Annotated in this window: 54 protein-coding genes, 1 tRNA gene and 1 pseudogene (2 of these 56 cut by a window edge); 26 read left to right on the forward strand and 30 right to left on the reverse strand. The window is 68.5% G+C overall.

Features of this window, described 5'->3' with window-relative positions:
• The 3 genes in view from JOD31_RS08085 to JOD31_RS08095 are tightly spaced (at most 5 nt apart) and all read right to left on the reverse strand, a layout consistent with a single transcriptional unit that may run on beyond the window.
• Nucleotides 1–472: the 5' portion of a hypothetical protein gene (locus JOD31_RS08085; protein WP_204949813.1), read on the reverse strand. Its footprint begins 11 nt before the window's first position; the window shows 472 of its 483 coding nt (coding positions 1–472); the start codon lies at nucleotides 470–472; its stop codon lies beyond the left edge, outside the window.
• 5 nt (nucleotides 473–477) lie between these two features.
• Nucleotides 478–792, reverse strand: coding sequence for a rod-binding protein (locus tag JOD31_RS08090; RefSeq protein ID WP_204949814.1), 315 nt, complete (start codon nucleotides 790–792; stop codon nucleotides 478–480).
• The gene (locus tag JOD31_RS08095; RefSeq protein ID WP_246482393.1) at nucleotides 792–2039 is read right to left on the reverse strand and encodes a flagellar basal body P-ring protein FlgI; all 1248 of its coding nucleotides are present in this window, start codon (nucleotides 2037–2039) and stop codon (nucleotides 792–794) included. The genes JOD31_RS08090 and JOD31_RS08095 overlap by 1 nt, the downstream gene beginning before the upstream one ends.
• A 245-nt stretch (nucleotides 2040–2284) precedes the next feature.
• On the opposite strand from JOD31_RS08095, the gene JOD31_RS08100 reads away from it, so the two are divergent.
• The 4 genes from JOD31_RS08100 (at nucleotide 2285) to JOD31_RS08115 (ending at nucleotide 5467) form a co-directional block, all read left to right on the forward strand.
• Entirely contained in the window at nucleotides 2285–2695 is a 411-nt protein-coding gene (locus JOD31_RS08100; RefSeq protein ID WP_271206108.1) for a flagellar assembly protein FliX, read from the forward strand.
• Nucleotides 2696–2861: 166 nt separating this feature from the next.
• Nucleotides 2862–3278 carry an RNA polymerase-binding protein DksA gene (dksA, locus tag JOD31_RS08105; protein WP_020187667.1) on the forward strand — a complete coding sequence of 139 codons (417 nt, stop codon included), beginning with the start codon at nucleotides 2862–2864 and terminating at the stop codon, nucleotides 3276–3278.
• A gap of 189 nt (nucleotides 3279–3467) precedes the next feature.
• Entirely contained in the window at nucleotides 3468–3728 is a 261-nt protein-coding gene (locus JOD31_RS08110) for a hypothetical protein (RefSeq protein WP_204949818.1), read from the forward strand.
• Nucleotides 3729–3784: 56 nt separating this feature from the next.
• Nucleotides 3785–5467: a thiamine pyrophosphate-binding protein gene (locus tag JOD31_RS08115; RefSeq protein WP_204949820.1), complete on the forward strand. Its 1683-nt coding sequence runs from the start codon at nucleotides 3785–3787 to the stop codon at nucleotides 5465–5467.
• Between the two features lie 9 nt (nucleotides 5468–5476).
• Here the strand turns inward: JOD31_RS08115 and JOD31_RS08120 are convergent, their stop codons facing one another.
• From JOD31_RS08120 to JOD31_RS08140, 5 genes are all read right to left on the reverse strand, one after another.
• Nucleotides 5477–6475 (reverse strand): sugar-binding transcriptional regulator, encoded by a 999-nt coding sequence (locus JOD31_RS08120; RefSeq protein WP_204949822.1) that lies wholly within the window; start codon nucleotides 6473–6475, stop codon nucleotides 5477–5479.
• Between the two features lie 119 nt (nucleotides 6476–6594).
• Nucleotides 6595–7356, reverse strand: a complete 762-nt coding sequence (locus JOD31_RS08125; RefSeq protein WP_204949823.1) for a pyrimidine 5'-nucleotidase — start codon at nucleotides 7354–7356, stop codon at nucleotides 6595–6597.
• Nucleotides 7357–7479: 123 nt separating this feature from the next.
• Nucleotides 7480–7812, reverse strand: coding sequence for a hypothetical protein (locus JOD31_RS08130; protein WP_204949825.1), 333 nt, complete (start codon nucleotides 7810–7812; stop codon nucleotides 7480–7482).
• A complete protein-coding gene (gene argB / locus JOD31_RS08135; protein WP_204949827.1) occupies nucleotides 7809–8702 on the reverse strand; it encodes an acetylglutamate kinase in 894 nt (297 codons plus the stop codon). The genes JOD31_RS08130 and argB overlap by 4 nt, the downstream gene beginning before the upstream one ends.
• 119 nt (nucleotides 8703–8821) lie before the next feature.
• The gene (locus tag JOD31_RS08140; RefSeq protein WP_204949828.1) at nucleotides 8822–10984 is read right to left on the reverse strand and encodes a putative bifunctional diguanylate cyclase/phosphodiesterase; all 2163 of its coding nucleotides are present in this window, start codon (nucleotides 10982–10984) and stop codon (nucleotides 8822–8824) included.
• Nucleotides 10985–11150: 166 nt separating this feature from the next.
• Between JOD31_RS08140 and galE the strand changes: the two genes are divergently transcribed.
• A complete protein-coding gene (gene galE / locus JOD31_RS08145; RefSeq protein WP_204949830.1) occupies nucleotides 11151–12164 on the forward strand; it encodes a UDP-glucose 4-epimerase GalE in 1014 nt (337 codons plus the stop codon).
• 82 nt (nucleotides 12165–12246) lie between these two features.
• Here galE and JOD31_RS08150 read toward each other — a convergent pair whose 3' ends face one another.
• The 5 genes from JOD31_RS08150 to JOD31_RS08170 form a co-directional block, all read right to left on the reverse strand.
• On the reverse strand, nucleotides 12247–12408 hold the full coding sequence (locus JOD31_RS08150; RefSeq protein ID WP_020187658.1) for a Thivi_2564 family membrane protein: 162 nt from the start codon (nucleotides 12406–12408) through the stop codon (nucleotides 12247–12249).
• Nucleotides 12409–12600: 192 nt separating this feature from the next.
• Nucleotides 12601–12759, reverse strand: coding sequence for a hypothetical protein (locus tag JOD31_RS08155; protein WP_020187657.1), 159 nt, complete (start codon nucleotides 12757–12759; stop codon nucleotides 12601–12603).
• Between the two features lie 140 nt (nucleotides 12760–12899).
• The gene (locus JOD31_RS08160) at nucleotides 12900–14165 is read right to left on the reverse strand and encodes an RNA polymerase sigma factor (RefSeq protein ID WP_204949832.1); all 1266 of its coding nucleotides are present in this window, start codon (nucleotides 14163–14165) and stop codon (nucleotides 12900–12902) included.
• Nucleotides 14162–14542, reverse strand: coding sequence for a YciI family protein (locus JOD31_RS08165; RefSeq protein ID WP_204949834.1), 381 nt, complete (start codon nucleotides 14540–14542; stop codon nucleotides 14162–14164). The genes JOD31_RS08160 and JOD31_RS08165 overlap by 4 nt, the downstream gene beginning before the upstream one ends.
• A gap of 94 nt (nucleotides 14543–14636) precedes the next feature.
• Nucleotides 14637–16034: an aminotransferase-like domain-containing protein gene (locus tag JOD31_RS08170; RefSeq protein WP_204949835.1), complete on the reverse strand. Its 1398-nt coding sequence runs from the start codon at nucleotides 16032–16034 to the stop codon at nucleotides 14637–14639.
• 127 nt (nucleotides 16035–16161) lie between these two features.
• Here JOD31_RS08170 and JOD31_RS08175 point away from each other — a divergent pair, with 127 nt between their 5' ends.
• The 3 genes from JOD31_RS08175 to JOD31_RS08185 all read left to right on the forward strand — a co-directional run bounded on the left by JOD31_RS08175 (nucleotide 16162) and on the right by JOD31_RS08185 (nucleotide 20482).
• Nucleotides 16162–17157, forward strand: coding sequence for a DMT family transporter (locus tag JOD31_RS08175; RefSeq protein ID WP_204949836.1), 996 nt, complete (start codon nucleotides 16162–16164; stop codon nucleotides 17155–17157).
• Between the two features lie 40 nt (nucleotides 17158–17197).
• Nucleotides 17198–20293 (forward strand): S8 family serine peptidase, encoded by a 3096-nt coding sequence (locus JOD31_RS08180; protein WP_204949837.1) that lies wholly within the window; start codon nucleotides 17198–17200, stop codon nucleotides 20291–20293.
• Nucleotides 20294–20392: 99 nt separating this feature from the next.
• Nucleotides 20393–20482: transfer RNA gene (locus tag JOD31_RS08185), tRNA-Ser, on the forward strand.
• A gap of 367 nt (nucleotides 20483–20849) precedes the next feature.
• On the opposite strand, the gene JOD31_RS08190 is transcribed toward JOD31_RS08185, so the two are convergent.
• Nucleotides 20850–21716 (reverse strand): LysR family transcriptional regulator, encoded by an 867-nt coding sequence (locus JOD31_RS08190; protein ID WP_204949839.1) that lies wholly within the window; start codon nucleotides 21714–21716, stop codon nucleotides 20850–20852.
• 160 nt (nucleotides 21717–21876) lie between these two features.
• Here JOD31_RS08190 and JOD31_RS08195 point away from each other — a divergent pair, with 160 nt between their 5' ends.
• The 3 genes and pseudogenes from JOD31_RS08195 to JOD31_RS08205 all read left to right on the forward strand — a co-directional run bounded on the left by JOD31_RS08195 (nucleotide 21877) and on the right by JOD31_RS08205 (nucleotide 24926).
• On the forward strand, nucleotides 21877–22728 hold the full coding sequence (locus JOD31_RS08195; RefSeq protein ID WP_204949840.1) for an oxidoreductase: 852 nt from the start codon (nucleotides 21877–21879) through the stop codon (nucleotides 22726–22728).
• A gap of 85 nt (nucleotides 22729–22813) precedes the next feature.
• Nucleotides 22814–24265, forward strand: a pseudogene (locus JOD31_RS08200) (MFS transporter).
• A 145-nt stretch (nucleotides 24266–24410) separates the two neighbouring features.
• A complete protein-coding gene (locus JOD31_RS08205) occupies nucleotides 24411–24926 on the forward strand; it encodes a hypothetical protein (RefSeq protein ID WP_204949842.1) in 516 nt (171 codons plus the stop codon).
• 435 nt (nucleotides 24927–25361) lie between these two features.
• On the opposite strand, the gene JOD31_RS08210 is transcribed toward JOD31_RS08205, so the two are convergent.
• The 6 genes from JOD31_RS08210 to JOD31_RS08235 all read right to left on the reverse strand — a co-directional run bounded on the left by JOD31_RS08210 (nucleotide 25362) and on the right by JOD31_RS08235 (nucleotide 31873).
• Nucleotides 25362–26774, reverse strand: coding sequence for a sensor histidine kinase (locus tag JOD31_RS08210; protein WP_204949844.1), 1413 nt, complete (start codon nucleotides 26772–26774; stop codon nucleotides 25362–25364).
• A complete protein-coding gene (locus JOD31_RS08215) occupies nucleotides 26771–27511 on the reverse strand; it encodes a response regulator (protein ID WP_204949846.1) in 741 nt (246 codons plus the stop codon). The genes JOD31_RS08210 and JOD31_RS08215 overlap by 4 nt, the downstream gene beginning before the upstream one ends.
• Nucleotides 27512–27601: 90 nt before the next feature.
• A complete protein-coding gene (locus JOD31_RS08220) occupies nucleotides 27602–28516 on the reverse strand; it encodes an SDR family oxidoreductase (protein ID WP_204949848.1) in 915 nt (304 codons plus the stop codon).
• A gap of 2 nt (nucleotides 28517–28518) precedes the next feature.
• Nucleotides 28519–30729 carry a xanthine dehydrogenase family protein molybdopterin-binding subunit gene (locus tag JOD31_RS08225; protein WP_246482394.1) on the reverse strand — a complete coding sequence of 737 codons (2211 nt, stop codon included), beginning with the start codon at nucleotides 30727–30729 and terminating at the stop codon, nucleotides 28519–28521.
• Nucleotides 30730–30737: 8 nt separating this feature from the next.
• Nucleotides 30738–31271 (reverse strand): (2Fe-2S)-binding protein, encoded by a 534-nt coding sequence (locus JOD31_RS08230; protein WP_210341438.1) that lies wholly within the window; start codon nucleotides 31269–31271, stop codon nucleotides 30738–30740.
• Nucleotides 31268–31873, reverse strand: coding sequence for a class I SAM-dependent methyltransferase (locus tag JOD31_RS08235; protein WP_204949849.1), 606 nt, complete (start codon nucleotides 31871–31873; stop codon nucleotides 31268–31270). Before JOD31_RS08235 ends, JOD31_RS08230 begins: the two co-directional genes overlap by 4 nt.
• A 278-nt stretch (nucleotides 31874–32151) precedes the next feature.
• On the opposite strand from JOD31_RS08235, the gene JOD31_RS08240 reads away from it, so the two are divergent.
• On the forward strand, nucleotides 32152–32313 hold the full coding sequence (locus tag JOD31_RS08240) for a hypothetical protein (RefSeq protein ID WP_204949850.1): 162 nt from the start codon (nucleotides 32152–32154) through the stop codon (nucleotides 32311–32313).
• Between the two features lie 1267 nt (nucleotides 32314–33580).
• Nucleotides 33581–34165, forward strand: a complete 585-nt coding sequence (locus tag JOD31_RS08245; RefSeq protein ID WP_204949852.1) for a TetR/AcrR family transcriptional regulator — start codon at nucleotides 33581–33583, stop codon at nucleotides 34163–34165.
• Between the two features lie 94 nt (nucleotides 34166–34259).
• Here the strand turns inward: JOD31_RS08245 and fabF are convergent, their stop codons facing one another.
• Nucleotides 34260–35534 carry a beta-ketoacyl-ACP synthase II gene (gene fabF, locus JOD31_RS08250; RefSeq protein ID WP_204949854.1) on the reverse strand — a complete coding sequence of 425 codons (1275 nt, stop codon included), beginning with the start codon at nucleotides 35532–35534 and terminating at the stop codon, nucleotides 34260–34262.
• A 253-nt stretch (nucleotides 35535–35787) separates the two neighbouring features.
• Here fabF and JOD31_RS08255 point away from each other — a divergent pair, with 253 nt between their 5' ends.
• The 4 genes from JOD31_RS08255 to JOD31_RS08270 are packed head-to-tail and all read left to right on the forward strand — an operon-like array spanning nucleotide 35788 to nucleotide 41842.
• Nucleotides 35788–36873, forward strand: a complete 1086-nt coding sequence (locus JOD31_RS08255) for an efflux RND transporter periplasmic adaptor subunit (protein ID WP_204949856.1) — start codon at nucleotides 35788–35790, stop codon at nucleotides 36871–36873.
• Entirely contained in the window at nucleotides 36870–39983 is a 3114-nt protein-coding gene (locus JOD31_RS08260; RefSeq protein WP_204949858.1) for an efflux RND transporter permease subunit, read from the forward strand. Before JOD31_RS08255 ends, JOD31_RS08260 begins: the two co-directional genes overlap by 4 nt.
• Before the next feature lie 33 nt (nucleotides 39984–40016).
• Nucleotides 40017–40847 (forward strand): SDR family NAD(P)-dependent oxidoreductase, encoded by an 831-nt coding sequence (locus tag JOD31_RS08265; protein ID WP_204949860.1) that lies wholly within the window; start codon nucleotides 40017–40019, stop codon nucleotides 40845–40847.
• A 41-nt stretch (nucleotides 40848–40888) separates the two neighbouring features.
• A complete protein-coding gene (locus tag JOD31_RS08270) occupies nucleotides 40889–41842 on the forward strand; it encodes an NHL repeat-containing protein (RefSeq protein ID WP_204949861.1) in 954 nt (317 codons plus the stop codon).
• A 77-nt stretch (nucleotides 41843–41919) separates the two neighbouring features.
• Here JOD31_RS08270 and JOD31_RS08275 read toward each other — a convergent pair whose 3' ends face one another.
• From JOD31_RS08275 to JOD31_RS08300, 6 genes are all read right to left on the reverse strand, one after another.
• On the reverse strand, nucleotides 41920–42105 hold the full coding sequence (locus JOD31_RS08275) for a tannase/feruloyl esterase family alpha/beta hydrolase (RefSeq protein ID WP_271206110.1): 186 nt from the start codon (nucleotides 42103–42105) through the stop codon (nucleotides 41920–41922).
• Between the two features lie 125 nt (nucleotides 42106–42230).
• The gene (locus JOD31_RS08280; RefSeq protein ID WP_204949865.1) at nucleotides 42231–42566 is read right to left on the reverse strand and encodes a hypothetical protein; all 336 of its coding nucleotides are present in this window, start codon (nucleotides 42564–42566) and stop codon (nucleotides 42231–42233) included.
• Entirely contained in the window at nucleotides 42548–43375 is an 828-nt protein-coding gene (locus tag JOD31_RS08285; protein ID WP_204949867.1) for a tannase/feruloyl esterase family alpha/beta hydrolase, read from the reverse strand. The genes JOD31_RS08280 and JOD31_RS08285 overlap by 19 nt, the downstream gene beginning before the upstream one ends.
• A 168-nt stretch (nucleotides 43376–43543) precedes the next feature.
• Nucleotides 43544–44527, reverse strand: coding sequence for a saccharopine dehydrogenase family protein (locus JOD31_RS08290; protein ID WP_204949869.1), 984 nt, complete (start codon nucleotides 44525–44527; stop codon nucleotides 43544–43546).
• Nucleotides 44528–44529: 2 nt separating this feature from the next.
• Nucleotides 44530–44925 carry a VOC family protein gene (locus JOD31_RS08295; RefSeq protein ID WP_204949870.1) on the reverse strand — a complete coding sequence of 132 codons (396 nt, stop codon included), beginning with the start codon at nucleotides 44923–44925 and terminating at the stop codon, nucleotides 44530–44532.
• A gap of 11 nt (nucleotides 44926–44936) precedes the next feature.
• Nucleotides 44937–45680, reverse strand: coding sequence for an SDR family NAD(P)-dependent oxidoreductase (locus JOD31_RS08300; RefSeq protein ID WP_204949871.1), 744 nt, complete (start codon nucleotides 45678–45680; stop codon nucleotides 44937–44939).
• 136 nt (nucleotides 45681–45816) lie between these two features.
• Between JOD31_RS08300 and JOD31_RS08305 the strand changes: the two genes are divergently transcribed.
• A complete protein-coding gene (locus JOD31_RS08305; RefSeq protein ID WP_204950415.1) occupies nucleotides 45817–46716 on the forward strand; it encodes an AraC family transcriptional regulator in 900 nt (299 codons plus the stop codon).
• 225 nt (nucleotides 46717–46941) lie between these two features.
• Here JOD31_RS08305 and JOD31_RS08310 read toward each other — a convergent pair whose 3' ends face one another.
• Nucleotides 46942–47685 (reverse strand): SDR family NAD(P)-dependent oxidoreductase, encoded by a 744-nt coding sequence (locus tag JOD31_RS08310; protein ID WP_204949872.1) that lies wholly within the window; start codon nucleotides 47683–47685, stop codon nucleotides 46942–46944.
• A gap of 126 nt (nucleotides 47686–47811) precedes the next feature.
• Between JOD31_RS08310 and JOD31_RS08315 the strand changes: the two genes are divergently transcribed.
• The 4 genes from JOD31_RS08315 to JOD31_RS08330 all read left to right on the forward strand — a co-directional run bounded on the left by JOD31_RS08315 (nucleotide 47812) and on the right by JOD31_RS08330 (nucleotide 50604).
• A complete protein-coding gene (locus tag JOD31_RS08315; protein WP_271206111.1) occupies nucleotides 47812–48414 on the forward strand; it encodes a TetR/AcrR family transcriptional regulator in 603 nt (200 codons plus the stop codon).
• A gap of 194 nt (nucleotides 48415–48608) precedes the next feature.
• Nucleotides 48609–49082 (forward strand): nuclear transport factor 2 family protein, encoded by a 474-nt coding sequence (locus JOD31_RS08320; RefSeq protein ID WP_204949874.1) that lies wholly within the window; start codon nucleotides 48609–48611, stop codon nucleotides 49080–49082.
• Between the two features lie 8 nt (nucleotides 49083–49090).
• Complete coding sequence (locus JOD31_RS08325) at nucleotides 49091–49819, forward strand: SDR family oxidoreductase (protein WP_204949876.1); 729 nt, start codon at nucleotides 49091–49093, stop codon at nucleotides 49817–49819.
• Between the two features lie 515 nt (nucleotides 49820–50334).
• Nucleotides 50335–50604, forward strand: a complete 270-nt coding sequence (locus JOD31_RS08330) for a cation:proton antiporter domain-containing protein (protein WP_246482395.1) — start codon at nucleotides 50335–50337, stop codon at nucleotides 50602–50604.
• A gap of 171 nt (nucleotides 50605–50775) precedes the next feature.
• On the opposite strand, the gene JOD31_RS08335 is transcribed toward JOD31_RS08330, so the two are convergent.
• Nucleotides 50776–51663: a LysR family transcriptional regulator gene (locus JOD31_RS08335; protein ID WP_204949877.1), complete on the reverse strand. Its 888-nt coding sequence runs from the start codon at nucleotides 51661–51663 to the stop codon at nucleotides 50776–50778.
• A gap of 96 nt (nucleotides 51664–51759) precedes the next feature.
• Here JOD31_RS08335 and JOD31_RS08340 point away from each other — a divergent pair, with 96 nt between their 5' ends.
• The 4 genes from JOD31_RS08340 (at nucleotide 51760) to JOD31_RS08355 (ending at nucleotide 54696) form a co-directional block, all read left to right on the forward strand.
• Nucleotides 51760–52500 (forward strand): SDR family oxidoreductase, encoded by a 741-nt coding sequence (locus JOD31_RS08340; RefSeq protein WP_204949879.1) that lies wholly within the window; start codon nucleotides 51760–51762, stop codon nucleotides 52498–52500.
• Between the two features lie 99 nt (nucleotides 52501–52599).
• Nucleotides 52600–53100, forward strand: a complete 501-nt coding sequence (locus tag JOD31_RS08345) for a DoxX family protein (protein WP_204949881.1) — start codon at nucleotides 52600–52602, stop codon at nucleotides 53098–53100.
• Between the two features lie 382 nt (nucleotides 53101–53482).
• Nucleotides 53483–54241: an SDR family oxidoreductase gene (locus tag JOD31_RS08350; RefSeq protein WP_204949882.1), complete on the forward strand. Its 759-nt coding sequence runs from the start codon at nucleotides 53483–53485 to the stop codon at nucleotides 54239–54241.
• Between the two features lie 14 nt (nucleotides 54242–54255).
• On the forward strand, nucleotides 54256–54696 hold the full coding sequence (locus JOD31_RS08355) for a hypothetical protein (protein ID WP_204949883.1): 441 nt from the start codon (nucleotides 54256–54258) through the stop codon (nucleotides 54694–54696).
• Between the two features lie 6 nt (nucleotides 54697–54702).
• On the opposite strand, the gene JOD31_RS08360 is transcribed toward JOD31_RS08355, so the two are convergent.
• A protein-coding gene (locus JOD31_RS08360) for a sigma-70 family RNA polymerase sigma factor (protein ID WP_204949884.1) crosses the window boundary here: on the reverse strand, nucleotides 54703–54758 show its end. 844 nt of this gene lie beyond the right edge of the window; only the last 56 of its 900 coding nucleotides appear in the window; the start codon falls outside the window, past its right edge — the gene reads right to left on this strand; the stop codon is at nucleotides 54703–54705.

Below are 54758 nucleotides of genomic sequence, written 5' to 3' on the forward strand. Positions count from 1 at the left end.
GCGACAAAGTCATGGGGGCGGCGGCCTGCGGACGGCCATAGGCGCCGCCGCGGGCGTCGTAGGTCGTGGGCGCGTTTCGGGCCGCGAGCTCCTGGGCGACGCCGCGCATCAGGCTCTCCGCCACCGACCGCGCGACGCCGAGCACCGCCAGGTTCTCGTCGAGCGCCTGGCGGAAGGCGAGGTGAAGCGCCTCAGCCTCCTCCAAAACCTCCGCGGGCTGCGCCGCGACCTGGTCCCCGCTCGCCTTCACGGCGTCCACGTCCATCACATAGCGGCTGGACAGCTCGCCCTTGCGCGCCTCGAGAGCGCTCGCCGCCGCGTACTTGCCCGCCTTGAGCAGGGAGGTTTCCTCGACGATCACCGCCGTGAGGCGCGCCACCGTCTGCGACATCCGGGCGAGCCGATCCGCGGCCTCCGCGATGGTGAGCTGCGGCTTTGCGACGGCGGGCACGGAGCGGCGGCGGGACAGCATCTGCGTCACGTTCCTTGCTGAAGGGCCAGAAGTTCGGAGCGGACCTGCGCGGCGATGCCCACCCCGCCGGAGGCGGCGATGTTCCGGCCGTACTGGTCCGCGAGCATGGAGCGGTAGGCGTCCGTTCCCGCGCCGCCGCCGAGCGGGCCGTCCTCGCCGACGTCGGTGAACATCGACTGCATCATCTGGGTGAGGAACACGGCCTCGAAGTCCTGAGCCGCGGCGTCGAGCTTGGAGGCCGCCTTCGCCTGCGGATGCGCGGCGTAGACGGTCTGCGCGGCGGACGTCGAAGCTCCGGCGGCGGATGCGGCTGCGGCCATCACATCACCTCGATTTCGGCCTGCAGGGCGCCGGCGGCCTTGATGGCCTGAAGGATCGCGATCAGGTCGCGCGGGCCGACGCCGATGGCGTTCAGCCCGTCGACCAGCTGCCTGAGGTTCACGCCCTCGCGCAGCACCGCGAGCCGGCGGTTGGCGTCGGTGTCGACGGACACCGTGGTCCGGGGCGTCACCACCGTCTCGCCGTTCGAGAACGGCTCCGGCTGGCTCGCGACCGGATCCTCGGTGATGGTCACGGTGAGGTTGCCCTGCGCCACCGCGACGGTCGAGACGCGGACGTCCTGGCCCATCACGATGATCCCCGAGCGTTCGTCGATGACGATCTTCGCGATCTGGTCCGGCTCGACCCTGAGCTGCTCGACCTCGGTCAGAAGCTGGATGATCTTGCCGTGATAGGCCTTGGGAACGTTCAGGGCGACGGTGGCGGGATCGATCGGCTCGGCGACGTTGGGGCCGATGAAGGAGTTGATCGCCGAGGCGATGCGCCGGCCGGTGGTGAGGTCGGGATTGCGCAGGGCGAGCCGGATCGTCGTCTGGTTCGCCAGGGTGAAGGGGATCTCGCGCTCGATCAGGCCGCCGTTCGAGATGCGGCCCGTCGTCGGCACGCCGCGCACCACCTGCGCCGCCTCGCCCTGCGCGTTGAAGCCGATCACCGCGACCGACCCCTGCGCGACCGAATAGACCTCGCCGTCGGCGCCCATCAGCGGGGTGACGATGAGGGTGCCGCCCTGCAGGCTGGTGGCGTCGCCGAGCGCGGAGACCGTGACGTCGATGCGGGTGCCCTGCGTGCCGAAGGCCGGCAGATTGGCGGTGACCATGACGGCCGCGACGTTCTTGGTGCGCAACGTCGCGCCGCGGGTGTTGACGCCGAGCCGCTCCAGCATCGACTGCAGGCTCTGCTTGGTGAAGGGCGCCGCGTTGAGGCTGTCGCCTGTGCCGTTCAGGCCGACCACAAGCCCATAGCCGACGAGCTGGTTCTCGCGCACGCCCTCGACGTCGGTGAGATCCTTGATGCGGGAGGTCGCGCCCCCTCGCCCGCCGATGTCGACGGAGGGGCCGGCGCGCGATTCGGAGGGCCTCGCCGTCTCGGCGCGCGCGATCCGCTCCGCCCGCACGCCGCGCACCGCCACGCCCTCGGCCGGGTCCGCGGCCTGCGCCGGGGCGAGCGGCGCCAGCCCCATCGCGAGAGCGGCGGCGAGAGCTGTGAAGGAACGGGCGGAACGGGGCATCGCGGCGTGGGACCCTGACGGGAGACGGTCTTCTGCCGCTTGCAATGCGAGGACCATGCCGCGGCCGGGAGTCCTTGATTTTCTTGGCGCGCAGCCGACCGGCGCAACCGCGGGCGCCCGATCTGGCCCGGCAAGAAGCAACCTCCGCCCGGCAGTTTTTGCCGCCCGGTTAACCGGCGGTTAAGCATAATCCGGCACGGTCACTTCGGGGACCGGGCAAGATCCGGACGCTGGGGCGGGCGACAATGCGGGTCGATGGTCTGGGGCGGGCGACGGCGTCGCCGATGAGCGGTCAACGGACGCCCGCGGCGGGGGGCGCGTTCCGCCTGCCCGACGCCCAGGGCGGCGAGGCCGCGCGGGGAGCGGCGCCGTTGCGCGCCGCGCCGTCGCTCGACGCCCTCATCGCGCTCCAGGAGATGATCGAAACGCCGACCGAGCGCCGCAGGAAGGCCGTGAAGCGCGGCCGGGGCCTGCTCGACTCGCTGGACGCGCTGAAGCTCGCGCTTCTCGACGGCCGCGTCGACGACCGCGCGCTGGCGACGATGTCCGCGCGGCTGGACGGCGGACGGGAGCGCACCGGCGACCCTGGGCTCGACGACACGCTCGCGGCCATCGACCTGCGCGTGCGGGTCGAACTCGCCAAACGGCGGGGCTGAAACGGCTCGGTTTGTGCATGATCCAGCGTCAGGGTTTTTCCGTATTTTGAAAAACCTGTTATATATCAGGCACTTCTCGGAAAATTCCGTGATTGTGGTCGGATGGTCGGATGGCTATATTCCGCGCCATCGGGACCCTGCGAGCGGCAAAGCCAGAGGCTGATCAATGAGCGTCGATTTGGCAACCGACTACCGGCCGTCCGAGGACGAGCCTTTCATGAACGACCGGCAGCGCGTCTATTTCCGGAACAAGCTGCTGGACTGGAAGGAAGAGATCCTGCGCGAGAGCCGCGAGACGCTCGAGCACCTGCAGGACGAGAACCAGAACCACCCCGACATCGTCGACCGCGCATCGTCGGAGACCGATCGCGCGATCGAGCTTCGCGCCCGCGACCGCCAGCGCAAGCTGATCGCCAAGATCGACGCAGCCCTCGAGCGGATCGACGACCGGTCCTACGGCTATTGCGAGGAGACCGGCGAGCCGATCTCTCTCCGCCGCCTCGAGGCGCGCCCGATCGCGACGCTGTCGATCGAGGCACAGGAGCGTCACGAGCGTCGGGAGAAGGTCTACCGCGACGACTGACCAGCCGCTGCGGCTGGAGGCGAGTTTCAGGGGCTTCGGAGCGACGCCGGAGCCCCTTTTTCGTGCGCGAACGGCGGCCGGCCCGGATGTCGCCAGCGGTTAACCCGCCGTTCACCCTGCCGCTCGGTTTTGGCAACCGATGTCCGTCGCCCGCGTTGCCCTCACGGAAACGTCCGAGATGGGGGTCGCATGAACTCCGAACTGCCGCCAAACGCCGTCGAGGAGCTTGCCGAACGTCTCTTCGCCCGGGATCATCCCGTCCGCACCTGGCGACCGCAGGACCCCTTGGCCGCCTCCGCCGTGGTTCCCGACAGCGCGGCGTCGCCGATCGAGCTCGATCTCTACCGCGCCTTCGCCGCGCGGCGCTGGAGCGAGATGGCGGGCGATATCGCGTTCCGATCGGGCGCGCCCCGTCGCTCGCGGACGGCGTCCTCCGGAGAAAACGGCTAAAACAGCCAGCGTGATGAGTCGCGTCCCGTCGACGCGGCGGTTCAGGGGGCTGGCCGATGCTTGCATCCGCACACCCGCGCACCGGCGCGGAAATCATTGTCGACGCCCTGCGCGCGAACGGGCTGACGATGGCCTTCGGCGTGCCGGGCGAAAGCTATCTCGCCGTGCTGGAGGCCATGCGGGCGAGCGGCGGCTTCGATTTCATCACCTGCCGGCAGGAAGGCGGCGCCGCCATGATGGCGGACGCGGCCGGACGGCTCACGGGCAAGCCCGGGGTCTGTTTCGTGACCCGCGGCCCCGGCGCGACCAACGCCGCCAGCGGCCTGCATGTCGCGATGCAGGACTCGACGCCGCTGCTGCTGTTCGTGGGGCAGGTCGAACGCGGGTTCCGCGGCCGCGAGGCGTTCCAGGAGCTCGACTACCGCGAGACCTTCGCCGGCCTCGCCAAGTGGGCGGTCGAGATCGACGACCCCGCCCGCATCCCCGAGCTGATCTCGCGCGCGATCCGCACCGCGACGCAGGGACGGCCGGGGCCGGTGGTGGTCGCGCTGCCGGAGGACATGCTGACGGAGATCGCCACGGTCGCCGACGCGGCCGCCGTCGTGCCCGCCGAGACCTGGCCCGGCCTTGCGGACATGGCGCAGCTCCAGAAGCTGCTGTGGGCGGCGAAGAGGCCGATCGCGCTGGTGGGCGGAGGGCGCTGGTCGGCGAAGGCCGTGCAGAGCCTCGCCCGCTTCGCCGAGCGCTTCAAGCTGCCGGTGTCCGTCACCTTCCGCCGGCAGATGCTGTTTCCGGCCGATCACCCCTCCTATGCGGGCGAATTCGGGATCGGGCCGAACCCGGCTCTGCTCGCGCGGGTGACGGAGGCTGACCTCGTGCTGCTCATCGGCGGCCGCCTCGGCGAGATGCCGAGCCAGGGGTACACCGTGCTCGAGGTGCCCTCCCCGCGGCAGACGCTGGTGCATGTGCACGCCGATCCGCTGGAGCTCGGCCGCGTCTACCAGCCGGCCCTTGCGATCAACGCCTCCCCCAACGCCTTCGCCGCGGCGCTCGAGGGCGTCCAGCCGCCGAATCGCATCGCCTGGGAGGACGACACGCCGCTCGCCCACGCCGACTACCTCGCGTGGTCGGAGGCCGCCGCCGAACATCCCGGCGCCGTCCAGATGGACGAGGTGGTGCAGACGCTGCGCGCCCTGCCCGCGGACGCGGTGATCTGCAACGGCGCCGGCAACTACGCCACCTGGATCCACCGCTTCCACCGCTTCCGGGCGTACGGCTCCCAGGCGGCGCCGACGTCCGGCTCCATGGGTTACGGCGTGCCGGCGGCCGTCGCCGCCAAGCGGCTGTTCCCGGACCGGGAGGTCGTGGCGTTCGCGGGCGACGGCTGTTTTCTGATGACGGGCCAGGAGCTGGCGACCGCCGCCCAGTACGGGCTCGCGATCGTGGTGGTGGTGGTCGACAACGGCCAGTACGGCACGATCCGCATGCACCAGGAGCGGGAGTATCCCGGAGCGCCGTTCGGTACCGCGCTCGAGAACCCCGACTTCGCGGCGCTCGCCCGCGCCTACGGCGCGGCGGGCTTCACGGTCTCCGAGCGCGGCGCGTTCGCGGCGGCCTTCGCCGAGGCGCGGGCCGCCGGTCGGCCGGCGTTGATCCACGTGAAGCTCGACCCGGAAGCGATTTCGCCCACGACGACGCTCAGCGCCATCCGGGCGAAGGCGCTGGCCGCACGCGGGTGATCCGAGCGGTCACCCCGCCTCGGCGAGCAGCCCCAGGGCGACCGTCTCGTCCGTGACGAGGTGGCGGAACACGCCGCCCCGAAGGGCGGCCAGCACGGATTCGATCTTGGAGCGGCCTGCGGCGATCCCGACGGTGTTCAGCCCGCGGAACGTCTCGCCGGACACGCCGACCCGGCGGCGGTTGACGTCGCAGTCCACGAACCGGCCGTCGCGGTCGAAGAACAGGCCGGCGAAGGAGCCGACCGCGCCGTTCGCCCGGCAGTCCTCCAATTCCTCGATGGTCACGAGCTTCTGCGCCACGAGGAAGGAGTTCGGCGTCGCTTCGGTGACGCCGCTCATGGCGAGGTCGGCGGAGCGGGCGAGGTCGAGCGAGGTCCGCACCGTGCGCTGCGCCATCAACACTTCGCGATCGGCCATCGTGTCGGCGAGGTAGGGCGCCGGAATGAAGTAGCCTTCGCCGCCGGTGCGCTCGGCGATGCGGTGGACCACCTCGTACGGGTTCGACGCCGCCTTGCGGGTCAGGGATCCCATGACCGACACGAAGCGGGCGCGCGGCGCGCGGGCCCCGCGGTAGGCGTGGGCGACGGCCGCCATGGTCGTGCCCCAGGACAGCGCGAACACGCCGTCCGGCTTCTGCGCCACGCCGCGGGCCAGCGTCTCCGCGGCGGCGATGGCGACGAAGCGCTTGTCGATCTCCGACTCGCCGCCCTCCCCCGCGGCCGGAACGACCCGGCACGAATCGAGCTGGTAGGCGTGGCACATCCGGTTCTCGAGCTCGATCAGCGCGATCGACGGATGGACGATGCGGACGTCGACCACACCCTCGCTGCGGGCGGCGGCGATCAGCCGATTGACCTTCACGCGCGAGAGTCCCAGCCGGTCGGCGATCTCGCTCTGGTTCATCTCGCCGATGAAGTACAGCCAAGCCGCACGGACCATCGCTTCGGTCTCGGCCGCGCGCGCGCTCGGCGCGTCGTCCGCGACCTCGAAGTCGGTAGGCGTTTCCATCGTCGCGAGGGGCTCCCGGGGGGCGGCGGCGCTTCTGCTGGCGCCGGAGCGTCAAGATGACGAGACGCGCCCTTCCCCGCAAGCTGCGGCGTGGTCGACCAAAGCCTGACGCGCGAGGACTAGTCGGCGGCGACGAGCGCCAGCGCCGACAGGAACCCGGTCAGATCGTCCGTCACGTGGTCCACGTGCGGGCCGCCGCGGTCGTCGTCCGCCGCCGTCAACCGCTCTCCCAGATCCGGCTCGCCGGGCTTGGGGGTGACCAGCACCGTCCGCATGCCGAGCGCATGCGGCGCGACGAGGTTCTTCGACAGGTCCTCGAACATGGCCGCCCGACGCGGCTCCACGCCGTGGAGGTCGAGAAACGTCTGGTAGGCGGACTGGTCCGGCTTCGGCACGAAGCTCGACGCGGCGATGTCGAACACGTCGTCGAACAGCTCAAGCAGGCCAAGCTTGCCCGCGACGTTCTCGGCGTGGCGCCGCGATCCGTTGGTCAGGACGAAGCGCCGGCCGGGAAGCCGCGCGATCGCCGCGGCGAGGTCGGGCGCGGGCGTCAGCAGTGAATGGTCGATGTCGTGCACGAAGGCGAGGAAGGCGTGCGGGTCGAGCGCGTCCTCCGTCATCAGGCCACGCAGCGTCGTGCCGTAGGTGCGGTAGTAGTATTTCTGAAGCGCGCGGGCCGACAGGCCGTCGATGCCGTAGCGGCCGGCGATGAAGGCCGTCATCTTGGCGTCGATCAGAGAGAACAGCCCCGCGGAGGCGGGATAGAGCGTGTTGTCGAGATCGAACACCCAGGTGTCGACGTGGTCGAAGCCCTTGGCTTCGGCCACGACCGCATGCGCCGCAAGGCGGCCCAGGGCGGCGGGATCGGGCAGGTCGTTCATGCGGGCGAGCACGTCATTCAGGGGGCGTCCACGAGGAGATCGAGCGCGCAGCATGGCGCTCGTTCATGAACGATTTTAGGTGGGCCCGGCTCGCGGCTTTTCCAAGGCCGCGCGGCCGCCCGTTCAACCGAAGGTCGCGAGCGCCACGCCGAGCGCATAGGCCACCGGCGACGCCTCGCTGAAGACCGCGAGAACGGCGAACGACAGCGCGATCCAAAGGCCTGCGAGCAGCCGGGGACCCTGCTGCACGTAGACCGCGGCGACGAGAAGGTTGACCACCGCCAGGAGAGGCGCCGGGACGCCCGTCCATAACGTCGGCGCCAGGAAGATGGCCACGCCCGTGAGGCCGACGGCCAACGCGAACTCGCCCGCCGAGCGTCGCTTGGGCGCGCCGGGCGTGGGTTTCGGCTCAGCCTTTTTCTTCCGGGCCTTGCGGAAATCGACGACGTTGCTCACCGCGTGATCAGCGTGCCGGCGCCGCCGGGCGTCAGAAGCTCCATCAGCACGGCGTGCGGGGTCTTGCCGTCGAGGATGACGACGCCCTCCACGCCGCGCTCGACGGCGTAGATGCAGGTCTCGACCTTCGGGATCATGCCGCCCGAGACGGTGCCGTCGGCGATCAGCCGGCGAGCTTCCTCGACCGACAGCTGCTGGATGAGGTTCTTGTCGCGGTCCAGCACCCCCGGCACGTCGGTCAGCATCAGGAGGCGCTTGGCCCCGACCGCGCCGGCGATCGCGCCCGCGAAGGTGTCGGCGTTGACGTTGTAGGTCTCGCGCCCGTCGGCCGACCCCGCGACCGGGGCGACGACCGGGATGAAGTCCGAGGTGATCGCCCAGTCGAGCACGGTGCGGTCGACCTCCGCCGGCTCGCCGACGAAGCCGAGGTCGACGACCTCCTCCTGGCCTGTCTCCGGGTTGATCAGGCTGCGGCTGACCTTGCGGGCGAACACCATGCCGCCGTCCTTGCCCGACAGCCCGATGGCGCGCCCACCCTCGGCGTTGATCGAGGCCACGATGTTCTTGTTGATCGCGCCGGCGAGGATCATCTCGACGATCTCCACGGTCGCCTTGTCGGTGACGCGCAGGCCCGCCTTGAACTCGCTCTTGATGCCGAGACGGTCGAGCATGCGGCCGATCTGCGGGCCGCCGCCGTGCACCACCACCGGATTGATGCCGACCTCCTTCAGGATCGCGACGTCCTGCGCGAACCAGCGGGCGGCGTCGGAATCCCCCATGGCGTTGCCGCCATACTTCACGACCACCGTCGCGGCGTCGTAGCGCTGCATGTAGGGGAGCGCCTCGACCAGGATGCGGGCGGTGTCATGGGGAGCGTTCGGGGCGGTCATGATGCGTTGCGTCCTCGCGGTCCGAAGATGGCGTTCGGCCCGCGCCTTCTAGACGCTTCGACGTGTCGGCTCAATGACGCATGCGCGCGCGACGACGTGACGGCGGCGCGCCTTCGGCGCTACGACGCGGCGGGCCGCGCGAAGCCGGACGACAGCGGGACGACGGAGCGCGCCGGCGCGTGTCTCGCCCTGGGCTGGGCCTGCGCCTCGGCCGCGACGGCGCGGAGCTCCGTCCCGAGCCGGTTGGCGTACCAGGCCTCGAAGGCCTCCGCCGGCATCGGCCGGCCGAACAGGTAGCCTTGTCCGAAGGTGCATCCGCCGGCGGTCACGAACGCGCGCTGCTCTTCGGTCTCGACGCCTTCCGCGACCGTTTCGACGTCGAGGTTCCGGGCGAGGCCGAGCACCGCCTCCACGACGACACGGGCGCCGGGCGTCACGAGCGCGTCGCGGACGAAGCTGCGGTCGATCTTCAACACGTCGAACGGCAGTTGCGTCAGGGCGGCGAAGTTCGAATAGCCGGTGCCGAAGTCGTCGATCGCGATCCGCACGCCCGCGCTCCGGAGCGGCGCCAGCTCCCGGGCAGCGTGGGACGGGTCGGCCATGGCCGCGCTCTCGGTGATCTCGAGCTCGATCCGGCTGGGATCGACGCCCGCCTCCCGGATGGTCTGGAGAACCGCCTCCGAGAACCTCGGATTGCGGAACTGCAGCGGCGACACGTTGACCGCGACCCGGATCGGGATCCCCATGGCGGCCCACGCCGCCGCTTGCCGGCTGGCTTCAGCCAGCACGAAGCGGCCGAGCGGCTCGACTAGGCCGGTCTCCTCCGCCACCGGCACGAACTCGCCGGGCGCGATCAGGCCGCGGACGGGATGGCGCCACCGCACCAGGGCTTCGGCGCCGGTCACGCGTCCGCCGCCGAGCGCGAGCTGCGGCTGGAAGTGCACTTCCAGCTCGTCTTCCACAAGCGCCCGCCGCAGCTCCTGCTCGATCCTCAGGCGTGAGTAGGCCCGGTCGTTCAGCTCGGCGCCCGCGATCCGCAGAGCGGGACCGCGCACGAGCCGGGCCGCCGCGAGCGCCGCGCCGGCCGAACGCATCAGGGCTTCCGCGCGATCGCCGTGCAGGGGCGCGAAGGCGACGCCGATCGCAGGCGACAGCCCGACGCGGTGCTCGTCGAGCCGCAGCGGCGCCTCGAACGCCGCGAGCGTCAACCGCGCGAGGTCCTCCGCGGCGGCTTCGCCGGCGCCGTGGGCGAGCAACGCAAACTGCGCCTCGCCGATGCGGGCGACCGAGACGGAGAGATCGTCGCCGAGAGCGTGGGCTGCGTGGGCGCGGCGGCTCCACTCGACCGCGACCTCCCGAACACGGGCGGCGGCCCCATGGACGGCGGCGTCGGCGCCGACCGGCCCAAGGCCGGTCGCGACCCGTTCGAGACCGCCCACCTCGATCTTGAGCAACGCGACGCCCTGCCCCACCTGCAGCGCCTCGGACAGTCGCCGGTTCAGCCCATCGCGGTTCAACAGACGCGTCAGAGGATCGTCGAACGCCGCGCTCCGCAGTGCGTCGGCGTTTCGGAACACCTCGCGCGTCATCGTCCGATGCGCGCGCGCGACGTCGCCGATCTCGTCGCGGCGGAGCGCCGCGCGATCGACTTCGACGCTCGCGCCGTCGACCCGGTTGATCGCAAGCGCCAGACCGCAGAGCGGGCTGAACGTGCGGCGCGCGATGAGGGCGAAGGCCGGAAGTCCGACGAGGAGAACGGCGAGCGCCGCGAACAGCCCACGAGCCGCGGCTGCGGCCCCCGCCGCGTCGGCGTCCGCCAGGGAAACGCCGACGCCAAGGACCGCTTCCCCGCCCCCGCTCAGCGCCACCGTCTTGAGGGCGTGGGCCGCGCCACGGGCCACCGTGATCGCCGCAGGCCCGTCGCCGCCGGTCTCGATCAACGCCTCGCGGGGCGCCTCAGGCGACGGCGCGGCCGGCGCGAGGGCGACGATGGTCTCCCCTCCGCGCCTGTCCAAGGTGACGTAAAGCGCATGCGACCGCGCGGACAGCGCGTTCAGAACGGCATGGATCTCGTCTCCGCGGCCGAGCGCCTCGGCGGCGGCCCGAACGTCGCGGGCGAGTTCGACGACCATCCGGTCTGCGGCGTCGCGGCGGGTCTCGAACGCCACGCAGGCGACCACGGCTCCGGCGAGCGCGACGAGCAACAGGCCCGTCAGCGCCGTAAACCGCGCCGTGAGGCCGTTCCGCCATCCGCCGCGCTGAGCGCCTCCCGCTTCGACCACCGGATTTCCTCATGCGCGTAACGCCGAAACAGAGTCTAGCGCGAACAGAGTGAATCCTTGGTTAGCCCGGCGTGCCAAAAGGAGGCTGTCTCCGCTTTCACCTCGCGGTAAGGCGATGGCGTCTAGGGTCTCAGGCGCGACGAGCCTCGCGCCTGAGGGACAGCGCATGACCGTTCTCGTAACCGGAGGGGCCGGATACATCGGCTCCCACATGGTGCTGGCGCTGCGCGACCGCGGCGAGCCAGTGGTGGTGCTCGACGACCTGTCCACGGGCGCCCGCAACGCAGTGCCGGCCGACGTGCCGTTGGTCGTCGGCGACGTCGGCGACGAAGCGCTGGTGCTCCGGACCCTCGCCGAACAGCGGATCGACGCCGTGGCGCATTTCGCGGCGAAGATCGTCGTGCCGGAGTCGGTGCGCGATCCGCTCGGAACCTACGGCGCCAACACCGACAAGACCCGCCGGCTGCTGAGCGCGATGGTCGGCGGCGGCGTGGGGCGCTTCATCTTCTCCTCCACCGCGGCCGTCTACGGACTCATGCCGCCGACGCCGACAAGCGAGGACGCCCCGCTCGTTCCCGCCTCGCCCTATGGCGCGTCGAAGATGATGTCGGAACGGATCCTGCAGGACGCCGCCGTTGCGCATCGATTGCGCTACGTGGTGCTGCGGTACTTCAACGTCGCCGGCGCCGATCCCCAGATGCGCACCGGGCAAAGGGCTCCGGGCGCCTCGAACCTCATCACGCTCGCCGTCCGCGCGGCGCTGGGCGTCACCGACGGCCTCGACATCCTCGGCGTCGACCTTCCGACGCCCGACGGAACCGGAGTGCGCGACTACATCCACGTCTCGGATCTCGCCGACGCGCATATGGCGGCTCTGGACCATCTCGGGAACGACGGCGATAGCCTGATCCTGAACTGCGGCTATGGCGGCGGCTTCTCCGTCCGGGAGGTGATCGCGGCCGTGAAACGCGTGAGCGGACGGGACTTTCCGGTGCGCGAGAGAGCGCGCCGCGAGGGCGACCCGTTCGTCTCGACCGCAGACGCGCGCCGCATTCGCCAGGCCTTGCGCTGGACCCCGCGCCATGACGACCTGGACCGGATCGTGGAACACGCGTTCAACTGGGAGCGCCTGCATGGACCCTTCAGCGGGACGGCGAGCGGCCGACTTCAGGCGTCCTGAGTCTCTTGTCCTTCGATCACTGAAACGAAAACGGCCGGGTCAAACCCGGCCGTTCGTCATTCCAGTCGTCGTCGCTCAACCATTAAAATACGGCGAGGTACTTCAGCAGCGAGATGATGCCGATGATGATCACGATGATCCGGATGATCTGCTTGGCCCGACCGTCGATCGGCAGCATTCCGACGAGGTAAAGCACCAGAAAAATCACCAGGACGGTGATCAGAATGCCGATCAATGGGGTCATGTTTCGCAGTCCTTTCCGGATGAGCCACGCAGGCGACGCGGCGAAGCGTCGGCCCGCTTCGCGTTTTCGCGCCGTCGTGCTGTGGAAACGCACGATGGTGTGACTGGTTCCGGAATCATGTCCTCAACACGGCGAAAAAAAGCGCCGGGCGTGGGGCCCAGCGCTTCGGCAGCCTCGGCGTGACCGTTCGGCTCAGAGGCCGAAGGGCTCCTGCGTGTTGGTGCGAACCTGCGCCGCGTGCAGCTCGCTGAAGAAGGCGGAGATCTCCAGCCCGATGCGGGCGAAGATCCGGCCGAAGAACGAGCCGGCGTCGATCGAAGAACCGGACGAGGCGGATGCGAGGGTGGACATGGTGCGGTCCTTTCGGAAAGGGGTGTGAAGCGCGTCGCTTCGTTGACGCTGATGTGGCATGTGGCATGCCAGACTTCTACGCCTTTCGTCGCACACCAGTCCTGCGCCCAGCGCATCCCGAGTTAAGAATTCCTAAGAAGCTATGCGCCAGCCGCCTCGGTCAGCCGGTCGAGGTGCGCACGGATGTGCGCCGCCTCCGCGGGGGTGCCCGCCAGCGCTATGGCGCGGCCGAAGGCCTCGCGGGCGTCCGCCGCCCGCCCCAGGCGCATCAGCAGGCCGCCCCTCAGGCCATGAAAATGGAAGTAGCCGTCGAGCCGCGCGCCGAGGGGCTCGATCATGGCGAGCGCCTCTTCGGCGCCTGCAACCTTCCAGATCGCAACGGCGCGGTTCAGCGTGACGACCGGAGACGGCTGCATGATCTCCAGGGTGGCGTAGAGCGCGTCGATCCCGCCCCAATCCGTCGCCTCCGGCCGAGGGGCGCGGGCGTGCAGACCGGCGATCGCCGCCTGCACCTGGTAGGGCCCAGGTCGGCGATGGCGGATCGCCTTGTCGATCAGCGCCAGGCCCTCAGCGATCATCGGGCGATTCCAGCGGCCGCGGTCCTGCTCCTCGAGCAGCACCACAGCGCCGTCGGCGTCGAACCGGGCCTCCGCGCGGGCGTGCTGCAGCAGCATCAACGCCGTCAGGCCCATGATCTCCGGCTCGGCCGGAAACAGGCGGAGCAGCACGCGCATCAGCCGGATCGCTTCGTCGGCCAGCTTCGCGCGCTCGTCCGCCTCCGTTCCCTGAGCGGAGTAGCCCTCATTGAAGACGAGGTAGAGCATGGCGGCGACCGCCGCGAGCCGCTCCGCCCGCTCCACCGCGCCGGGGGCTTCGAACGGCACGCCGGCGCGGGCGATCTTCGCCTTGGCGCGGGTGATGCGCTGCTCCATCGCGCTCTCGCCCACGAGAAAGGCCCGGGCGATCTGCCGGACCGACAGGCCGGAGACGATCCGCAAGGCGAGCGCGATCTGCTGCGTGGCCGGCAGGTCGGGATGGCAGCAGACGAACAGCAGGCGCAGGACGTCGTCGCGGTAGTCCGCGCCGTCGATGCGGTCCGCCGCGGCCGCCTCCGCGTCCTCCCGGTCCGACAGCGCGTCTTCATCCGGAAGCTCCTGCTCGCGCGAGCGCTTGCGCACGGCGTCGACCGCGACATTGCGGCCGACGAAGATCAGCCACGCCGCGGGATCGCGCGGCGGGCCGTTGTCCGGCCAGTGCTTCAGCGCCTTCAGGCAGGCCTCCTGAAACGCCTCCTCCGCCAGGTCGAGATCGCGGAAGCGTCGAAGCAGCGCCGCGACCGCCTGCGGACGGGCGGCCGCGAGCGCCGCGCCGATCCAGTCGCCCGAGGCCATGGCGCCGGCGCTCATCCGCCCGCGGGCTCCGCGCTGCCCGGCAGGAACAGGCCGATCGGCCTGAGCTCGTAGGCGCCGCCGGGGTTGGCCTTGGCCAGCGCCTTCGCGGCGTCGAGCGCCTCGTCGAGATCGGCGCAGTCGACGACGTAGAAGCCGAGAAGCTGCTCCTTGGTCTCGGCGAAGGGACCGTCGATCACCAGCGGCGGGTCCTGGTCCTTGCGCAGCGTGGTCGCCGCGGTCGTCGGCAGCAGCCGCGCCGCCGGGCCAAGGCGGCCTTTCGCCTTCAGGTCATCATGCACGACCGCGAGCCGGGCCATGACGGCGTCGTCCTCCTCCTGGGACCAGGCGCAGACCACGTCCTCGCGGTGGTAGCAAAGGATGGCGTACAGCATCGGCGTCCTCCGTCATTCCCAAGGACGGACGACTATGCCTCGCCCCGACACGCGTGGCGATCAACCGTCGATCGAATTCGCGCGCGCCACGGCCTCAGCCCCGCAACGCGCGGCCGAGCGCCTCGAACACCCGCGGATCGAGCGATTGGGCCACGTTGAACCGCAGGAAGCCGGCGGCGTTCCGCGCCAGGCTGAAGGCGTTTCCGGGGGCGAGCACCACGCGCTCCGCGAGGCAGCGCTGGGCGAGCGCCGCAGCGTCCACGCCTTCCGGCAGCCGGCACCACAGGAACATCCCCGCCTGCGGCCGCAGCCACGGCTCGATCCCGAGCGGGGCGAGCCGCCGGACGACCTCCTCCCTCGCCGCGGCGAGACGGGCGCGCACCGTCTCCATGTGGCGGCGGTAGCCGCCGTCGGTCAAGGCGAGCGCAAGGATCTCCGCCGCGAGCCGCCCGCCGCCGAAACTGGTCGCGATCTTGAGGTCCACGAGGCCTTCGACCCAGTCCGGCCGCACGGCGACGAACCCGCAGCGGACCGAAGCGGACAGCGTCTTCGAGAAACTGCCGATGTGCACGACCCTCTGAAGCCCGTCGAAAGCGGAAAGTCGCGGCGCCGGCGCCTCCTCGAAATCAGCGAAGATGTCGTCCTCGACGATGGTGAGGTCGTGCGCCTCGGCGAGTTTGAGCACGCGGTGCGCGACCAGGGGCGAGAGCACCGCGCCGGTCGGGTTGTGGATCGCCGAGTTGGTGACGTAGAGCCGCGGCCTGTGCTCGCCGAGCGCGGCGGCGAAGGCCGCCAGATCCGGTCCTTGCGGCGTGTAGGGAACGCCGACGGCCCGGACCCGATGGGCCTTCAGCAGGGCGTGGAAGTTGAAATAGCAGGGGTCGTCCACCAGCACGACGTTTCCGGGCTCCAGCAGGAACCGGAACACCAGGTCGATGGCTTGGGTGCCGGAGTCCGCCAGCAGGATCTGATCGGCCGAGGCCTCCACGCCATGCGACTGGAGCCGCCGCGCCAGCACGGCGCGCAGCGACGGCAAGCCGAGCGGCGTCCCATAGTCGGCCAACTGCGTCGCGTCGGCGCGCGCCAGAGCCCGAAGCGCCTTGCGCAGCCCGGCCTCGAACATCCACGTCGCCGGCAACCAGCCGCAGCCGGGCTTCAGCACGTCGGCGCCCGCCTCGAGCGATTGCCGGGAGATCCAGAGCGGATCGACCGCGCGATCGAGCTTGGGCCCGATGGCGGCGAGCGACAACGGAGCGGAGGGACCGCAGACGAAGAAGCCGGAGCCCGGACGCGAACGGATCGCCCCCTCCGCCGCCAGCCGCTCGTAAGCCTCCACCACGGTCGAGACCGAGACCCCGCTCGCCCGCGCCTGCGCGCGGACCGACGGCAGGCGCTCCCCAGACGCGAGGCTCCGGCCCGCGATCCGGGCGCGAACCGTCGCCATCACCGCCGCGATGCGGGTGGGAGCTTCGTCTCCAGACCGCCGTTCCATGCGCCATCCGTATTGAACACGAGACCATAACAGTTTGGAAATATTGTACTGGATCGTCGCTGTTCTGGCGACAGCGCGTCGACCAAGGTCCACGCCGAGAGTTCGATCGGCTGATGGAGGCGCGGGCATGCGGACAGGAGCGAGCGGCTGGTTCAACGGAGCCGTGGGGATAACGATCTTCGCCGGATCGCTGCCGGCGACCCGCGTGGCCGTGACGGCGTTCGATCCGGTGCTGCTGACGGCGGCGCGCGCGACGATCGCCGGCGGCCTCGCGCTGGTCCTGCTCGCGCTCTTTCGGCAGCCGCGCCCCAGCCGCGCGGACCTGCGCTCCCTCGCGGTCGTCGCTCTCGGCGTCGTCGTCGGCTTCCCGCTGCTGACGGCCTTCGCCCTCCAACGGGTCACCTCCGCGCATTCCGTAGTCTTCATCGGCCTGCTGCCGCTCGCGACCGCCGCCTTCGGCGTGCTCCGCGGCGGCGAACGGCCCTGTCCGGCCTTCTGGCTGTTCTCGGGCGTCGGGAGCGCGCTCGTCGCGGGCTTCGCGCTCTCCGGCGGCGCGGCGCTGTCGCCGGTCGGCGACGGGCTGATGCTGGGCGCGATCGCGCTCTGCGGCCTCGGCTACGCCGAGGGCGCGCGGCTCTCCCGGCGGCTCGGCGGCTGGCAGGTCATCTCCTGGGCGCTCGCGCTCGCGCTGCCCCTCATGCTCGCGCTGACCATCTTCGCCTGGCCAACCTCCCTCGGAGGCATCCACGCCCCGGCCTGGGCGGCGCTGGCCTACGTCTCGCTGTTCAGCATGCTGATCGGCTTCGTGTTCTGGTACCGCGGCCTCGCGCAGGGCGGGATCGCGGCCGTGGGCCAGCTCCAGCTGCTTCAGCCCTTCCTCGGGCTCGCGCTCGCCGGCGGCCTGCTGGGCGAGCCGGTGAGCCACGCCATGCTGGCCGTCACGCTCGGAGTGGTCGGCTGCGTCGCCGGCGCCCGCCGCTTCGCCGGCGTCGCCGTCCCTGTCCCCGCCCCGCGTCCGCTTGATCCGCTTGATCCGCGTGGAAGCGTGCCCCCCCGGACACGCCGCTTCGTCAACCGCCGGCGGTCCGTACTTTCCTGTATTTCGCGGAGCGCGCGCACATGACAATCGTCCGACAACTTTCCTCCGTCTCGAAGGACGCGCCTTGGCCGAAGCACCGCTCCCCCTTCCCACCGACGCCCTCTTCGACGATCAGTGGCATCTTCATGAGACGAACGAAGGCTACGATCTGAACGTCCTCGGCGCCTGGAACGACTACACGGGCGCCGGCGTCGCCGTCTGGGTGTTCGACGACGGGTTCGACACGCGGCACCGCGATCTCAAGCCGAACTATGACCGGACGCTGGACTACGATTACCTCCAGCGCAGCGGAGACGCCTCGCCCGGCTACGCCGCGGATGCGCACGGCACCGCCGTGATGGGATTGATCGGCGCCGCGCGCAACGGATCGGGCGCGGTCGGCGTCGCCTACGACGCGACGCTCGTCGGACTGCGAGGCTATTCGGATTCGCCGTCGAGCTCCGACACCATCTACGACTACGTCGCCAACCTCTCCGAAGGCCTCGCCGACGCCGCGGCGAATGACGCGGACGTGCTCAACGTCAGCAACGGTTACGCCGCCTACTTCGACATCGAGGACGCAGCCGGCAACCGCTTCGGCGACGCCATCGTCGCGGCGGCGGCCGAAGCTGTGGAGACCGGCCGCGGCGGCCTCGGCCTCAACATCGTCAAGGCCGCCGGCAACTACGGCGAGTTGCGGTTCAACACCGGGATGACCGCGGTCGAAAACGATCCGCACATGATTGTCGTGGGGGCGGTCGAGCGGACCGGCGACGTTTCATCCTTCACGACCAGAGGCTCCAACCTGCTGGTGTCGGCCTTTGGAACCTCGGGCGAGGTCGTCACCACCGACCGAACGGGGGCCGCGGGCTACGCCGGCGCCGACTCCTTCTCCGCCTTCGCCGGCACCTCCGCCGCCGCGCCGATGGTCAGCGGGGTCGTCGCGCTGATGCTGGAGGCGAACCCTCTCCTCGGCTGGCGCGACGTTGCGGACATCCTCGCCTATTCCGCCCGCCACGTCGGCGGCGCGATCGGCGGAGCGATGGTCGGAGCCGAAACCTCCCGCTGGACAGAGAACGGCGGCTCCCACTGGAACGGCGGCGGCCTGCACCACTCGAACGATTATGGCTTCGGCCTTGTGGACGCGACGGCCGCCACGCGTCTGGCCGAGCATTGGACGACAGCCGCCGAAGCGGAGACGTCGGCGAACGACGCGATCCTGGACCAGGCGATGCGGTCGAACGCCCGCATCCTGTTGACCCGCGGCGACGTCACGACGCTTTCGACCAGCATCAACGCGGACCTGACGATCGATTACTCGCAGGTGACGGTCACCTTCGACTCCTACGCCCTGGCGAACGCTAAAAACCTGCGCGTCACGCTGATCTCGCCCGACGGCGTCAGCAGCGTTCTGCATTCCGGCGCCCTCGACCCCGCCGATCTCCCGTCCGAATGGACCTTCACGACGCAGGCGTTCCGTGGCGACGAGGTCCGGGGCTCCTGGAAAGTCGCGATTCAGAACTCGAACTCGGCGACCGGCTATTTCACGGTGACGGATGTCGACATCCGTCACGTCGGCGCGACCGGCGCGTCGGAAGCTTTTCGCGACACCTACGTCTTCACGGACGAGTTGGGCGACGTCGCGACCACCGCGCGTCGCTCGCTCATCGACAAGGACGGCGGGATCGACACCCTGAACGCTGCGGCCGTCACCTCGCATTCGACGCTCGACCTCAGCTTCGGCGGCCGCTCGACGATCGACGGGGTCGTCGTCGTCACCAAGGCCGAGATCGAGAACGCCATCGGCGGCGACGGCGACGACACGCTGATCGGCAACGCCGCGCGCAACGTCCTCATCGGCGGCCGGGGAGACGACGTCTATGTGGTCGACAGCGCCCAGGACGCCGTGAGGGAGAACGCGGGACAGGGCGTCGATCTCGTGCGCTCTGCGGTGAGCCTGCGCCTCGGCGAGCACGTCGAGAACCTGACATTGACCGGCGCGTCCGCCCTTGTGGGCTACGGCAACGACGCGGCGAACGCGCTGACGGGCAACGACGGGGCGAACCGCCTTGAAGGCCTTGGTGGGAATGACACGCTGGACGGCGGCGCCGGCAAGGACCTGCTGATCGGCGGCGACGGCGACGACGTCTACCTCCTCGCCGAAGCCGACGACGTGACGCGGGAAGCCGCGGACGGGGGGACGGACGCGGTCGTGGCCTGGGTGACCACGACGCTCGCGGCCAACGTCGAGAACTTGACGCTCGTCGGATCCGGCGCCCTCGCCGGCGTCGGCAACGACCTCGCGAACATCCTCAACGGGGGCGACGGCGCGAACCGCCTCGACGGCCGTAGCGGCGCGGACCTGATGACCGGCGGGATGGGCGACGACGTCTACGTGGTCGACGACGCGCTCGACCAGGTGCGCGAAAACGCCGACGCCGGCTTTGACACGGTCGAGACGTCCGCGTCGCTGACGCTCGCCGCCAACGTGGAGAAGCTGGTCCTTACGGGAGAGGAGGCTCTTTCCGGGACGGGCAACCTCCTCGCGAACACGCTCATCGGCAACGCCGCCGCGAACCGGCTCGACGGCGGCGCGGGCGTGGACACCATGTCGGGAGGCCTGGGCGACGACGTCTATGTCGTCGACAACGCTCTGGATCAGGTGCGGGAATCCGCCGGCGCCGGCTTTGACACGGTCGAGACCACGCGCTCGATCGCGCTTGCCGCCAACATCGAGAAGCTGGTCTTTGCGGGCTCGGCGAACCTGTCGGGCGTCGGCAATTCGCTGGGCAACGTCGTCGTCGGCAACGCCGGCGCGAACCTGATCGACGGCCGCGGCGGATCGGACACGCTGACCGGCGGAGACGGCGCGGACATCTTCCTGTTCTCCGACCGACCGAACGGCGTCTCGATCGACCTCGTCACCGACTTCGACGTCGTCGCCGACACGCTGCGCCTGGACGACGCGGTGTTCGCCGGTCTCGGACCTGGGCGGCTCGCGGCCGCGGCCTTCGCGCTTGGAACCCAGGCCGCCGACGCCACGGACCGGATCCTGTACGATCCGACCGCGGGCGGTCTCTATTTCGACCGCGACGGCAGCGCCGCGACCTACGCGGCCGTCCGGTTCGCGACCCTGGGCGCCGAACTCGACCTGACCTGGCGCGACGTCGTCGTGGTCTGACCGCCGCGCGCCCGTCTTCCGCGCGATCCCCCGCGCCGCGCATCTTGTGCCGACGTGGCGCGCCGTGTATGGAGCGCGGATCGACGCTCGCCGATACGCGGAGAGGTGCCAGAGTGGTCGATTGGGACGGTCTCGAAAACCGTTGTGCGGGCAACCGTACCGTGGGTTCGAATCCCACCCTCTCCGCCAGTAAATCCTGAAAATTGTTCATTTTTGAAGCTTCGCCATCAGGCGCTTACTAAATTCCACTTACCAGTCTTTGCAGGATGGGGTCGCGGGTAAATCCAAAACGGCGCGGTCGTGAGCTCGCGGTCCCAATCGGATACGATCCCGGAAGCCGACCGCACCGGACAAATGTCGTGCTCGGCGAGCGCGATGATGAAGGCGTTGTCGTCAGGCTCGCCGGTAACAGGATCACGGACGTCGGCGGCCGTCCGAAGCGCCGCCAGTGAGCCTCGTTTCGCCCTCGCCGATCTTGGTTGCAACCTCGCCGGAGTTTCTCGTCTTCTCTCCGACGGGCGACCGGCTCTCAAGCTGAAGTTGCCGACTGCAGCGTTCACGCCTGGAGTGGCGTCTTCGTAAGATGATCGGTCACGACGGTTATGAAGGCCCGCAGCCGCTGAAGGCGCCGGATGTCCCGATGATAGCCCATCCAGATATCCCGTGAGGGCGGCTCTGCCGGCAGATCGAGCTTGCGAAGATCCACTGTCTGATCTCCGACGACTTGTGGCAGGACGGCGATGCCGATGCCCTGGCGGCACATCCGCCCCTGCACGTTCCGATTGTTTGACCGGAGGAGCGGCTTCGCGTTGGGAAAGCTCTCGGTGAGCCAGGCGATATCCGGGAATTGGCCTGTCGACGTGTCGTGGGTGATGAGCCGGAAGCCGGCTCCATCCCCATAAACCGGCTCGGGTGAGCCTGCCGCGACGTAGGCGCCATAGGGCAGACGGACCAGTCGTCGCTGCACGATGTCGGGGCTGTCGAACGGGACGATCCGGAAGGCGATATCGGCCTCGCGCTGAGCCAGACTGAACAGGCGGGCGCCGGTGAGAATCTCCAGATCAACGTGCGGATAGGCCTTCGCGTAATCGTCGATGATCGGCGGCAGGACGTAGGCGCCAAACCAGTCGGCTGAAGAGATCCGCAAGGTCCCTTGAAGATTTCGCTCCTGTCCGGCCAGCCGCCGTTCGATGGTCAGGGCGCTTTCTTCCATCTGCTCCGCCAGAGCGATGACGGCGTTTCCTTCTTCCGTCGGAACGAAACCGCCGGCCGTCCTCTGGAATAGCGTCTGGCCGGTGGCTTCTTCGAGCGCCCGAAGGCGGCGTCCGACCGTGGGATGACTCAGATGAAGCGTGCGGGCGGCAGCGCCCAGCGTGCCGGTGCGGGCTATCGCGAGAAAAATCCTGATGTCGCTCCATTCCATCGCCCGACCCACAAAAATGAACGGCGACCGTACGATACTGTCAGTTACCGAACAAATTCAATCACCCACATGCGCTTCATCCCGCTGGGCACGGCGGCGCGCCGACCGCTTGTTGCGTCGGCTCGTGCGCCGCCCGGTCCCGAAGCTGAAGGAGCACATGATGAAAACCTGGCTGATCACAGGATGCTCGTCAGGCCTGGGCCTGCAGCTTGCCGAGGCCGTCGCCGCGCGAGGCGACCGCCTCGTCGCCACCGCCCGTTCGACGGATAGCTTGACGTCGCTGTGCGAACGCTATCCCGAGACGGTGCGCGGCATTTCGCTAGACGTCACCCGCGCCGGCGACGCCGCAAAGGCCGTGGCGTTGGCCGAAAGCGCGTTTGGCGGCCTCGACGTGCTCGTCAACAACGCCGGCTTCGGCTTCATCGGCGCGATCGAAGAGGGAGAGCCCGACGAATATCGGCCAATGTTCGAGGTGAACCTCTTCGGCCTGATCGAGACGACCCGGACCGCCCTGCCGTCGCTGCGCAAACGCGCCGGAGCCCGCATCGTCAATCTCTCCTCGGGCGCCGGGATCGCCGGCTCCGCGGGTTTCGGCTTCTACAACGCGAGCAAATTTGCGGTCGAAGGTCTGTCCGAAGCGCTCGCACAGGAGCTTCGTCCACTCGGCGTGCACGTGATCATCGTCGAGCCCGGCCCCTTCCGCACCGCGTTTCTCGGCCGCTCGATGATCACCGCAGCGCGGGAGATCGCCGCCTATGCCCAGACGGCGCCGGCGAGACGTCATTACCGTCAGAGCAATAACGGCAGGCAGGCAGGCGACCCGGCCAAAGCCGTCGCCGTGATGCTGCAGGCCGTCGATTCGGAGCATCCGCCGCTGCACCTCCCGATCGGCCCGCGCGCACACGCGATAGCGGAGCAGAAGCTGGACTCCTTCCGCGCCGACATCACCACCTGGCGCGACATCTCCATCGCCACCGACTTCGACACGGACAACTGCGGCGGCCCGAAGTGACCGGCGGCGGCGAAAGTTTAGGTTCAAGGACGGCAATCCACTCATGAGCGCGACAACATGTGAAGCCGCGGCCCCTACGGCCGCCATGGTCCGGGACGGCGACGCCCTGCTCGAGCCGCGTCGCTGGACGACGTTCGTGATCCTGCTGGTCGGCGCGTTCCTGCCGCCGCTTGACTTCTTCGTCGTCAATGTGGCGCTCCCCTCGATCCGGGGGGATTTGGGCGCCTCCTCCTCCGCCGAGCAGCTCGTCATTTCTTCCTATGCCGCGCTCTACGCCGTGACGCTGACGACCGGAGGGCGGCTTGGCGATCTGTTCGGTCGCGGCCGCGTGTTCTTTCTCGGCCTGATCGGCTTCGCCGCCGCCTCGACCCTGTGCGGCTTCGCCTCATCGCCCTGGGCGCTGGTCGCCGGGCGCGCATTGCAGGGCGTAACGGCCGCCGTGATGGCGCCCTAGGCGCTCGCTTCGGTGCAGGCGATTTTCCCGGAGAGGGAGAAGCCGCTCGCCCTCGGCATCTATGGCGCGATCTTCGGTTTGGCCGCGGTGGTCGGGCAGGCCTTGGGCGGCGTCCTGATCTCGCTGGATCTTCTGGGGCTGGGGTGGCGGGCGATCTTCCTGATCAACCTGCCGGTGGCGATGCTCGTCCTGCTGTTCGGCAGTCCTCTGCTGAAAGAGACGCGCTCGCGCGACGCTCGCCGGCTGGATCTCGGCGGCATGGCGCTGTCGATGGTAGCGCTCGGCGCGCTGCTCGTGCCGCTGGTCGAGGGGCGGGAAGCCGGGTGGCCGCTCTGGTCCTGGCTGTCGCTCGTCGCGGCGCCGCTGCTGGCGTGGCTCTTCTGGCGCTATGAGACCCGTCTGGCGCAAGCGGGCGGCGCCCCCCTGCTCGACCCGGGCGCCTTGCGGGCGCAGGGACTGGGCCGCGCGCTGCTGATCGCGCTGTTGTTCTATTCGATCGGGAGCTTTTTCCTGCTGTTCTCTGTCTACTTGCAGGAGGCGCTGCATGTGACGGCGCTGCAGGCGGGCCTTGTCTTCCTGCCGTTTGGCGCCGGGTTCCTGCTCGGGCCGCTCTCGACCCCCTTTCTCCGACAGTTCTGCGGCGCCTATGTCAATCCGATCGGCTTGGGGCTGGAGGTTGTCGGGTTCCTGGGTCTCGCCGGGCTCCTCGCGGCGACGCTGGCTGGCGCGCATCCGGCGCCGACGCCGCTCGCCGCCCTCCTGTTCGTCATCGGTTTTGGGCAGGGGCTCGCGCTGCCGACCCTGATGCGGATGGTGACGGGCCGGGTCGCGCCGGCCTTTTCCGGCATGATCGCCGGCGTCGCCAGCTCGGCTCTCCAGGTCAGCACCGCGCTCAGCGTCGCCGTGATCGGCGGGGTCTTCTACGAGGTGCTGGGCGCGCGAACCGACCCGGCCGCCATCACGCGGGCGCTCATCGCCGCCGTCCTTTGCATCGCCTTCTGTCTCGCCGCAAGCGCGGCTCTGAGCATCACCCTCGTCCGGCCGGCGCGTCCTCCGCACGACGAGGCGGAAGGGCAGGTTTGAGACCCCCTCCACGACGCATGCCCCGAGGCGCCTATCGCCGATGACGCGGTCTCATCGGAGCTGAGAACCGGCACGCCTGCACAAACCGCGACGCCCGTCGACCGCGATCATCTATCGCGCCAGATCAGAAAACAGGACAATCTTCATGTTTGGAATTTCGCCACTCGGCTGGGTGCATACGCTCGGCAGCCTGCCCGCCATTCCGGTCGCCATCTACATGTTCGCCCGACACGGCAGGATCGTGCCGCGATCTGCGCCCGGCGCCCTGTATTTCGTATCGATGCTGATTGGCGCGACAACGGTGTTTCTGGTCGCCCGTGAGCCGATAAGCTACGGCATCGGGGCGGCGACGATCCTGCTGCTGCTGACCGGGTACGGCATCGGTCGCATTCCGCAATGTGGCCGAGTCGGCGCCTACCTCGAGACGATTTTCCTCACCCTGACGACGTTCCTTTCGATGGCGCCGAGCGTCAACGAAACGCTTCGTCGCGTCCCGGACGGCCATCCCCTGGTTACCGATCCGAAGTCGCCGCTCCTACAGGGCGCCCTCGCCGGCCTTTTGGTCATGCTCGTCGTCGGACTGACCGCTCAGATCGTTTACTTGCGCAGGCACGGCTGGCGTGTGGCGGACCCGTCACCGGGCAGGATCGCCGCCGAGTGATATGGGCGGAGCCGATCTGCTGGCGACGATCAGCAGCGCGGATCGATCGCCCATAGCGAACGGCCGCCGGTAGAGGAGATGTCTCCAGTGGGTCGTTCTCTTACCGGGCCCTCGGGGCATTGCCGGCCAGTGAACGTGATTGTCGTGACCTGATCCCCCGGACGTCGGGCGATGCCGGTATGCCATCGAGAAGACGGGACCCTTGACCCACGCCTTGCCGCTGCCCGAATGGCCGCGTCGGTCTCGTCGTGGGTCGCGCCTTCGCACGAAGGCGGCGGCGCCTGTCGCGACCGGATACAGGAGAACGTCCGAAGCGTCGGATGTTCCGTATAGCTCCCCGGTCAGGAGCTGGCGCAGAGAAGAAGCCGGGCCGCGCGGCAGGCACCCTCTCGCGGACGACGAGGAACTGCCCAGCGTGGAGCGAGTCCACGCCGATTAGATCGGTGCGTGACGCGGCTGCTCGGTCCTGTACGGCATCGGCGATCTGGCGTCGCCGGATTGCGCGATCGAGGCCTCGACGAGAGCAGGCAGATCGACCCGGACGACCAGCCCATGAGGATCGCTGGCGAGCAGGGTCATGGTCCCGCCGTGGTTGCGGACGATCTCGTCGACGATCGACAGTCCGAGGCCGAAGCCGCCCGGCGCAGTGGCGGCGCGGCTCGCGTCTCCCTTGAAGAAGGGCTCCACCACCTTGGCCCTAAGCTCCTGCGGGATGCCCGGACCGTCATCGGCCACCTCGACGCGGACGCCGCCATCGGCCAGCGTCTCCAGCCGCACCGTGACGAGCCCGGCGAACTTCACGCCGTTGTCGACGAGGTTGGTGAAGGCGCGGACGAGCGCCTGGGGCTTGCAGGCGAAGGCGAGCCTCGGCGGCCCCTCGTAGGACACGGGCAGATCGAGGTTGGCGAAGTCGTGGCAGACCGTCTGAAGCAGGCTCGGGAGGTCAACCCGCACGGCCGCCTCGCTCGCCACGTCGCGCTGCAGGTAGTTCAGCGTCTCCTGTATCATCGCGTCGATCCGGCTGATGTCGGTCAGCATCGCGTCGCGAAGCGCCGGGTCCGTCGAGCGCTCGGCGCGCATGCGGATGCGCGTCAGCGGCGTGCGGAGGTCGTGGCTGATCGCCCGGACCATCCGAGTCCGACCATCGATCATCTCCCGGATGCGGGCCCGCATGTCGTTGAGGGCGCGCGCCAGCGCGCTGATCTCCTTCGGCCCGTGCTCCTCGAACGGCCGGTCGGGCCCTTCGTCGGGACTCAGCGCTTGCGCCGCGCGGGCGAAATTCGTCAACGGAGCCGTGATGATGCTGCCGACGTAGATCGCCAGGAGCAGCATCGGAAGCACGACCACGAGAACCTTCGGCAGGAACAGCAGGCGCTCCGGGTGAAGCAGCGGCAGCGACGGCCGAACCGCCGGCGTGAACGCCAGCACGTCTCCGCCTGCGAGCGGGACGGCGATGACCTCCTCGGACGATCCTGCGATCGTGCGCTTGCGAACCTCGGCGCCCAGCGACGAGGTCAGCTCGCCGCTGATCTCGGCGAGGTCGCAGTCCGACGTCTTGAACGGGACAAGCTCCGCGGCCGCCGTCCGGGCGCTGAGGCGCTCGACCTTAAGCCCCGTCTGGCTCGTGGCGGTCATGACGGCGTCGGCGGCCTGCGGGGAACCCGAGACGGCGAGCTGGGACACGACCATCTGGATCTTGATCGCGACGCGGCTCTTGTAGGGCGTCTTGTTTTCGCTGCTGTAGATGAGGCTCGCGATCACCACCACGGCGAGGATCGGCAGCGCCGTCAAGATGATGATCTGCCTGCGGATCGAGCCGCATAGGAACAGCGAACGCCAACGGTTCATGACGGCTCCACCATCGGCGTGAACAGGTAGCCGCCGAGCCGCACCGTCTTGATGAGGCTCGGGTCCTTTGGGTTCGGCTCGAGCTTCTGGCGGATGCGACTGATGTGAACGTCGACGCTGCGCTCCACGGGCCCGGCGACGCCCGCATGAGTGAGCGACAGGAGCTGCTCTCGCGTGAGCACGCGCCCGGCGTTGAGGCAGAGCGCGACGAGGAGATCGAATTCCGCCGTGGTCATGAACACCTGCGACCCGGCTTCGTCCACCAGGGTGCGGGCCACCGGGTCGATCCGCCAGCCCGCGAACGTCATGGCGCCGGCGCGCTCGGGCCGCTCGGACCCGTAGGACGCACGCCGCAGCAGGCTCCTGATCCGGGCGAGAAGCTCCCGCGTGTTGAAGGGCTTCGTCACATAGTCGTCCGCGCCGAACTCGAGACCGACGATGCGGTCGACGTCCGTCGCGACGGCGGTGAGCATGATGATCGGCGTGCGCGCCTCCGCACGCAGGCGCCGGCAGATGCTGAAGCCGTCCTCGCCGGGCAGCATGACGTCGAGCACGATCAGGTCGAAGGACTGCCGGCGAAGGAGCCGGTCCATCTCCGCGCCGGACTGCGCGGTGGCGGCCGCGTATCCGTTCTGCTGCAGCGTCTCGGCCAGCATCTCGGCGATGTCGCGGTCGTCTTCGACGAGCAGGATCGTCGCCGTCAGCTCCGGGGCGAAGGTCTGAATCTGGAGGTTCATGACACGCGATGGCTCGACAAAGGGCGATCCCAAGGTCCCACGCCAAGGGCCGTCCGTCACGGCGGGAAATATTATGTTTTATAAAGCGGGCTAACCGAAGGGAGCGCCCGTTAGCGCCTCCGAATAGCGCCAGAGCCGCTGCGCAGCGGCCCCGTCCAAGGCCTGAGGCGGGATCCTGGCTGGCGCCGGATGGCCCCGCGTCTCGCCGAGCCTGTCCGGGCCGTAGTAACCGCCGGGCTTGGCCTCCCGCGAGGTGGCGGCGAAGAGCGTCGGCAGCGCGCCTCGGGCCGCGGGCTGAAAGAGAAACCACAGCAGAGACCGTGCGAGCCCTGCGCCGCTCCAGCGGCCAGGGGCGTTGTGCAGGAGGTCGGTGCGCGCGATGCCCGGATGCGCCGCGATGCTCGTGACGCCCCATTGGCCGGCCTCGCTGCGGCGCTGCAACTCAAACGCGAACATCAGGCAAGCGAGCTTCGACTGACTGTAGGCAGCCATGGTCTTGTAGGCCTTCGCCGCGTTCAGATCGTCGAAGTCAATGGCGCCCTGGCGCGCCGCGACGCTCGACAGCGTGACCACGCGGGGGTCTTGGCCGTTCCGCAACAGCGGCAGGAGGTGAGCCGTCAGCGCGAAATGGCCGAGATAATTGGCGCCGAGCTGCTGCTCGAAGCCGTCCTGGGTTTCCTGCCGGCTCGGCGGCGTCATGACGCCTGCGTTGTTGACCAGCAGATCGAGGCGTTGCCTCTGGTCCCGCAGCCTTTCGCCGAGATCCGCGATCGATCTCAGGTTGCCCAGGTCCACCTGCTTGAACGTCACGTTCGCCAAGGGCTCCTCGCGCAGGATTCGTGCGACCGCGTTCGCTCCCTTCTCGGGATTGCGGCCCGCGATGACGACCTCGCCGCCGGCTCGCGCCAGAGCGAGCGCTGTCTCGTATCCGAGCCCTCCGGTTCCCGTAACGACGGCCGAGCGGCCCTTCTGGGACGGGATGTCGGCTGCCGACCACCGCGCCACGGTCAGCTTGCCTTTCCGAAGAGACGCGCGTTCGGGGGATCACCCACGCGCCGGAACGGCAAAGCCTGCGTCGGAGCGCCGGTGAGCGCCAGGATCGCGTTCGCGACCGCGGGCGCGATCGGCGGCACGCCGGGCTCGCCCATGCCGCTCGGTCTCTCGGCCGACGCCATGATGTGGGTCTCGACCGCCGGCATCTCGTTCATGCGCAGCACCTTGTAGCGGTCGAAGTTCGTCTCCTGGACGAGACCGTCCTTCAGCGTGACGGCGCCATGGAGCGCCGCCGAAAGGCCGTAGCCGACCCCGCCCTCCATCTGCGCCGCGATCTGGTCTGGCGAGATCGCGACGCCGCAGTCCACCACCCCCACCACCCGGCGCACCGAGGGCCGCCCGTCGACAAGCCGGACTTCCGCGACCTGGCCCACCACGGTTCCGAAGCTTTCGTGCACCGCCATGCCGCGCGCCCAGTCGGACTCGATCGGTTCGCTCCATCCGGCCCTGCGGCGGAGCTCGTCGAGAACGGCGAGACGTCGCGTCGCGCCCGCCTTCTCATAGAGCGCGCGCCGGTAGTCCGCAGGATCGCGGCCGGCCCTCAGCGCCAGCTGGTCGACGATGTGCTCCATCGCCATGGCGGTGTGCGAATGGCCGACCGACCGCCAGAACTGGACCGGCACGGGACAGCTTGGCGCGAACACCTGTCCGTCCACGACCGACGCGGTTGCGAAGTAAGGAGAGTCCCTCACGCCTTCGATGCTGAAGTCGCTTCCGATCGGAAGCAGCGGCTGAGCGACGACGTGATGGCGCCAGCGCGCCGGAAAGCCGTCCGGACCGAGCTCGACCCAGGCGCGGTGATGCGCCATCGGCCGGTAATAGCCGCCGGTGATGTCGTCCTCGCGGGTCCAGATCAGCTTGACCGGCGCCCCGTCGGTCCGCTTGGCGATCCGGACGCATTCGACGAGATAATCGGCCGACATGACGCCGCGCCGCCCGAAAGAGCCTCCCGCCGGCAGCACCTTGATGTCGACTTTGCCAGGCAATGTGAGCGCGACGCGCGCGGCCTGGACCTGGTCGATCGTCGGCATCTGTGAGCCGGAGACGATCTCGACGCTCCAGCCGTCGACGCGGGCGACGCAATCGACCGTCTCCATCGGGGCGTGGGCGAGATAAGGAAAATCGATCGCGAACTCGATCGCATCGGGCCCGAACGCGGCCTTGGCGTCACCGATCGTCTGGAACGCGCTCGGTTTGACGTCGGATCGGCCTTCGCCGATCTCGTGGTGCCAGCGCACAAGTTCCGGCGATGAGCGCGTCTCGGCATCGCGGTCGTCCCATTCGATCTTGAGCGCCTCGCGCCCTCTGTGGGCCGCGAAGGCGCCGTCCGCGACTACGGCGACGCCCGTCTCGATCTCGAAGACGTCGACCACGCCTTCGATCTTGCGCGCTTCGCCGGCGTCGAAGCTCGTGAGCTTGCCCCCGAAACGCGGGCTGCGCGCCACCATTGCGGTCAGCATCCCCGGCAGCTGGACATCCTGCGTGTAGATCTGGGCGCCGGTGCTTTTCGGCAGGCTGTCCTTGCGCCGCACACGGTCGGCGCCGATCAGGCGGTAGACCTGCGCCTGTTTGAGGGTCGGCGTCTCGGGAGCGGGCTGCCGCGAGGCTTCCTCCAGCAGTTCGGCGAAGGTCGCGGTCTCGTCGGAACCGAGATGCGACACGACGCCGTCCAGCACCATGATCGACTCCTGCGCCACATCCCAGCGGAGCGCGGCGGCCGCGACGAACATCGCGCGCGCGGCTGAGCCGGCGTTCCGTAGCAAATCCCAGTTTCCAGCCACCGATCCGGACCCGGCCGTGAACTGCGGGCCGTAAGCCCGGAAATTGCCGTGCGCCTCGACCACGCGCACCCGGTCCCAGTCGGCGTCGAGCTCTTCGGCCACCATCGCTGCGAGACCGGCGTGGATTCCTTGGCCCATTTCCTGATGCTTGTTGACGACCGTGACCCAGCCATCGGCGCCGATGCGGATGAACGGCCCGAATGCGCTCGGCTCCGGGTCCTGGCCGCCGCCCTGCAGGATGGCGCCGACGACCTGGGTTGGATGGGTCACTGAATAGCCGACGACCAGGGCGCCTGCGATGAGCGATCCGCCCAGGATCAGTCGGCGGCGGGACATCTGGAACCCGCCCTTCGAGTTCATGGCCTCGGTCGTGGCCTTGGTCATGGGCGCGCTCATGGCAGAGCCCTCTCGTTGCTCGCCTGCCTTTGCAGCTGTGCGGCGGCGTCGTGGATCGCGGCGCGGATACGGGGGTAGGTGGCGCATCGGCAGAGGTTGCCGCTCATGGCGGAGTCAATGTCCTCGTCGGTCGGGGACTTGATGTCGCGCAGCAGCGCGATCGCGCTCATGATCTGCCCGGACTGACAGAAGCCGCATTGCGGAACGTCGCGCGCAACCCAGACGTCGCGGACCGCTTCGGCCTCGGCTCCGGTCACGGCTTCGATCGTGACGACCTTCGCCGACGCGACGTCTTCCAGCGCGAGTCCGCACGAGCGCACGGCTTGGCCGTCGAGATGGACCGTGCAGGCGCCGCACATCCCGACCCCGCAGCCATACTTTGTCCCGCTCAGTTTCAGCGCATCGCGAAGCGCCCACAGCAGCGGGGTGCGGCCGTCGGCTTCGACGCGATGGACGTGGCCGTTGATCGACAAGGAATGGAGCACGAAGCCCTCCCTAAAAATGCGCCGGTGGTTCGTTTCGGAGATCAGCGCCAACCGGAGAACAGCGGTCGCTGGGCGCGGCGCTGGATGCGGTGGACGGACGCCGGCGGAACGTTCGCGAGCGCCCAGCCGACGCGGACCGCCTTGAGGCCCAGCCGATCGAGGATGGGGCGGGCGACCGGGCATGTCGGTCCGTAGGTGAACTGATAGAAGGCGCCGCCCGGTCTCAGATGACTGAACGCGGCGTCGAGGATCGCGATGACCTTCCGGGGCTTCATCGAAAGCAGCGGAAGCCCGCTCACGACGGCTCCTGCCAGTTCCCCGTCGAACAGGTCGACGCCGCGCAGCTGCGAGGCATCCATCCAGAGGGTCCGCGCTTGCGGGAAGCGCGTGTCGAGCAGAGCGGCGAACTCCGAGCCCGTCTCGATCAGCGCCAGCTGGTGCTCCGGCACGCCACGCGCGATCAAGGCCTGGGTGAAGACGCCCGTGCCGGGTCCGAGCTCGATGACCGCGCCCGTCTCGGGGCCGATCTCCGCGGTCATCGCCTTGGCGAGCGTCGCCCCAGATGGAAAAACGGCCCCCACCCGCAGCGGCGCGGTCAACCATTCCCGCAAGAACGTAAAGCCGTCGAAGGTCTGCGTGGCGGTCATGAGCTTGGGTCCTGGTGGCGCGAAGCGGAAAGACTGCGTCAGCCGCTTGCGAAACAGGACCGTGGAGCGTCGGAGCGTTGCGTTGGATTGAGTGATGTTAAGAGTTGTTTCCGCCGGAGTTCATTGGGCGGCTCTGCCGGAGCGCGGCTGGCGAACATTTCTTAACATCACTCAATCCAACGCAACTGCGGGGCGCGCCATGGTCCCGTCACGACAGCGACCGGCGCCGCGCCATGCGGCTCCCGGACGCGCTGACCCCGACCATGAAGGAGCACCCGATGTCATTCGGGAAAGCCGCCGCCGCTTCGGCCATCATCCTCGCCCGAGCCGTCGCCTTCGGAGCCTCGCTGCTGCTGTCCTCGGAGGCGACCGCGAAGACGACGCCGGTGGTCGACGAGGCCGGACCGACGATCAGCGCGCCCCTTGTTCCTTGGATGTGAGGCCCGCAATGACACGCTGGACAAGATTGAGCGGAGCCCGCTTGCTGTGGCTCTTCCTGCTGCCTCTGCCCCTGCTGACGGGCTACGCCGAGAGCGGAGATCCTCTCAAGACCATGAGCCAGATCTCAAACCGCGCCGCCAAGGGCGACCGTCTCCCCACTGCGCACGCTGACCGCGCGGCGTGGACGCCCTGCGCGCCCGTCCGTCCTTCACAGGACGTCGGTCGATGCGCAGCTTTGGCGAAAGCGGATTGAGACAACTGCCCGCGATCGATTGAACGCTCTGGTTTCTCGCGGAACTGACCGCCTCTGACCCGGAGCCGACCTTCGACACGTCCGGTTGCCGAAGGCGAAGAGGGTCAAGGGCAAAGTGGAAGACTAGCGCTGCTCTATTTTCCTTAAGGCCAATCGCCCGCCGGCGGCGGCGGCGGACTGAGGCGCGTCATTGCCCCCTAGGCCGCGAAGAAAGCGTGTCGTAGCTCCGGTCAACTGACTGGACGTTGCTCTTCCACGTCCCAACGATGCGACAGGCGATCCGGAACGCCTCGGTGCCGGAGCTAGGTCAAGGATAGGATCTGACCACGGGAACCGCCTGTATCCTTGGACGAGCGTAACAGTTGCTTCTTCTTCTGAAGGAGCTTCAGGTTAGCCGAGATCGTCTTATGGTCCTTGACGAGCTCGCGAGCGGGTCGACAGCGCGCGGCGCCTGCATCCCCGAGATCGACGCCAGCAGCACAACCTGATCGCCAGTGAGAGAAATGGGCTGGCGAGTTGTATCCAGCCGACGCGTGAGCTCGCGGCGAGCTTTCTGAACCGCCAGCAGCAGATGTCGGACCCCGCGCCGCTTGTGTCCTTCGATTGCATGGTTTGGGTCGCGTCAATATCTCGATCACATGCGCTTCCGAAGCAGGCACGCCTGCCTACTCCGCGGCGGCGAAAGTTTGCGTCGGCGGCGTCGAGATCGGTCGTTCCGGCAAACCTCCTCCATCGCCCCTCATCTGATCCAGCCGTTCTTCGAGTTCACGCAGCCGCTGCTCGAGGCGAGCGAAGCGCTCGCCGTGCGGATCGTCTAGTCCGGCGAGCGCCTCCTGAAGCGTCCGCAATCCGTTCCAGAATCCACCCACGGGGTTATCCTCGGCCCAAAACGTTGCCTGACCTGCGGCGCAGGCTTTAAGATGACAGTCGTAACATGATATTATGTACGACATACAAAGGGCGCGACGTCGATCCCGTCAAGCGGGCGGACGCGCGGAGGAGGAGACACGCACATGCCGCTCAGCAAGGAGCACAAGGCCGCCACGCGTGAGCGCATCCTGTCGCAGGCTGCAGCGCTGTTCCGGCGCGACGGGGTCGACGGCGTCAGCGTGCCCGCCCTCATGAAGGAGGCCGGCCTGACCCATGGCGGCTTCTATGCTCACTTCAGCTCGAAGAACGCGTTGGTCGCGGAGGCGGTGACGCGCTCCCTTCAGGGAACGACCGATCATCTGGTCGAAGCCGCAGAACGATCGAAAGGGCCGCGGAAGGATCGCGCGGCGGCGGCGATCGACGAGTATGTAAGCCGTGGTCATCGCGATCATCCGGAAGCCGGCTGCGCGATCGCGGCGCTCGGGGCGGAGACCTCCCGCGGTGACGCGGTGGTGCAGCGCGCAGCGGCGGACGGCGCGCGGGAGGCCGCGGCGCGTCTCAGCAAGACGCTTGGCCTCGGCGACGACACGAGCGACGAGGTGCTCGCGCTCTATGCCGGAATGATCGGCGCGATCGTGCTGGCGCGCGCGTGCCGGGACGACAAGGCCCTGTCCGACCGCGTGATCGAGGTCTGCCGCGAGCGCCTGAAGATGAACTTCCCGGTGTGACCGCCTCCGCCGCTCTCCGGCCCGGGGCCGACGGCGGCCGCGGATGGGAGCCGTTGCGCCTGAGGGAGCAGCTCGTGACGATGTTCGAAACCCGTCAACGCATGCGCCGGAACAGTGCGCTTGCGTTGACCCCACCAAATCCGAAGCCGTTCGTCATGGCGACCTCGAGCGGGGCCCGGCGGCTCGTGAGGGCGACGAGGTCGAGCCCCTCCGCGGCTGGATCAGGGTCGGTGAGGTTCAGCGTCGGGGGAACGATCCCGTCCCGCAGCGCGAGGATCGCGAACACGGCCTCGATCCCGCCTGCCGCGCCGAGCAGGTGCCCGGTCGCCGACTTCGTCGAGCTGATCGCTGGCCCTGCTCCGGTTCCGAACACCGATCGGATCGCCGCAAGTTCCCCGAGGTCGCCGACCGGGGTGGACGTCGCGTGGGCGTTGATGTGGTCGACGTCCGACGGCGATATCCCCGCCTGATTCAGCGCGAGGACCATCGCGCGCCGGGCGCCGTCGCCGTCCTCCGGCCCCGCGGTGAGGTGATAGGCGTCCGCGCTCGTGCCGTAGCCCACGAGCTCCGCGATCGGCTGCGCGCCTCGCGCCAGAGCGTGTCCTAGCGCCTCGATCACAAGGACCCCCGCGCCTTCGCCCATGACGAAGCCGTCGCGCGCGGAATCGAACGGCCGGGACGCCAGCTCGGGGCGGTCGTTGTGGGCGCTCGACAGCGCGCGCGCCGCGCCGAAGGCCCCGAGGCTGACGCGGTCGATGCAGGCTTCCGCGCCGCCGCAGACCGCGACGTCGATCTCGTCCGCTCGGATCATGCGCGCGGCGTCGCCGATCGCTTGGACGCCAGCGGCGCAGGCGGTCACCGGCGCGCCGAGCGGGCCCTTGAGCCCATGCCGGATCGACACCCATCCGGCCGCGAGGTTGGCGAGGAACGACGGCACGGTGAACGGCGACAGTCGCCGAACTCCCTTCTGCTCAGCGGTCCGCACCGCCTCCACGATTTGTGGAAAGCCGCCGATGCCGGACCCGATGATCGTCGCAGTCCGTTCGCGCTCTTCCGCCGAGGCCGGGCGCCAGCCGGCCTGCGCGATCGCTTCGTCGGCGGCCGCGATCGCGAACGCGATGAAGCGGTCCATCTTGCGCTGGTCCTTAGGTGAAACCGCAGCGTCGATGTCGAACCCTGCTTGCCTATCCTCGGCGATCGAGGGGACGACCCCGCCGACCTTCGCGGCCACGTCCGGGACCGTCTCGTCGGGCAGTCGGCGGATCCCCGACTGCCCGGAGACGAGTCGACGCCAGACAGGCTCCACGCCGACGCCGAGCGGCGTCACGAGTCCCATTCCGGTGACTACGACGCGTCGCGGATGGCTCATGGCGAATGCTCCTTGCGTTGGACGCCGCTGGCCTCGATCGCGGACGGCTTGCGTCCGGAGGTCGCCGCGGTCGGCCACCGACCTGGGCCTGTTGGGTCGCATGACACGCCCAAGCGAAAACCGACCGCGGCAGCGTCGCGGCGAGCGGATCCCGACCCTCGGAGGGAGGCGGCCGAAGAATCCGCTTGCAAGCGACGCAGGTCCTTTTTATATGATGACCATAATTTGTAAATAGCGCGGGGACAGGAAACCGATGACCAGCGTCCGCATTGCCTGCCTGATCGGCGCCGCGACGGCGGCTCTCGCGTTGGGCGCCTGCAAGCCGGAGGCGCAGGCGGATCCGCGCCAGGCGGCTCGGGTGGTGCAGGTCGCCATGGTCGAGCCGGCCGGGACACAGCGCCGAGCCTTCACCGGCGTGGTCGCTGCCCGCGTCCAGAGCAATCTCGGCTTCCGGGTGCCCGGCAAGATCGTCGAGCGCCTCGTGGACACGGGCGTGAGCGTGAAGGCGGGGCAGCCGCTGATGCGGATCGACCGCACCGACCTCGACCTCGCGATCACGTCCCGAGAGCGCGCGGTGGCCTCCGCTGACGCCGTCCAGAAGCAGGCTGAGGCCGACGAGGTCCGCTACCGCGAGCTCCGCAAGGCGGGTTGGTCGACCCAGCAGCGCTACGAGCAGGCCAAGGCGGCCCTCGACACCGCGAACGCCCAGCTCGAGGCCGCGAAGGCGCAGGCCCAAGTGGCGCGGAACGAGAGCGCCTACTCGGTTCTGAAGGCCGACGAGGACGGCGTCGTCGTCGAGACCCTGGGCGAACCCGGGCAGGTCGTCTCGGCCGGCCAGGTCGTCCTGCGCATTGCCCGCAGCGGCTCCCGCGAGGCGTCCATCAGCCTGCCCGAAAGCGTGCGCCCGCAGATCGGTTCGGAGGCCGAGGCGACGCTCTACGGAGGCGAGCTGAAGGGGACGGCGACGCTGCGCCAGCTCTCCGACGCCGCCGATCCCCGCACCCGGACCTATGAGGCGCGCTATGTGCTGGGCGGGGACGCCGCCAAGGCGCCGCTCGGCGCGACGGTGACGGTCAGCGTCGCGATCGGCGACGGGGCGACCGGAACGCGGGTGCCGCTCGCTGCGCTGAACGATGACGGTTCCGGCGCCTTCGTCTGGGCCGTCGCGGACGGTCCGAAGCTCCAGCGGCGGCCGGTTAAGGTCGCCCGCCTCGGCGCAGACTTCGCCACGCTCGATGAGGGACTGGCGACGGGCGAGACCGTGGTCGCCACCGGCGGCCGGTTCCTGCGCGAGGGCGACGCGATCCGCATCTCCGAGCAGAAGGCCGCGATGCAATGAGCGGCTGGAACCTGTCGGCGCTCGCGGTCCGCGAGCGCGGGATCACACTCTTCCTCATCATCGCGATCGTCATCTCGGGCCTGGTCGCCTACCTCAAGCTCGGACGCGCGGAAGACCCGCTGTTCACGGTGAAGGTGATGACGGTCACCGCCGTCTGGCCTGGCGCGACCGCGCAGGAGATGCAGGACCTGGTCGCGGACCCGATCGAGAAGAAGCTCCAGGAGCTGCAGTATTACGACCGGGTCGAGACGCTGACGCGGCCGGGGCTGTCGCTGTCCACCGTCACGCTCCTGGATGCGACGCCGCCCGAAGCGGTGCCAGCCCAGTTCTATGAGGCGCGCAAGAAGCTCGAGCTCGGCGATCTCAAGACACGGCTGCCGCAGGGCGCGCTCGGGCCCTTCGTCAACGACGAGTATTCCGACGTCGTCTTCGCGGTCTACGCACTCAAAGGGCACGGCCTGCCGGAACGGCAGCTCGTGCGCCACGCCGAGACCGTGCGCCAGCGCCTTCTGCACCTGCCCGGCGTGAAGAAGGTCGACATCATGGGCGAGCGGCCCGAGCAGATCTTCGTCAACTTCTCCTATGCGCGGCTGTCGACGCTCGGCGTCAGCCCGAACGACGTTTTCGCGGCCTTGCAACGTCAGAACGCGGTCACCGCCGCAGGCTCGGTCGCGACGTCGGGACCCGAGGTGTTCCTGCGCCTCGACGGCGCGCTCGACGACCTCGACCGCATCCGCGACACGCCGATCGTCTCGAACGGACGCGTCATCAAGCTCTCCGACATCGCAACGGTGGAGCGCGGCTACGAAGATCCGCCCACGCTGCTCGTCCGCAACGGCGGCGACGAGGCTCTGATCCTCAACGTCGTCATGAAGGAGCGCTGGAACGGCCTCGACCTCGGCGCGGCGCTCAGCAAAGCCGAGACGACGCTCGGCGCGGACCTGCCGGTCGGCGTCACGATCTCCAAGGTCACCGACCAGGCGGTCAACATCGAGGAGGCGATCGGCGAGTTCACGCTGAAGTTCTATGTCGCGCTCGCCGTGGTGATGGTCGTATGCCTCATCAGCCTTGGGTGGCGCGTCGGCATCGTGGTCGCGGCGGCCGTCCCGCTGACGCTCGCGATCGTTCTGGTGATCATGATGGTCACCGGCCGCATGCTCGACCGCATCACGCTCGGCGCGCTGATCCTGTCGCTCGGCCTGCTGGTCGACGACGCGATCATCGCCATCGAGATCATGGTGGTGAAGCTCGAGGAGGGCCTCGACCGGATCGAAGCTGCGACCTACGCTTGGTCGCACACCGCGGCGCCCATGCTCGCGGGGACCGTGGTCACCGTGATCGGCTTCCTGCCGGTGGGCTTCGCGCGATCGACGGCCGGCGAATACGCCGGCAACATCTTCTGGGTGACCGGCTTCGCGCTGCTCGCCTCGTGGGTCGTGGCGGTCGCCTTCACGCCCTATCTCGGCGTGAAGCTGCTGCCCGACATCAAGAAGCTTCCGGGCGACGCTCACGGCCAGATCTACGCGACGCCGATGTTCGAGCGCTTCCGGCGTCTCGTCTCATGGTCGATCCGGCGCAAGTTCCTGGTCGCCGGCATGGTTGCGGCGACCTTCGCGGTCGCCGTCGTCGGCATGGGACTGGTGAAGCAGCAGTTCTTCCCGACTTCCGACCGTCCCGAGGTGCTGATCGAGGTCCAGATGCCGGAAGGCACCGGGATCAACGTCACGAGCTCGATCACCAAGCGCGTCGAGGACTGGCTGCTCAAGCAGCCGGAGGCGAAGGTGGTCACGGCCTATGTCGGCGCCGGCGCGCCCCGCTTCTTCCTCGCCTACAACCCCGAACTGCCCGATCCGTCGTTCGCAAAGATCATCGTGCTGACGGGGAGCGAAGCGGAGCGTGAGACGCTGAAGCATCGGGCGAGGCAGGTGATCGCCGACGGTCTCACGCCGGAAGGCCGCGTCCGCGTGACGCAACTCGTCTTCGGTCCCTACACCCGCTTCCCGGTCGCGTTCCGCGTCATGGGGCCGGACCTCGCGGTCCTGCGCGACGTCGCGAACAGGGTGCAGGCGGTCATGGAGGCCAGCCCGAACACGCGCACCGTCAATCAGGACTGGGGCGAGCGGGCCCCGACGGCTCGCTTCGTCCTCGACCAGGACCGGTTGCAGTCGATCGGACTGACCACCGCGGACGTCTCCGACCAGCTCCAGGTGCTGTTGCGCGGCGCCACCGTCAGCCAGATTCGCGAGGACATACGGGCCGTTGCGCTGGTGGTGCGGAGCGACCTCGGCGCGGCGCCCGATCTTGACCGGCTTGGAGACCTGACGCTCATCAACCGCGACGGACAGATGGTGCCGCTCAGCCAGATCGGCCATGTGGAGACCCGTCCCGAGGACCCGGTGACGCGTCGCCGCAACCGCATCCCGACGATCACGGTTCAAAGCGACATCGACGAACGCCTGCAGCCGCCGCAGGTGACCGCCGAGGTGTTCAAGGCGCTTCAGCCCACGATCGCGGCGCTCCCTCCGGGCTACCGCATCGAGATCGGCGGCAACGCCGAGGAATCGGACAAGGCCAACGCGGCGCTCGCCCCGATCTTTCCCATCATGGTCGGCTTCATCCTGCTGGTGCTGATCGTTCAGGTCCGCAGCTTCGCGGCGATGTTCATGGTGTTCCTGACCGCGCCGCTCGGCCTGGTCGGGGTCGTGCCGACGCTGCTGCTGTTCGGCGTGCCGTTCGGCTTCAACGGCATCCTCGGGCTGATCGGCCTCTCCGGAATCCTGATGCGCAACACGCTCATCCTGATCGGGCAGATCCACACCAACGAGGAGGAAGGCATGAGCCCCTACCAGGCGGTCGTGGAGGCGACGGTCCAGCGCGCGCGTCCCGTCGTGCTGACGGCGCTCGCCGCCGTCTTCGCCTTCATGCCGCTCACCACCTCGGTGTTCTGGGGCTCGCTCGCCTACACGCTGATCGGCGGAACCGCGGCCGGCACCGTGCTCATCCTGCTCTTCCTGCCCGCCCTCTACGCGATCTGGTTCCGCATCCGGCCGGAGACGGGCGCAAGCCCGGCGCCGATCACAGCGGCCACGACCACGCCCGCCCACACCTGAGCCATTCAATCAACGACCGACAGGGGAACAGACATGAGCCTGCAAGCATCCGACAGAGCCCTAAACCCGAGCCAGAACCTCCGCCGCTACGGGCCTTGGGCGCTCGTAACGGGCGCGTCCGACGGGATCGGGCGCGCCATCGCCGAGCAGCTCGCCCAGGACGGCTTCAACCTCGTTCTGGTCGCCCGGCGGCAGGATGCGCTCGATGCGCTCGCCGCCGAACTCAGCCGGACCGGCGTCGAGACACGCGTCGTGGCGAGCGATCTCGGCCCCCGCGGCGGGGCCGCGCAGCTCGACAAGGCGACGGCCGAACTGGACATCGGACTGGTCGTCGCGGCCGCGGGGTTCGGAACCTCCGGCGCGCTGCTCGAGGCGACGCTCGAGACCGAGCTCGACATGGTCGACCTCAACTGCCGCTCGGTCGTCGAGGTTTCCACCGTGTTCGGCCGTCGTCTGGCCGCCCGAGGCCGCGGCGGGATCGTGCTGTTCAGCTCGGTCGTGGCGTTCCAGGGGACGCCGGGCGCGGTCAACTACGCGTCGACCAAGGCCTTCGTGCAGACCTTCGCTGAGGGGCTCGCGCGCGAGCTGAAGCCAAGCGGTGTCGATGTCTTGGCCACCGCGCCGGGGCCGACCCACAGCGGCTTCGCCAGCCGCGCGAACATGACGATGGGTTTCGCCGCGACCACCAAGGACGTCGCACGCGCCACGGTCGCGGCCCTCGGTCGCTCCGGGACCGTCCATCCGGGCTTCGTCGCGAAGCTCCTCGGGTGGTCGCTTCGGCCCCTGCCGCGCTGGGCGCGCACAACGATCATGGGACAGGCGATGGCCAGCATGCGCCCGAAGAAGACGGCCGTCGCCGCTTGATGGCGTCGCCGACGAAAACTCCAGATCAGGAGGACTGAACGATGCGAACACAAAGCCGGAAAGCGCTTGCGACCGTAGGCTTCGCCGCGGGCCTCCCTCTCGCCGCCGCGTCCGCCTCATGGGCGGATCAGGCGGTCATTTCCCTCCCGGGTGGCTCACCGTTTCCCGAAAGCCTGACGGCGACGGCGGACGGAACGCTCTACGCCGGAAGCCTCACCAACGGCGGCATCGTGCGCGCGAAGCCCGGATCGACGGCGGCCGAGGTCTGGATCAAGCCGGGAGCCTTCGGCACGCGCTCGACCTTCGGCGTGCTCGCCGACGAGGCCAACGGCCTGCTCTGGGTTTGCTCCAACGACGCCTCCCAGCTCGGGGCCAGGGGCCCGAACGAGGTCGAGGGCTCGTTCGTGAAGGGCTTCGACCTCAAGACCGGCGAGGGCCGGATCAGCGTCGAACTGCCGTCCAAGCCCGCGATCTGCAACGACATGGCGATAGGCTCCGACAAGGCGCTCTACGTCTCGAACACGGCCCAGCCGCAGATTCTTCGCCTGGCCTTCGGTGAATCGAAGCTGGAGGTCTGGGCGCAGGACGACCGTCTGAAGGGGGGCCTCGACGGCCTCGCGTTCGGCGCCGACGGCTTCCTCTACGCCAACACCTTAATCAGCGGCGAACTGTTCCGCTTCGAGGCGAAGGCCGGGTCGGTCGGCAAGATCGACAAGATCGAGACGCCCCGGCCGCTGAAGTTCCCGGACGGACTCAAGGCCGACGGGACCGGCTTCCTCATGGTCGAAGGCGGCGGCCCCCTGTCGCGGGTCACGGTCGAAGGCGGGAAGGCGACGCTCACGACCATCAAGGACTTCGCCGGACCGACGGGACTCGCCCGCGTCGGCGACGTGATCTGGGTCTCCGAAGGTCAGATCGTGAATCTCTTCGACCCTTCCAAGAAGGGGCAGACGCCGACGAGCTTCACGTTCCGATCAGTCAAGTCCGACCAATAGATGCCGTTATGAAGCGAGCATCTGATTCCACCGATGCTCGCTTTCCGTAGGTTGTGATCAAGCGCGAGGCAAACCAGTTACTTGCAGGCGTAGCTCGAGGCCGACTTCGCCGATCCCTCGCCGCGATAGGTGATCTTGAGGGGATAGACGCAGAGCGGAAGCGAGACGCTCGCGTCGCTCGACTTGATTTCCAGCGTTCCCGGCGCCTTTCCGCCCTCGACCCAGTTCTGAAGCGCGACGAACATCTCGTCGCCTCCCGACACCGGCTGGGCACGGCCACGGACGGCACGCCCTCAGAACGTCCGCTGTGGGTGAAGCCGGGGATCAGGTAGGAGCGGAAGAACGTCTGCACCGCCTCGGCCCCGCCCATCCGCGACATGACGCTCTCCTAGTAGTGGATCGACCCTTGGGCTGGGATGTATTCGCCAGCAAGGCCTTGGTACATCACGATCTTGCCGCCCGAGGCCGACAGGCCGGAGAGGCCGGGGTTGTCGGTGTTGATGTGGCCGAACTTCCGCTGCATGGCGACGCCCCGGGCCTGCGCTTCGGCAAGCCCCGCGTACCCAAGAGTTTCAAGCCAGCGGTTGGCGCCTTTGCCCTTCGCGTTGTTGAAGAACATGCTGCCGAGCGTCGGGTCATGCATCTCGAGCGCCGTCTGGTCGGCCGCGAGTAAGATGCCGGGCGCGCCTCCGGCCGGGGTGGTCTTCAGGTCGGCGTCGCGCATCCAGCCGAACCAGGTCCGCTTCTTGTCCGAGAGAAGCTTGTCGCCCCGTTGTCGACCGCGGGCGCAGGCGCCGAGCCGTCGAGCGTCTGCCCGTACCAGATCTTGTTGATCACCGCCGCTTCCGCCTTGGTGAGGCAGGCCTGCGCGCCGCCCGAGGCCGGCTCCTTGCACAGGATCGCCGCGTCCTGCGTGGCGTCGTATCGGCATGACAGCGGGTCGATCAGAAAGCCGAGTTCGGCCCCGCCGCAGGCCTTGATGACCGCCTTGTTGGCCGCGGTCAGTTTCTCCGACGCGATGAGCGCACCCAGATCCTGCTTCATCGCGATCTGGGCATAGAGGCCGGCCGTATGGTAGCGGTTCCAGTTGATAGCGGGCGCGCCGACCAGGACGCCGTCAAAGTCGTCGGGGAACGCCTGCGTGATCTTGAGTCCTTGGCGGCCGCCGGTGGAGAAGCCGTCCCAGTACGCGAACTCGTGCGGCCGGCCGTAGTAGAGCTTGGTCAGCGCCTTGGTCTTCTGCGCGACCTCGTGCAGGCTGCGCTCCGAGAAGTCCTTCCAGCCGACCGTGTTCACGCCGCCGTCCGGGGTCATGGCGAAGGAAGGGTCGATCACCGATCCAGCATGGCCGTTGTCGGACGTGGCCACGACGAAGCCCTTGCCCGCGGCCGCCGCATGGAGATCGTCGCCGGCGACCAGGGAAAGGCTCGCCTGCGGGGTGCCCGACCAGCCGCTGTTGCCGTAGGCGCGGATGCGTCTGTTCCAGCCGTCGTGACGGGGAAGCAGCACTTCGATGCCGATGCCTGCCGACATCGACGGGGCGCCGGCGGGGCCAGGATTGCCGGGGCCGACAAGCAGCTTGACCAGGCACAGATCCGCACCTCAGTCGGGAGCGCTCGTCTCAGCCTGACCCAGAGGCGCCGTTGAGAAGGTCTGCTAAGTGGCTACTCCGAAATGGCGGCCTCTGGCCCTCCAGATCCGTCACATGTCGATAATGCGGGTATCTGCGATGGTCTCGGCAAAGCCGTCGCCGAACAGACTTGCTGGCGTCAAAAAGCCCGGGCGAACCTCGCCGCTCAGAATTCGCCGTGCGGCCTCAACCGCCGCCATCGGCGTGAAGGTGTACCCGTTGACGGTGTCGAGCACGGAACGAACGACAGTCCCATCCGCTCCGGTCACCTCGACTGCGGCCTGATATCGGTTGGCCTCCCGCTGCTCGGCCGTTGGACCATCGGAAAGAGAAGTAAGATCGCCCGAGGGGAAGGCGTCCCCGGAGACGTGCACGAAGGTTTCGATGTTCGGGATCCTAGTGTCTCGCCAGATCGTCACGAGGTCGGGCAACGTCACCGGGAAGCACGTCTTCGGTCCTGCGCCGAAATCGAAGTCGCGCAGATCTGAAGGGCTTCGACCTGTTAGCGCGCCGTCGACGCGTTCGAGGCACTCGCCCGTTACGTTCTCAGTCGCACTGATTGCCGACCCCCGGGACATCGCGCCTGAGACGTGGAGCGCTACCCGCAGTCGGATCGGCGTTGTGACGCGCGCCGCGGCGTGACCCGCAAGGCTCCCGAGCATGGCGACGCTTCCGCCGCTCCCCGGCAGCAGCATCACGCCCGCCTCAGTCGCGGCCTCATCGAGCTCTTCGGCGAGGCGGTAGCTGTCCAGTTCCGCGGCGACGTCGAGGTAGTGAGTCCTCGACCGGATCGCGGCGTTTATCAACGGCGCGGCGGTGCGCATGAACGGGCCAGCGCAGTTTAGCAGCGCCTGAACATCCGACAGCGCCTCGTCGATCGCGGGACCGTCCTCAAGGCCGAACGCCCGGTGGTCGCCTCCAAGCTCCGCAGCCAGCCTCGAGAGCCGAGCTCCGTCACGGCCACCCAGCACAAGGTCAAGTCCCGCCGCCTTGGCGCGCTCGGCCGCCATGCGTCCAGTATAGCCGGTCGCGCCGTAGATCATCAGCTTGGTCATGGTCAGTGCTGCCAGTTCTTGTGGACGAACTCGAGGCTGTAGCCATCGGGATCGAGGACGTTCGCCGCGTAGTAGTTGGGGTCGTAGTGGAGCCGGGCGCCGGGCGCGCCGTTGTCCGTGGCGCCCGCGGCGATCGCCGCGGCGTAGGCGGCGTCAACCTCGGAATAGCTGTTCGCTACGAAGCCGACATGCGCTGCGCGGCCATCGACCACGCCCTGGCGCAGCCAGAGGAACATCCGCCCCCCGGCGCCAAACCCTTTGAGGTCAGGATGGCCGGGCGGTCCGTCCTTGCCGTCGTAGTCGAGGCGGTCGCGGACGCCGAGGGGAGCGAGCGCCGCCGCATAGAACGCGGTCGACCGCTCGAGATCGCTTACGGACAGGAAGACATGATCGAGCATGGCGCTTCTCCTCAGATCACATAGCCGCCCGCGACCTCGATCGACTGGGCGTTGATCCAGCGGTTCTCGTCTGAAAGCAGGCTTGCGATCACGCTGCCGACCTCCTCTGACTCGCCTACGCGGCCAAGCGCCGTCTGGGAGGCGAGCATGGCTTCGAACTCGGCGGTCAGGCCGCCGCCGAGTTCGGTGCGGATGGCCCCGGGCGCGACCGAGTTGGCGCGGATGCCGCGGTCGCCGAACTCCTTCGCCATGTACCGCGTCAGCACCTCAAGCCCGCCTTTGAAGCTCGCATAGGGCGCGACGCCCGCTGTCGCCACGCGGACGGTCGCGCTGGTGACGTTCACGACCTGGCCGCCATCGTTGATGAGCGGCAGAAGCGCCTGCGTGAGGAAGAACGGACCCTTGAGGTGGACGTTGAACAGGCCGTCGAACTCGGCCTCTGTGACGGTCGCGATCGGGTTGTAGAGGCCGAAGCCGCCGTTGTTCACGAGCCCGTCGATGCCGCCCCGGTCCCACGTCGCGCGTAGCGCCGAGCGGACGGCCTCGCTGAATGCGGGAAAGGAGGCGACGTCCGTGACGTCAAGCTTCAGGGCGACGGCGTTGCCCCCCTCTACCGTGATGGCGCTCGCGACCTCTTCGGCGGCCTTGGTGTTGCTGTTGTAGGTGAGGATCACGCCCATGCCGCGGCGGGCGCATTTCAGTGCGACGGCTGCTCCAATTCCGCGGCTTCCGCCCGTGACGACGACGATCTTCATGTGTGCCTCCAGTGCTTGTTCCTGGAGCGGAAGGTAGTCTCAGCGGTCGTCGTCGCGCTCCCACGTTCCTCCTTCGATTTTGCCTATTTCTGCTTTCCAGTTGTTCGGCTTCGTCGAGCGTGGCAGAAGACCGGTCATGGAAAAGCAACTCGCGGAATTGCGGAAGCTGGCCTCACGGGCGGAGAACAGGCGCACCGAGACAGGCATTCCGCGCGTCGCGATGGTCCAGGGCGAGATCCCCGAGCATCAGCTCGCCGCAGTCTACGATCCGATGGTCAACCTGATCCTCGCCGGCCATAAGACCATGACGGTAGGGGACACGACGTTCCGGTACGACCCGGCGACCTACTTCGTCATGTCGGTGGACTTACCCGCTGTCGGGTCTGTCCACCCTTCGAAGTCCGGCGATCCTTATTTGGCCATCAGCCTGACGCTGGAGCCTGCGGTCGTGGCTGGCCTTCTCGCCGACCTGCCTAAACCTGCGGGCGGCGAGCTCTACGGCTCCGGTTTCTCGGTCGCGCCCGTGACGTCTGTGCTTCTCGACGCCTGGGTCCGGATGCTGCGCCTCATGGATCGACCGGACGAGATCGCGGCGCTCGCGCCGGCCTATGAGCGCGAGCTGCTGTTCCGCGTTCTCCAGGGTCCGCACGGCTGGATGCTGCGCGACATGGCGGCGCCCGGCACGGCGCTCTCGCGCATCGGCGTAGCGATCCAATGGATCCGGCAGAATTTCGCCAAGCCGATCCGGGTCGAGGCGCTGGCCGCGATGGCGACCTTGAGCGTCTCGGCGTTCCACCGTCACTTCAAGGCCATCACCGCACTCAGTCCGCTGCAGTACCAGAAGCGGATCCGGTTGCTGCACGCCCGGTCTCTGCTGGTCGCCGGCGAGGGCAACGCCACGTCTGTCGCCTTCGGGGTTGGGTACGAGAGCGCGAACCAGTTCAGCCGCGAATATGCGCGACTGTTCGGACTGCCCCCGTCGAAGGATGCCGCGGCGATCGCGCGACGGGCTCGGATGGACCGATCGGCGGCCTAACAACTTCCACGGGTATAATCGTAAGTCGTGGCCGCGTGGCCGCAGAAGTAAGGCCGTCAACTCGACCAAGGTTGGACGCCTCAACTGAATCCTAGCCTTGCCGCCATAGGGCGAGCGCGCGCCGGTCCACGGAGGGCACGGCGAGGCTCTTGCCGGGGAAGCCATGGACCGTCTTCACAATCGGAAGAGACGGGGAGCCTGCGGGGGAACAGGCTCCCCAGAGGTTCACAGGCGGGCGGCGCCGCCGTCGACGAACAGCTCGATGCCGTTGATGTAGCCCGCTGTTTCGCCAGCCAGGAACAGGGTAGCAGCTGCGATGTCGTCGGTTGTGCCGATGCGGCCGACGGTGCTCTGGCCGGCGAGGAAGTCGAAGGTCGCCTCCGCCTCCTCGGCCGCGAAGAAACCCTCAAGGCCAGGTGTGCGGACCGGGCCAGGGCTGACGACGTTGATCCGCACGCCGGAGCCCTTGATCTCTTGCACCCACCCGGTAACCAGGGCTCGCACACCGGCCTTTGCGGCCGCGTAGACGCTCATGCCGGCCGGCGCCGCTTTGAAGGCGTTGGAGCCGATCAGGACGATCGAGCCACCTGACGGCATGATGGGCAGGGCGAACTGGACCGAGAAAATCGTGCTTTTCAGGTTCCAGGCCAAAGTCTCGTCGACGTGCTTCTCGGAGACGTTCTGCAGCGCGACCGGCTCACCGCCGCCTGCATTGGCAATCAAGACGTCGAGGTGGCCATGGTCGGCCTTGATGGCATCAAACAGGCGTCGCAGGTCGGCCACCTTGGCGGCGTCGGCGACGATTCCGCTGACGTTCGGCCCGAGCTCGGCGACCGCCTTGTCGAGCCTCTCGGCATTGCGGCCCGTGATGATGGTGCGTGCGCCCGCGTCGGCGAGGGCTTTGGCGATGCCATAGCCGATGCCGGCCGACGCGCCGGTGACCAGGGCAATCTTATTTTTGAAGGTCATGGAAGCTCCGTGGCTGCTGATGTAGCGGTCACTACATTTGAGCCCCACCGAGCGCAAGGGAATTTTTAGCGATCACTAAATAAGAGCCGTCTTGAGTCACCGTGTAGCGGTCGCTATGTAGAATGCGTGAAATCCGTCGATACAAAGATCACCCGCCGGCCGGCGTTCGATCGGCAACAGGGCGTCCGCGTCGCCCAAGCGATGTTCCACGCCCGTGGCTATGACGCCGTAGGCGTGGCAGACCTGACGGCGGCCCTCGATATCAAGCCGCCCAGCCTCTACGCCGCCTACGGTAGCAAGCTCGGCCTTTTCGAGCGGGCGCTGCAGAGCTACGTGGAGACGGACTTTCTGCCGGTAGGCGAGATCCTCGCGACGGACGCCGATCCGGCCCGGGCCCTGACCAACCTTTTCGTCGCCGCGGCGCGTCATTACACCCGCAACCCGGAGCGGCGCGGCTGCATGATCACCGAGGCCATGCGCGCCGACGACGCCGAGGCCGCGGCAGTGGCGAGCGCCTTTGGAGAACGCGGCAGCAAAATCATCCACGACTACATCGTCGCCCACGCGTCGCCCGAGGCGGTAGACCGCATCCTCGACTACGTCTTGGTCAACCTTCGCGGCCTCTCATCCTTCGCCTGCCTCGGCCACACGGCCGAGAAGCTGGTGGGCTGCTCGGAGGTCGCCGGGGGGGCCCTGAAGGCCGAGTTCGCGGCCAGCGCCGCTGGCTGACCTCTGCGAGGCCCGCGCCATCCCCACAGCCTAGGACGCTTTGAAAGCTGCCGCAGCCATCGGGCGCATTGCAACCCGACAAAAAGGCCTCGGACCGGAATTTAGCGACCACTATACTATTGCAGAGACGAAGCGTCGAGCGTATGTAGCGATCGCTATAAGAATAGCGACCTCCGCTCCAACGAAAGAACGCTATGTCCGCCACCCCCGACGCCGTCGCCCGCCTCATCATCGAGAGCGAGGTCCGCCGCCTGCTGGCCCAGTACACCCATAATCTCGACTTCGGGAACGTCGACGCGAACGCCGAACTCTTGGCTGACGCCCAATTCAAGGTCGTCGACGAGTACATCACCGGCAAGGAGAAGATCGCGCAATTCCTGAGGAACAATCTTCAGTATCACTCTGACAACACGCCTCGGACGTGGCACTCCGTCTCCAACGTCCTGATTGAGGTGCAGAGCTCCACCGAGGCCAGTTCGGTCTGCTACTTCACCGTCCACCAGCATACCGACTGCCTGCCGCTTCAGCCGATCGTGACCGGTCGTTACATCGACACCTTCGTGCTTCGTGACGCCAAGTGGCGGTTCGCCTCGCGTGCGGTCGATCCCCGGCTGTTCGGCGACATCAGCCACCATGTGGCCTCCACCCCCGCGCCCGCCGCGACTTGAGAGCGGTCATGACGGGCAAGAGACAGGCGCTAGTTACCGGCGCCAACAAGGGCATCGGCCTCGCCATTGCTCGGGGGCTGGCGCAAGCGGACCTCTCGGTCTGGATAGGCGCGCGCGACCGCGCCCGCGGCGAGGAAGCCGTCGGGCAGCTCCGAGCTGAGGGCCTGGACGTGCGGTTCCTCGAGATAGACGTCGCGGACGAAAATAGCGTCCGTCGCGCGGCCGAGACGGTCGCGAGCGAGATCGGAGTCCTCCATGTCCTCGTGAACAACGCGGGCATTATCCTCGACCGGACGCGGCCGCCCAGCGAGGCTCGGATGGAGGACATCAAGGCCACCTTTGAGGTGAACCTCTATGGCCCCATCAGAGTCACCCAGGCCTTCCTGCCGCTCATGAAGGGGGGCAAGGATGGCCGGATCGTCAACATGGGCAGCGGCGTGGGCTCCCTGGCCCTCATCGTCGACCCGACGTCGATCTACTCAAGCGTGAACTTCCTCGATTACACGACGTCGAAGGTCGCCCTCAACGCGGTGACCGTGGCCTTCGCCAAGGAGCTCGAGCCCCTCGGCATCAAGGTCAACGTCGTCGAGCCCGGGAATGTCCGGACCGACCTCAACGACAACCTGGGCGCGTTGAGCCCGGATGAAGGCGCCGCGACCGCGATCAGGATGGCCCTGATCGATAAGGACGGTCCGACGGGGGGCTTCTTCGGCAGCCACGGCCGCCAGCCCTGGTGATGTTGCCGCCTTGATCACTCGTGATCATAAGGACTACGGCATTGAATGCGACGCCAGCGGAGACCTGTGCGTCGCATTCACTGATACCTCGCCGCGAGCCTTTGGATCGCAAGCCGACAGCGCATGAAGATCGGCACATCAATCGTAAGCGCAGTTGGCCGAACGTCCGCTATACGGGAGCGTGTTCAAGTCCGCTTCTGGCGCCGAGCGGTCGCAAGCCGCCGTCGCTTCGCGCCACGAGCAGACATTGGCCCATCTTTCCGAAGCGAACGTCGGCCCCGTCGCAGCGCCCGGAGCGGGCAGTCCTTGCGCTCTCGATACAGCTGCGCGCTTTCGCGCCCGGCCTCCTCGGGCGAAGCCCCGGACCACTGCGCGGCGGCCAGCTTCCTCGGCTCGCATCTTTGCGCCTCGACGCGGACACAGGCTGAGATCAAGGCTAAAAAGCCGCTCCCGATGGATGAAGTACCGGGGTCACGCCGGTCGCGCTCGCCATCTTGATCATCGCTCTTCTTCTGATGGCCGTCAGTCTGGCCGAGCCCGTCGCGGCGCAGCTCCGGCTGCCGGCGAGCGTGCTGCTCACGATCTTCGGGGTCGCGATCGGGGCGCTGGCGCTGGTGCTGCGCAGCGGTTCGTTCGGGCCGGGGACGCAAGACGTCGCCGAAGCGGTCACGGACATGCCGCTCGGATCGGAGGCGTTGCTGTTCCTGTTTCTGCCCGTTCTGCTGTTTCGGTCCGCGATGAACACGGACGCCCGCCAGCTGGCCGAGGACGCGGGATTAGTTTGACCCGCAGTCAGCCAAGTCGGACACCAATAAAGCGTTAGCGGTTGCGATGCGCGGCGGGTATCGGGCGACCGGTCCGCATCGGCTGTGCCGCTGCCAAACGCTCGGCTGAGCTCCTCCGACCTTCGCTCACGTCTGGGCGGCGGCGGTACCGATCGTCGCTGCCGTAGGACGTCACAGCGCCCGGAAGGTCGACGCCGCCCAATCCAGGAAGACGCGCAGGCGGGGCGCCATCTGCCGGGCTTTCGGGAACAGGGCGGAGAGCGTCGTCGGCGACGGCGGGTATGCGGGAAGCACCTCCACCAGAGCGCCCTCCCGCAGCTCGCGCTCGAACCGATAGACCGGCGCCTGGATCAACCCGAAGCCGAGCCGCGCGAGATCGGCGTTGGTGTCGGCGCTGTTCGACGTCACGCGGCTTGGCAGCATAATTTCGCGGGTCCTGCCGTCGACGGTGAACTCGAGGGGCAGCATCTCGGCCGTCCGCGACGAGACGAACCCGACCATGAGGTGACCGTCCAACTCCTCGATCGATCGCGGCGTCCCATGCCGCGCGAGGTAGGCGGGGCTTGCGACGGTGACCTCGGCGAGCGCGCCGAGCCGCCGCATCGTGAGATTGCTGTCGGCTGGCTCGCCGACCCGGATGGCGCAGTCGACGCCCTCGCGCACGAGATCGACCAGCCGGTCGCTCTGACCGAACTGGATGTCGATCTTCGGATGGCGCTCAAGAAAGGCCTCCAAAGCGGGCAGCAGGAAGGTGCGCGTGAGCAGGCCCGGGGCGTCGACCCGCAGCAGGCCGCGCGGCTCGCCCGCGCGCAGCGTCGCCTCCGCGTCCTCGACATCGGCGAGGATCGCGACGCAGCGTTCGTAGAACTGTCCCCCGTCGAGCGTCGGCGCCACATGACGCGTCGTCCGCTCCAGCAGTTTCGCGCCGAGGCGCGCTTCGAGCCGCCGGATCGTCTCCGTCGCGGTCGAGCGCGACAGGCCGAGGTCGACCGCCGCGTCGGTGAAGCTGCGCCGCTCGACGACGCGGGCGAACAGGCGCAGGGCGTCGAAATGGTCCATGCGCCATTGTTCGCCATAGCCGAACAGAGTTGGCAAGCGCGGGGCGATTATTCAGACGCGAAGCCGGTCCATGTTCAGTTTCCAAGGAGACACCACATGGCCGAACTTTTGAATCGCACCGCGATCGTCACCGGCGGCTCCCGCGGCATCGGCGCGGCGATCAGCCGGCGGCTCGCCGCCGACGGCTTTTCCGTCGTCATCAACTACGCACGCGGCCGGGACGCCGCCGAGGCGCTTGTCGCCGAGATCGCTGCAGCCGGCGGTCGCGCTCTCGCGGTCCAGGCCGATCTGACCGATAGGGCGGCCGCGTCCGCGCTGTTCGACGCGGCGGAGGCCGAATTCGGGGGCGTCGACGTGCTCGTCAACAACGCCGGCGTCATGACGCTGTCTCCGCTCGCCAAGGCCGACGACGCGCTGTTCGAGGCCCATGTCGCAGTCAATCTCGGCGGCGTGTTCCGCGGCCTGCGCGAAGCGGCGAACCGGCTTCGCGACGGTGGGCGCATCGTGAACTTCTCGTCGAGCGTGGTCGGTCTGTACCCACCGGGCTACGCCGTCTACGCCGCGACCAAGGCGGCCGTCGAGGCGATGACCCACGTCCTCGCCAAGGAGCTCGGCCTCCGCGGCGTCACCGTGAACGCGGTCGCGCCGGGCCCGGTCGCGACCGACCTCTTCCTCTCGGGCAAGTCCGAGGAGCAGGTCGCCGCCCTGACCAGAATGATCCCCGCGGGACGTCTCGGCGAGCCGGAGGACATCGCCCGCGTGGTCTCGTTCCTGGCCGGCCCCGACGGGGGCTGGGTCAATGGCCAGGTGGTCCGCGCCAATGGCGGCGCGATCTGAGGCCGCCGACGATGCCGAAGATCGCGCCCCGGCGCCGCCGGGCCGCGGGGTGACCGGAGCCCCGCCGTTCTCCATCAACCTTTTCAGGACCCCATCGCCATGCCGTTGCCTATCGCTTCTGAGGCGCCCAACCGAAACGCCGACGCCAGACTGGTCATTCCCGGGCTCGCGGGCTTCTACAACCGCGCGTATCCCATGAGCTACGCGGCGCTCAGGATCGCCTGCGGGCTGACGCTGGTCACCCATGGCCTGCCGAAGATCATGGGGACCGCCCATGGGTCCATGGCGGACCCGATGGCGGGCTCCACGCGGCTGATATCGGAAACGCTCGGACTGCCTTTCGGCGGGGAGCTCGCGTTGTTCGTCGCGATCCTGGAGTTCGCCGGCGGACTGATGCTCGCGGCGGGCCTGCTGACGCGCGTCGTCGCGCCGATGTTTGCGGTCCAGATGGCGGTCATCTGCTGGTTGCTGGGCGCAACCTATCCATGGATCGACCGCGGTTTCGAATATCCTCTGATGCTGGGCTTCACCGCGCTGTTCATCGCCTTCCGCGGCGGCGGCCCGCTGTCGCTCGACAGGATGATTGGGCGCGAGCTCTAGGGCGACGCTCCACGCTCCTGGGACGACCGAACGGATCAGCGCGCCTATGGCGGTCGACCTTCTCCGGCGCGATCCGGCGCGCACGGCACGCCAGCTCCTGCACGATCGTCCCACGAGAGACTGAGGCGGCGACATGCGCCAGAAGCGGTCTTTCGCTTTCTTGCTGAGAGCGGACGCTCGCGTTTGCTGAGCGCTTCGCAAGCTCGCATCGCACATGGCCGTCGATGACGCGACCGCTGACGGCGCGCGAGGCCCCTATAGAAGAATGGGAGCCTTTAGGCGGCAGCGCCGCAGGTTTCGCCACAGCCGATGTCACATCGCCTGTCAGCTCGCTCGTCATGTCGTCGAGGCCCCCGTGGGGACACGACAGATGGAGCGTCGCATGAAGATCGTCGTTATTGGAGGGACGGGCCTGATCGGCTCCCAGCTTGTCGCCAAACTGAACGCCGCGGGACATGAGGTGGTCGCCGCCTCGCCCAACACCGGCGTCAACGCGGTCACGGGCGAAGGGCTCATCGAGGCGATGAAGGGCGCGACGGTGGTGGTCGACGTCGCCAACTCTCCCTCCTTCGCGGACGACGCCGTGCTCGACTTCTTCGTCCGCGCCGGCCGCAACCTCGCAGCCGCCGAGACCGCGGCCGGCGTCTCGCACCACGTCGCGCTGTCGGTCGTCGGGACCGAGCGCCTGCTCGACAGCGGCTACTTCCGGGCGAAGCTCGCGCAGGAGGAGTTGATCGCCTCGTCCGGCATCCCCTGGACGCTGGTGCGGGCCACCCAGTTCTTCGAGTTCGCCGGCGCGATCGCAGGCGCCGCGACGGTCGACGGCGTGACGCGCGCGACGTCACGCGCGATCCAGCCGGTCGCGTCGGCCGATGTCGCCGCGCTTGTCGCGGAGGTCGCGCTGGCGGCGCCGCTGAACGGGATGGTGGAGATCGCGGGCCCGGAGAAGATGCCGGTCGCCACGCTCGTGAAGCTCTATTTCGAGTCCGTCGGCGAGCCGAAGAACGTGCTGGTGGACGATGCGGTGGGCTATTTCGGCACGATCATCGACGATCGCTCCCTGACCCCCGACGAGGGCGCGCGCATCTCAGAGAAGCGGTTCGGCGACTGGGCCGCCGCTCAGCCCCCGCGCGCGATCTGACAGGGCGCACGCCGATGGACGCGGGCTACATCTCGGCGCTCGCCGCCCTTGCCGGCTCGGCCATCGGCGCGCTTGCGTCCTTCGCCACCACATGGCTGACCCAGCACGCCCAGGAGCGCGCCACCCTGTTGGAGCAGGACCGCGCGCGCCGGGAAGCGCTTTATGGAGAGTTCATCCGGGAGGCCTCGACCCTGTTCGGCGACGCCTTCCGGCATGAGCTCGACGATCCGGCCAAGCTCGTGAACCTCTACGCCATCGTCAACAAGATCCGGCTGTTCGGCGAGGCCGGCACGCTCGCGGAGGCCGAGCGCGTCATGCAGCGCATCGGCGAAACCTATTTTTCCCCGAACAAGGATCTGGCCGCCTTCGCGGACATCCGACACGCAGGCGACCTCGACCCGCTCTGCGACTTTTCGCACGCCTGCCGGGCGGAACTCGCAATTGCGCGGCGGTGACCGGCCTCAGTGGGCGCTCGGCGAGGCCGCGCCCCGCCCGAACCGCTCCACGAGCCGCTCCA

The sequence above is a fragment of the Methylopila capsulata genome, assembly GCF_016907975.1.
Taxonomy (GTDB): Bacteria; Pseudomonadota; Alphaproteobacteria; order Rhizobiales; family Methylopilaceae; genus Methylopila; species Methylopila capsulata.

What these genes read in the sequence shown, in the direction of transcription:
- JOD31_RS08090 (WP_204949814.1), bottom strand. Translation starts at nt 792, where the DNA reads ATGGCCGCAGCCGCATCCGCCGCCGGAGCTTCGACGTCCGCCGCGCAG.
- JOD31_RS08095 (WP_246482393.1), bottom strand. Translation starts at nt 2,039, where the DNA reads ATGCCCCGTTCCGCCCGTTCCTTCACAGCTCTCGCCGCCGCTCTCGCG.
- JOD31_RS08100 (WP_271206108.1), top strand. Translation starts at nt 2,285, where the DNA reads ATGCGGGTCGATGGTCTGGGGCGGGCGACGGCGTCGCCGATGAGCGGT.
- dksA (WP_020187667.1), top strand. Translation starts at nt 2,862, where the DNA reads ATGAGCGTCGATTTGGCAACCGACTACCGGCCGTCCGAGGACGAGCCT.
- JOD31_RS08110 (WP_204949818.1), top strand. Translation starts at nt 3,468, where the DNA reads ATGAACTCCGAACTGCCGCCAAACGCCGTCGAGGAGCTTGCCGAACGT.
- JOD31_RS08115 (WP_204949820.1), top strand. Translation starts at nt 3,785, where the DNA reads ATGCTTGCATCCGCACACCCGCGCACCGGCGCGGAAATCATTGTCGAC.
- JOD31_RS08120 (WP_204949822.1), bottom strand. Translation starts at nt 6,475, where the DNA reads ATGGAAACGCCTACCGACTTCGAGGTCGCGGACGACGCGCCGAGCGCG.
- JOD31_RS08125 (WP_204949823.1), bottom strand. Translation starts at nt 7,356, where the DNA reads ATGAACGACCTGCCCGATCCCGCCGCCCTGGGCCGCCTTGCGGCGCAT.
- argB (WP_204949827.1), bottom strand. Translation starts at nt 8,702, where the DNA reads ATGACCGCCCCGAACGCTCCCCATGACACCGCCCGCATCCTGGTCGAG.
- galE (WP_204949830.1), top strand. Translation starts at nt 11,151, where the DNA reads ATGACCGTTCTCGTAACCGGAGGGGCCGGATACATCGGCTCCCACATG.
- JOD31_RS08150 (WP_020187658.1), bottom strand. Translation starts at nt 12,408, where the DNA reads ATGACCCCATTGATCGGCATTCTGATCACCGTCCTGGTGATTTTTCTG.
- JOD31_RS08155 (WP_020187657.1), bottom strand. Translation starts at nt 12,759, where the DNA reads ATGTCCACCCTCGCATCCGCCTCGTCCGGTTCTTCGATCGACGCCGGC.
- JOD31_RS08160 (WP_204949832.1), bottom strand. Translation starts at nt 14,165, where the DNA reads ATGAGCGCCGGCGCCATGGCCTCGGGCGACTGGATCGGCGCGGCGCTC.
- JOD31_RS08165 (WP_204949834.1), bottom strand. Translation starts at nt 14,542, where the DNA reads ATGCTGTACGCCATCCTTTGCTACCACCGCGAGGACGTGGTCTGCGCC.
- JOD31_RS08170 (WP_204949835.1), bottom strand. Translation starts at nt 16,034, where the DNA reads ATGGAACGGCGGTCTGGAGACGAAGCTCCCACCCGCATCGCGGCGGTG.
- JOD31_RS08175 (WP_204949836.1), top strand. Translation starts at nt 16,162, where the DNA reads ATGCGGACAGGAGCGAGCGGCTGGTTCAACGGAGCCGTGGGGATAACG.
- JOD31_RS08190 (WP_204949839.1), bottom strand. Translation starts at nt 21,716, where the DNA reads ATGGAATGGAGCGACATCAGGATTTTTCTCGCGATAGCCCGCACCGGC.
- JOD31_RS08195 (WP_204949840.1), top strand. Translation starts at nt 21,877, where the DNA reads ATGAAAACCTGGCTGATCACAGGATGCTCGTCAGGCCTGGGCCTGCAG.
- JOD31_RS08205 (WP_204949842.1), top strand. Translation starts at nt 24,411, where the DNA reads ATGTTTGGAATTTCGCCACTCGGCTGGGTGCATACGCTCGGCAGCCTG.
- JOD31_RS08210 (WP_204949844.1), bottom strand. Translation starts at nt 26,774, where the DNA reads ATGAACCGTTGGCGTTCGCTGTTCCTATGCGGCTCGATCCGCAGGCAG.
- JOD31_RS08215 (WP_204949846.1), bottom strand. Translation starts at nt 27,511, where the DNA reads ATGAACCTCCAGATTCAGACCTTCGCCCCGGAGCTGACGGCGACGATC.
- JOD31_RS08225 (WP_246482394.1), bottom strand. Translation starts at nt 30,729, where the DNA reads ATGACCAAGGCCACGACCGAGGCCATGAACTCGAAGGGCGGGTTCCAG.
- JOD31_RS08235 (WP_204949849.1), bottom strand. Translation starts at nt 31,873, where the DNA reads ATGACCGCCACGCAGACCTTCGACGGCTTTACGTTCTTGCGGGAATGG.
- JOD31_RS08240 (WP_204949850.1), top strand. Translation starts at nt 32,152, where the DNA reads ATGTCATTCGGGAAAGCCGCCGCCGCTTCGGCCATCATCCTCGCCCGA.
- JOD31_RS08245 (WP_204949852.1), top strand. Translation starts at nt 33,581, where the DNA reads ATGCCGCTCAGCAAGGAGCACAAGGCCGCCACGCGTGAGCGCATCCTG.
- fabF (WP_204949854.1), bottom strand. Translation starts at nt 35,534, where the DNA reads ATGAGCCATCCGCGACGCGTCGTAGTCACCGGAATGGGACTCGTGACG.
- JOD31_RS08255 (WP_204949856.1), top strand. Translation starts at nt 35,788, where the DNA reads ATGACCAGCGTCCGCATTGCCTGCCTGATCGGCGCCGCGACGGCGGCT.
- JOD31_RS08260 (WP_204949858.1), top strand. Translation starts at nt 36,870, where the DNA reads ATGAGCGGCTGGAACCTGTCGGCGCTCGCGGTCCGCGAGCGCGGGATC.
- JOD31_RS08265 (WP_204949860.1), top strand. Translation starts at nt 40,017, where the DNA reads ATGAGCCTGCAAGCATCCGACAGAGCCCTAAACCCGAGCCAGAACCTC.
- JOD31_RS08270 (WP_204949861.1), top strand. Translation starts at nt 40,889, where the DNA reads ATGCGAACACAAAGCCGGAAAGCGCTTGCGACCGTAGGCTTCGCCGCG.
- JOD31_RS08280 (WP_204949865.1), bottom strand. Translation starts at nt 42,566, where the DNA reads ATGCGCGACGCCGACCTGAAGACCACCCCGGCCGGAGGCGCGCCCGGC.
- JOD31_RS08285 (WP_204949867.1), bottom strand. Translation starts at nt 43,375, where the DNA reads ATGTCGGCAGGCATCGGCATCGAAGTGCTGCTTCCCCGTCACGACGGC.
- JOD31_RS08290 (WP_204949869.1), bottom strand. Translation starts at nt 44,527, where the DNA reads ATGACCAAGCTGATGATCTACGGCGCGACCGGCTATACTGGACGCATG.
- JOD31_RS08295 (WP_204949870.1), bottom strand. Translation starts at nt 44,925, where the DNA reads ATGCTCGATCATGTCTTCCTGTCCGTAAGCGATCTCGAGCGGTCGACC.
- JOD31_RS08300 (WP_204949871.1), bottom strand. Translation starts at nt 45,680, where the DNA reads ATGAAGATCGTCGTCGTCACGGGCGGAAGCCGCGGAATTGGAGCAGCC.
- JOD31_RS08305 (WP_204950415.1), top strand. Translation starts at nt 45,817, where the DNA reads ATGGAAAAGCAACTCGCGGAATTGCGGAAGCTGGCCTCACGGGCGGAG.
- JOD31_RS08310 (WP_204949872.1), bottom strand. Translation starts at nt 47,685, where the DNA reads ATGACCTTCAAAAATAAGATTGCCCTGGTCACCGGCGCGTCGGCCGGC.
- JOD31_RS08320 (WP_204949874.1), top strand. Translation starts at nt 48,609, where the DNA reads ATGTCCGCCACCCCCGACGCCGTCGCCCGCCTCATCATCGAGAGCGAG.
- JOD31_RS08325 (WP_204949876.1), top strand. Translation starts at nt 49,091, where the DNA reads ATGACGGGCAAGAGACAGGCGCTAGTTACCGGCGCCAACAAGGGCATC.
- JOD31_RS08330 (WP_246482395.1), top strand. Translation starts at nt 50,335, where the DNA reads ATGGCCGTCAGTCTGGCCGAGCCCGTCGCGGCGCAGCTCCGGCTGCCG.
- JOD31_RS08335 (WP_204949877.1), bottom strand. Translation starts at nt 51,663, where the DNA reads ATGGACCATTTCGACGCCCTGCGCCTGTTCGCCCGCGTCGTCGAGCGG.
- JOD31_RS08340 (WP_204949879.1), top strand. Translation starts at nt 51,760, where the DNA reads ATGGCCGAACTTTTGAATCGCACCGCGATCGTCACCGGCGGCTCCCGC.
- JOD31_RS08345 (WP_204949881.1), top strand. Translation starts at nt 52,600, where the DNA reads ATGCCGTTGCCTATCGCTTCTGAGGCGCCCAACCGAAACGCCGACGCC.
- JOD31_RS08350 (WP_204949882.1), top strand. Translation starts at nt 53,483, where the DNA reads ATGAAGATCGTCGTTATTGGAGGGACGGGCCTGATCGGCTCCCAGCTT.
- JOD31_RS08355 (WP_204949883.1), top strand. Translation starts at nt 54,256, where the DNA reads ATGGACGCGGGCTACATCTCGGCGCTCGCCGCCCTTGCCGGCTCGGCC.